The 54,156-nt window shown below is 39.5% G+C and carries 58 protein-coding genes and 2 tRNA genes; 28 read left to right on the top strand and 32 right to left on the bottom strand.

Annotated features, from left to right (window positions below; genetic code table 11):
- Window positions 1-175 precede the first annotated feature (175 nt).
- Window positions 176-248, top strand: a tRNA-Asn gene (locus EAI83_RS13005).
- 36 nt (window positions 249-284) lie between these two features.
- Window positions 285-356 (top strand) — tRNA-Cys (locus EAI83_RS13010).
- Window positions 357-701: 345 nt separating this feature from the next.
- On the opposite strand, the gene EAI83_RS13015 is transcribed toward EAI83_RS13010, so the two are convergent.
- The gene (locus tag EAI83_RS13015) at window positions 702-1,916 is read right to left on the bottom strand and encodes a site-specific integrase (RefSeq protein ID WP_059085258.1); all 1,215 of its coding nucleotides are present in this window, start codon (window positions 1,914-1,916) and stop codon (window positions 702-704) included.
- A gap of 98 nt (window positions 1,917-2,014) precedes the next feature.
- On the bottom strand, window positions 2,015-2,215 hold the full coding sequence (locus tag EAI83_RS13020; RefSeq protein ID WP_243148421.1) for a helix-turn-helix domain-containing protein: 201 nt from the start codon (window positions 2,213-2,215) through the stop codon (window positions 2,015-2,017).
- 733 nt (window positions 2,216-2,948) lie between these two features.
- On the opposite strand from EAI83_RS13020, the gene EAI83_RS13025 reads away from it, so the two are divergent.
- The 19 genes from EAI83_RS13025 to EAI83_RS13095 all read left to right on the top strand — a co-directional run bounded on the left by EAI83_RS13025 (window position 2,949) and on the right by EAI83_RS13095 (window position 15,767).
- A complete protein-coding gene (locus EAI83_RS13025) occupies window positions 2,949-4,091 on the top strand; it encodes a transposase (protein WP_129975654.1) in 1,143 nt (380 codons plus the stop codon).
- Between the two features lie 12 nt (window positions 4,092-4,103).
- Window positions 4,104-5,141, top strand: a complete 1,038-nt coding sequence (locus EAI83_RS13030; protein ID WP_129975656.1) for a YqaJ viral recombinase family nuclease — start codon at window positions 4,104-4,106, stop codon at window positions 5,139-5,141.
- On the top strand, window positions 5,141-5,542 hold the full coding sequence (locus EAI83_RS13035; protein WP_005342229.1) for a DUF7768 domain-containing protein: 402 nt from the start codon (window positions 5,141-5,143) through the stop codon (window positions 5,540-5,542). Before EAI83_RS13030 ends, EAI83_RS13035 begins: the two co-directional genes overlap by 1 nt.
- Entirely contained in the window at window positions 5,520-7,763 is a 2,244-nt protein-coding gene (recD2, locus tag EAI83_RS13040; protein ID WP_129975658.1) for an SF1B family DNA helicase RecD2, read from the top strand. Before EAI83_RS13035 ends, recD2 begins: the two co-directional genes overlap by 23 nt.
- 285 nt (window positions 7,764-8,048) lie before the next feature.
- Window positions 8,049-9,155, top strand: a complete 1,107-nt coding sequence (locus EAI83_RS13050) for a radical SAM/SPASM domain-containing protein (protein ID WP_117843956.1) — start codon at window positions 8,049-8,051, stop codon at window positions 9,153-9,155.
- Window positions 9,145-9,462 (top strand): hypothetical protein, encoded by a 318-nt coding sequence (locus EAI83_RS13055; protein ID WP_243113501.1) that lies wholly within the window; start codon window positions 9,145-9,147, stop codon window positions 9,460-9,462. The genes EAI83_RS13050 and EAI83_RS13055 overlap by 11 nt, the downstream gene beginning before the upstream one ends.
- 28 nt (window positions 9,463-9,490) lie before the next feature.
- Window positions 9,491-9,655 carry a hypothetical protein gene (locus EAI83_RS17305; RefSeq protein ID WP_161206375.1) on the top strand — a complete coding sequence of 55 codons (165 nt, stop codon included), beginning with the start codon at window positions 9,491-9,493 and terminating at the stop codon, window positions 9,653-9,655.
- Window positions 9,656-9,739: 84 nt separating this feature from the next.
- Window positions 9,740-9,883, top strand: a complete 144-nt coding sequence (locus EAI83_RS17310) for a hypothetical protein (protein ID WP_161206376.1) — start codon at window positions 9,740-9,742, stop codon at window positions 9,881-9,883.
- A 23-nt stretch (window positions 9,884-9,906) separates the two neighbouring features.
- The gene (locus EAI83_RS17315) at window positions 9,907-10,047 is read left to right on the top strand and encodes a hypothetical protein (RefSeq protein WP_165852526.1); all 141 of its coding nucleotides are present in this window, start codon (window positions 9,907-9,909) and stop codon (window positions 10,045-10,047) included.
- Between the two features lie 17 nt (window positions 10,048-10,064).
- Window positions 10,065-10,214: a hypothetical protein gene (locus EAI83_RS17320; protein WP_161206377.1), complete on the top strand. Its 150-nt coding sequence runs from the start codon at window positions 10,065-10,067 to the stop codon at window positions 10,212-10,214.
- Window positions 10,215-10,320: 106 nt separating this feature from the next.
- Window positions 10,321-11,019: an ABC transporter ATP-binding protein gene (locus EAI83_RS13060; RefSeq protein WP_118309293.1), complete on the top strand. Its 699-nt coding sequence runs from the start codon at window positions 10,321-10,323 to the stop codon at window positions 11,017-11,019.
- Entirely contained in the window at window positions 11,000-11,224 is a 225-nt protein-coding gene (locus EAI83_RS17325) for a hypothetical protein (RefSeq protein WP_192926492.1), read from the top strand. The genes EAI83_RS13060 and EAI83_RS17325 overlap by 20 nt, the downstream gene beginning before the upstream one ends.
- The gene (locus EAI83_RS13065) at window positions 11,221-11,505 is read left to right on the top strand and encodes a hypothetical protein (protein WP_243113502.1); all 285 of its coding nucleotides are present in this window, start codon (window positions 11,221-11,223) and stop codon (window positions 11,503-11,505) included. The genes EAI83_RS17325 and EAI83_RS13065 overlap by 4 nt, the downstream gene beginning before the upstream one ends.
- 48 nt (window positions 11,506-11,553) lie before the next feature.
- Window positions 11,554-11,775 (top strand): DUF5348 domain-containing protein, encoded by a 222-nt coding sequence (locus EAI83_RS13070; RefSeq protein ID WP_004842190.1) that lies wholly within the window; start codon window positions 11,554-11,556, stop codon window positions 11,773-11,775.
- Between the two features lie 92 nt (window positions 11,776-11,867).
- Window positions 11,868-12,086: a hypothetical protein gene (locus EAI83_RS13075; protein ID WP_227752271.1), complete on the top strand. Its 219-nt coding sequence runs from the start codon at window positions 11,868-11,870 to the stop codon at window positions 12,084-12,086.
- Window positions 12,076-12,771 carry a hypothetical protein gene (locus EAI83_RS13080; protein ID WP_129975660.1) on the top strand — a complete coding sequence of 232 codons (696 nt, stop codon included), beginning with the start codon at window positions 12,076-12,078 and terminating at the stop codon, window positions 12,769-12,771. Before EAI83_RS13075 ends, EAI83_RS13080 begins: the two co-directional genes overlap by 11 nt.
- 244 nt (window positions 12,772-13,015) lie before the next feature.
- Window positions 13,016-13,786, top strand: coding sequence for a DUF6577 family protein (locus tag EAI83_RS13085; protein WP_117457421.1), 771 nt, complete (start codon window positions 13,016-13,018; stop codon window positions 13,784-13,786).
- Between the two features lie 3 nt (window positions 13,787-13,789).
- Complete coding sequence (locus tag EAI83_RS13090; RefSeq protein ID WP_118338885.1) at window positions 13,790-15,010, top strand: nucleotidyl transferase AbiEii/AbiGii toxin family protein; 1,221 nt, start codon at window positions 13,790-13,792, stop codon at window positions 15,008-15,010.
- A 1-nt stretch (window position 15,011) separates the two neighbouring features.
- Window positions 15,012-15,767 (top strand): metallophosphoesterase, encoded by a 756-nt coding sequence (locus tag EAI83_RS13095; protein WP_117942297.1) that lies wholly within the window; start codon window positions 15,012-15,014, stop codon window positions 15,765-15,767.
- On the opposite strand, the gene EAI83_RS13100 is transcribed toward EAI83_RS13095, so the two are convergent.
- From EAI83_RS13100 to ligA, 9 genes are all read right to left on the bottom strand, one after another.
- Window positions 15,695-16,420, bottom strand: a complete 726-nt coding sequence (locus EAI83_RS13100) for a YkgJ family cysteine cluster protein (RefSeq protein WP_129975662.1) — start codon at window positions 16,418-16,420, stop codon at window positions 15,695-15,697. The two genes, EAI83_RS13095 and EAI83_RS13100, sit on opposite strands and share 73 nt — an antisense overlap.
- Before the next feature lie 40 nt (window positions 16,421-16,460).
- The gene (locus EAI83_RS17615; RefSeq protein ID WP_243113504.1) at window positions 16,461-17,207 is read right to left on the bottom strand and encodes an LPD11 domain-containing protein; all 747 of its coding nucleotides are present in this window, start codon (window positions 17,205-17,207) and stop codon (window positions 16,461-16,463) included.
- A 196-nt stretch (window positions 17,208-17,403) separates the two neighbouring features.
- A complete protein-coding gene (locus EAI83_RS13110) occupies window positions 17,404-18,762 on the bottom strand; it encodes an ATP-binding protein (protein WP_055151578.1) in 1,359 nt (452 codons plus the stop codon).
- Between the two features lie 87 nt (window positions 18,763-18,849).
- Window positions 18,850-19,311 carry an NADAR family protein gene (locus EAI83_RS13115; protein WP_118624269.1) on the bottom strand — a complete coding sequence of 154 codons (462 nt, stop codon included), beginning with the start codon at window positions 19,309-19,311 and terminating at the stop codon, window positions 18,850-18,852.
- Between the two features lie 58 nt (window positions 19,312-19,369).
- Window positions 19,370-19,798, bottom strand: a complete 429-nt coding sequence (locus EAI83_RS13120; RefSeq protein ID WP_118624267.1) for a hypothetical protein — start codon at window positions 19,796-19,798, stop codon at window positions 19,370-19,372.
- A 23-nt stretch (window positions 19,799-19,821) separates the two neighbouring features.
- Entirely contained in the window at window positions 19,822-20,655 is an 834-nt protein-coding gene (locus tag EAI83_RS13125) for a hypothetical protein (protein ID WP_129975664.1), read from the bottom strand.
- Window positions 20,652-20,939, bottom strand: coding sequence for a hypothetical protein (locus tag EAI83_RS13130; protein WP_117942302.1), 288 nt, complete (start codon window positions 20,937-20,939; stop codon window positions 20,652-20,654). The genes EAI83_RS13125 and EAI83_RS13130 overlap by 4 nt, the downstream gene beginning before the upstream one ends.
- Window positions 20,940-21,034: 95 nt before the next feature.
- Window positions 21,035-21,271 (bottom strand): hypothetical protein, encoded by a 237-nt coding sequence (locus tag EAI83_RS13135; protein ID WP_117942303.1) that lies wholly within the window; start codon window positions 21,269-21,271, stop codon window positions 21,035-21,037.
- Window positions 21,272-21,283: 12 nt separating this feature from the next.
- Entirely contained in the window at window positions 21,284-23,299 is a 2,016-nt protein-coding gene (gene ligA / locus EAI83_RS13140) for an NAD-dependent DNA ligase LigA (RefSeq protein WP_055151566.1), read from the bottom strand.
- A 410-nt stretch (window positions 23,300-23,709) separates the two neighbouring features.
- Here ligA and EAI83_RS13150 point away from each other — a divergent pair, with 410 nt between their 5' ends.
- The 3 genes from EAI83_RS13150 to EAI83_RS13160 are packed head-to-tail and all read left to right on the top strand — an operon-like array spanning window position 23,710 to window position 25,936.
- Window positions 23,710-24,978, top strand: coding sequence for a Y-family DNA polymerase (locus EAI83_RS13150; protein WP_054337542.1), 1,269 nt, complete (start codon window positions 23,710-23,712; stop codon window positions 24,976-24,978).
- Between the two features lie 19 nt (window positions 24,979-24,997).
- Window positions 24,998-25,306: a hypothetical protein gene (locus EAI83_RS13155; protein WP_054337543.1), complete on the top strand. Its 309-nt coding sequence runs from the start codon at window positions 24,998-25,000 to the stop codon at window positions 25,304-25,306.
- Between the two features lie 42 nt (window positions 25,307-25,348).
- On the top strand, window positions 25,349-25,936 hold the full coding sequence (locus tag EAI83_RS13160; RefSeq protein WP_129975666.1) for an SOS response-associated peptidase: 588 nt from the start codon (window positions 25,349-25,351) through the stop codon (window positions 25,934-25,936).
- Between the two features lie 50 nt (window positions 25,937-25,986).
- Here the strand turns inward: EAI83_RS13160 and EAI83_RS13165 are convergent, their stop codons facing one another.
- From EAI83_RS13165 to EAI83_RS13210, 10 genes are all read right to left on the bottom strand, one after another.
- Window positions 25,987-26,547, bottom strand: coding sequence for a hypothetical protein (locus EAI83_RS13165; protein ID WP_025580515.1), 561 nt, complete (start codon window positions 26,545-26,547; stop codon window positions 25,987-25,989).
- A complete protein-coding gene (locus EAI83_RS13170) occupies window positions 26,544-26,786 on the bottom strand; it encodes a hypothetical protein (RefSeq protein WP_015526832.1) in 243 nt (80 codons plus the stop codon). Before EAI83_RS13170 ends, EAI83_RS13165 begins: the two co-directional genes overlap by 4 nt.
- A gap of 55 nt (window positions 26,787-26,841) precedes the next feature.
- On the bottom strand, window positions 26,842-27,897 hold the full coding sequence (locus EAI83_RS13175) for an SAM-dependent methyltransferase (protein ID WP_129975668.1): 1,056 nt from the start codon (window positions 27,895-27,897) through the stop codon (window positions 26,842-26,844).
- Between the two features lies 1 nt (window position 27,898).
- Window positions 27,899-28,447, bottom strand: coding sequence for an AbrB/MazE/SpoVT family DNA-binding domain-containing protein (locus EAI83_RS13180; RefSeq protein WP_129975670.1), 549 nt, complete (start codon window positions 28,445-28,447; stop codon window positions 27,899-27,901).
- 62 nt (window positions 28,448-28,509) lie between these two features.
- Complete coding sequence (locus tag EAI83_RS13185) at window positions 28,510-29,253, bottom strand: hypothetical protein (protein ID WP_004223740.1); 744 nt, start codon at window positions 29,251-29,253, stop codon at window positions 28,510-28,512.
- A 17-nt stretch (window positions 29,254-29,270) separates the two neighbouring features.
- A complete protein-coding gene (locus tag EAI83_RS13190) occupies window positions 29,271-31,400 on the bottom strand; it encodes a vWA domain-containing protein (protein ID WP_129975672.1) in 2,130 nt (709 codons plus the stop codon).
- Complete coding sequence (locus EAI83_RS13195; RefSeq protein ID WP_227209930.1) at window positions 31,397-31,774, bottom strand: helix-turn-helix domain-containing protein; 378 nt, start codon at window positions 31,772-31,774, stop codon at window positions 31,397-31,399. Before EAI83_RS13195 ends, EAI83_RS13190 begins: the two co-directional genes overlap by 4 nt.
- Window positions 31,662-33,479 carry an AAA family ATPase gene (locus tag EAI83_RS13200; protein WP_129975674.1) on the bottom strand — a complete coding sequence of 606 codons (1,818 nt, stop codon included), beginning with the start codon at window positions 33,477-33,479 and terminating at the stop codon, window positions 31,662-31,664. Before EAI83_RS13200 ends, EAI83_RS13195 begins: the two co-directional genes overlap by 113 nt.
- A 13-nt stretch (window positions 33,480-33,492) precedes the next feature.
- Complete coding sequence (locus EAI83_RS13205) at window positions 33,493-34,278, bottom strand: hypothetical protein (RefSeq protein ID WP_055151549.1); 786 nt, start codon at window positions 34,276-34,278, stop codon at window positions 33,493-33,495.
- Window positions 34,279-34,377: 99 nt separating this feature from the next.
- Window positions 34,378-35,016 (bottom strand): single-stranded DNA-binding protein, encoded by a 639-nt coding sequence (locus EAI83_RS13210; protein WP_015526835.1) that lies wholly within the window; start codon window positions 35,014-35,016, stop codon window positions 34,378-34,380.
- A 390-nt stretch (window positions 35,017-35,406) separates the two neighbouring features.
- Between EAI83_RS13210 and EAI83_RS13220 the strand changes: the two genes are divergently transcribed.
- Together EAI83_RS13220 and EAI83_RS13225 are read left to right on the top strand one after the other, a co-directional pair.
- Entirely contained in the window at window positions 35,407-35,646 is a 240-nt protein-coding gene (locus tag EAI83_RS13220; protein WP_129975676.1) for a flagellar export protein FliJ, read from the top strand.
- An 89-nt stretch (window positions 35,647-35,735) separates the two neighbouring features.
- Window positions 35,736-36,527, top strand: coding sequence for an Rpn family recombination-promoting nuclease/putative transposase (locus EAI83_RS13225; protein ID WP_092072801.1), 792 nt, complete (start codon window positions 35,736-35,738; stop codon window positions 36,525-36,527).
- Window positions 36,528-36,606: 79 nt separating this feature from the next.
- Here EAI83_RS13225 and EAI83_RS13230 read toward each other — a convergent pair whose 3' ends face one another.
- The 11 genes from EAI83_RS13230 to EAI83_RS13290 form a co-directional block, all read right to left on the bottom strand.
- Window positions 36,607-37,050 (bottom strand): hypothetical protein, encoded by a 444-nt coding sequence (locus tag EAI83_RS13230; RefSeq protein ID WP_092072803.1) that lies wholly within the window; start codon window positions 37,048-37,050, stop codon window positions 36,607-36,609.
- Window positions 37,051-37,063: 13 nt separating this feature from the next.
- Window positions 37,064-37,750: a cell division protein gene (locus EAI83_RS13235; protein ID WP_129975678.1), complete on the bottom strand. Its 687-nt coding sequence runs from the start codon at window positions 37,748-37,750 to the stop codon at window positions 37,064-37,066.
- Window positions 37,751-37,763: 13 nt separating this feature from the next.
- Window positions 37,764-38,333 carry a sigma-70 family RNA polymerase sigma factor gene (locus EAI83_RS13240; RefSeq protein ID WP_005340349.1) on the bottom strand — a complete coding sequence of 190 codons (570 nt, stop codon included), beginning with the start codon at window positions 38,331-38,333 and terminating at the stop codon, window positions 37,764-37,766.
- A 14-nt stretch (window positions 38,334-38,347) separates the two neighbouring features.
- The gene (locus EAI83_RS13245; RefSeq protein WP_004223692.1) at window positions 38,348-38,758 is read right to left on the bottom strand and encodes a zinc-finger-containing protein; all 411 of its coding nucleotides are present in this window, start codon (window positions 38,756-38,758) and stop codon (window positions 38,348-38,350) included.
- Between the two features lie 869 nt (window positions 38,759-39,627).
- On the bottom strand, window positions 39,628-43,611 hold the full coding sequence (locus EAI83_RS13260) for a VaFE repeat-containing surface-anchored protein (protein WP_129975682.1): 3,984 nt from the start codon (window positions 43,609-43,611) through the stop codon (window positions 39,628-39,630).
- A gap of 54 nt (window positions 43,612-43,665) precedes the next feature.
- On the bottom strand, window positions 43,666-46,845 hold the full coding sequence (locus EAI83_RS13265; protein WP_055151497.1) for a TraG/VirB4 family ATPase: 3,180 nt from the start codon (window positions 46,843-46,845) through the stop codon (window positions 43,666-43,668).
- Window positions 46,842-47,465, bottom strand: coding sequence for a DUF5038 domain-containing protein (locus tag EAI83_RS13270; protein ID WP_055151494.1), 624 nt, complete (start codon window positions 47,463-47,465; stop codon window positions 46,842-46,844). Before EAI83_RS13270 ends, EAI83_RS13265 begins: the two co-directional genes overlap by 4 nt.
- Window positions 47,466-47,476: 11 nt before the next feature.
- Window positions 47,477-49,300, bottom strand: a complete 1,824-nt coding sequence (locus EAI83_RS13275; protein WP_055151491.1) for a lysozyme family protein — start codon at window positions 49,298-49,300, stop codon at window positions 47,477-47,479.
- A 2-nt stretch (window positions 49,301-49,302) separates the two neighbouring features.
- Window positions 49,303-50,226 carry a hypothetical protein gene (locus EAI83_RS13280; protein WP_015526852.1) on the bottom strand — a complete coding sequence of 308 codons (924 nt, stop codon included), beginning with the start codon at window positions 50,224-50,226 and terminating at the stop codon, window positions 49,303-49,305.
- Window positions 50,227-50,239: 13 nt separating this feature from the next.
- A complete protein-coding gene (locus EAI83_RS13285; RefSeq protein ID WP_004223652.1) occupies window positions 50,240-50,950 on the bottom strand; it encodes a conjugal transfer protein TrbL family protein in 711 nt (236 codons plus the stop codon).
- Window positions 50,951-50,974: 24 nt separating this feature from the next.
- Complete coding sequence (locus EAI83_RS13290) at window positions 50,975-51,355, bottom strand: hypothetical protein (RefSeq protein WP_005340361.1); 381 nt, start codon at window positions 51,353-51,355, stop codon at window positions 50,975-50,977.
- 422 nt (window positions 51,356-51,777) lie between these two features.
- On the opposite strand from EAI83_RS13290, the gene EAI83_RS13295 reads away from it, so the two are divergent.
- Window positions 51,778-52,926 (top strand): radical SAM/SPASM domain-containing protein, encoded by a 1,149-nt coding sequence (locus EAI83_RS13295; protein ID WP_161206378.1) that lies wholly within the window; start codon window positions 51,778-51,780, stop codon window positions 52,924-52,926.
- 28 nt (window positions 52,927-52,954) lie between these two features.
- Window positions 52,955-54,031, top strand: a complete 1,077-nt coding sequence (locus EAI83_RS13300; protein WP_118309306.1) for a radical SAM protein — start codon at window positions 52,955-52,957, stop codon at window positions 54,029-54,031.
- Window positions 54,032-54,156: the final 125 nt, after the last annotated feature.

Raw genomic sequence — 54,156 nt, forward strand, 5'->3', positions numbered from 1 at the left:
CGAGGTAGATAGGGCAGAGGTGGAAGTGTGGTAACACATGGAGCTGACTGTTACTAATCGGGTGAGGGCTTGACCAAGAAACGCAGGTTAAGAATTGATTCAAAGAGTTTGATTAACGATCAACAAGCATGTATGTAGTTTTTAAGGTACAAACCTTAATTAAATATTTAAGTAATCCTCCTTAGCTCAGTCGGTAGAGCATGCGGCTGTTAACCGCAGTGTCGTTGGTTCGAGTCCAACAGGGGGAGCTACAAACCCAATAATTGTGCAAAATAACTAAATATGGCGCAGTAGCCAAGTGGTAAGGCAATGGTCTGCAACACCAGTATTCACCGGTTCAAATCCGGTCTGCGCCTCTTAAAAAGCCCAGAAAATCAAGGTTTTCGAGGCTTTTTCTTTTTTCAAAATCCTATAATTCTGTCTAAAAAAATAAGGTGGCAAAATTATAGGAAAGAAAAAGTTCACAATTTTTTCTACAAGTCCTTTTTTCCATAATCCAATTCCCTTTTTTAAAAAATTAATTCTAAAATATAAGTTTTCATGCTTTAATATTTATAGATATGTCCGCCAAAAACCGTTAAAAACCTTATAAAATCAAGTAAAATCGTTTCGTAAGGTGGACGATAAGGTGGAAGAATTTTGCTTGTTACAGCCTGTGCCATCATACTGTAGACAACCATTACCTCTGTTAAGCGGAAGATTTATGCAATCATAGCATCAATTAAACTTACCTTACGTTCACTGTCTGTATGAACATAAGTACGCATGATCACCTCATAGTTATCGCCAATGATTTCAGCAGCTTCCTTTATTTCTCCCATATTGTGAGTCTGTCGGATCAGATTTGTTGCAAAAGTGTGCCGTAGTGCATGAAGATTATATTCTGGAATCTCAGCACGCTTACAAATTTTCTTTAGCGTATTGGCTAAATTTTGGATTGTAGGGCTGACACCATTTTGCGTAGATAATATCAAATCTGGAAAAACCCGATTTTTATCGTATAGCTCCATCATACATGATAGTGAAAATTCAGCTTCCTTGTTTAATGGAATAGTCCGTAAACTATTTGGGTATTTTGGAGGAGTCAAAATCATTTTAGTCTTTTTTTTGGAACCGGCCTCTCTGTTTTTAACCCTGCTAAGAGTATGTGTGATTTTAATGCCACGCCGTCCTAAAAAGGGCACGATAGAAGATTGACCTAATGCAAGCAATTCACCACCACGTAAACCTGTGTTTAAAAGGAATACAATGGCAGGACCATATCTATACAAATAGCGTTCATTTTTATTTGGACTGGGTTCCATTGCAATTTCTTTTATGATCTGCTCATGTTCTGGTGGGATGATTGAGATTTCCTTTGTTTCTACAGGAAGAACGGATTCTTCCGGCATTATCACCCGATTTAAAATATCAGAAAAGTTTTTTGGCAGTTCGCCGAGAGAAATTGCTGTTTTAATCATTGCAGACCAAAATAAGTAAATTTTCTTTAATGATGAATAACTCAGGATTTCCTTTTTGGCATTAATCGTTGCTGTAATATCATCAGCAGTCAGATTAGAAAATGTTTTGCTAAAAGCATCAGTATCTTTTAAATGATTTTCGTATGTTTTTTCTAATCGGTCCAGACTGGTTTGTTTGAATTTGCCAGCTTCAACCATGAGACTTTTGCGGAATAAGTATTTGTTCGCATAGTCCTGTACTTTGATGTTTGAAGTAATTGCGTCTTGTATTGCGACTTTTATCTTCCAGTCATCTAATAATGCTTTCGCTTCTCCTTTGGTAGGAGCATTAAACTCCTTGTCCGGTAGCCCTTTTTTTCTATATCGGGCAGTCCATCCTCCTCTCTTATTTGGAAATAGTGATCCATCCCCTTTGGATCTTCTTTTTTGTTGTGTACCTTTCGTTGTTCTCGCCATGAATAGTTCCCTTTCTTTAATGAGATATTCATGCCAAATCAGGTATAAGGTCTATTTTAATATAGCCAAGCCTGATTGACAATAACTTTCTAAAGGGCCTAAAAGAATATTTGCTTTCCTATGTTTTTCTTGAGAAACTCCTGAATAGAAGCTGGTGAAGTAAAATATTGCCGCCCAACTTTTGTAACTGGAAGAATTCCACTGTCAAGAAGTTCCCTGGTTTTTGTTTTTCCAATGCCGAGCATGGATGCTATCTCCTGAACGGAGTATGCTTTAAAGAGATTGTCTGTTTCACTCAATATAATCACCTCTATAAATTAGATTAATGAAAGAGTAGACATATCAGGAAACCGTTTCCTATGCCATGTTTCATGCACGTATGAGGTGTTACTATGTAATCATCAAGCTGCAGGCGTGCATTTATGCGACACTATCTGCAGCACCTATATACATTTCCTGATAAGGTATAAAATTATCAAGGTACAATAGCGTAAGACTTGGTTTTGTCTTAACAATTTCATTAAGTAATTAACTGAGATTTTTTCAGATTGAACAGATTATGTACTTTTTATTAAAAATTTTTCTATAAACTTGAAAAAGAGAGGTGGGATACGTGATATTTCAATATTTTAATTGGAGTCATATATGCAAAGCATAGTATTTAAGAACATACAATATATTGTGCATGAAGATTGACATATACTATATCATGTGCTACTATACTGCTATAGTTAATTTTATGCGTACCCATAGGGGGAGTTTTGGATTTGTATAAATCCGAAGACTCAAGGAGAGCAGTAAGGCTGCTTATTCCGCATAAGTTGTTTATGATTGTATAAAGTGTCACTATCTGTCCTTATGGGGCAATAGCGGCACTTTTGTTTTTTCGGTAATATTATCAGGGATATGAGAATGGATAGCGAAGGAATACTTCTCTTTTCATTCTTTTTTTATGCCCAAATGAAAGGCAGAATTGCCACAATCAGCTTTGGCTGTTTATGGATAAATAAATTTAAGAAAGGTGGTACACACATGAAAGAAACAAAGATTTATGCAGATGAGTTTTGCACTACATTTGCAAGCACAACGGAGATGCTGGAATTTCTGGCTGAGAGGGCAAAGCAGTCCAAGTGGATTCGAAAGCCTACCAGGATGCTAAAACTGGTTCCATTGGAAAAGGAGGCAGAAACCATTGAAGAAGCCTGTGAAAAAGAATTGGAAGGAATAGTAGAGGATACAGAAAAGAATACCCAGTTGGTATTAAAAGTGAACAAGGATTTTTATCCGGTTCGTGACTGTGCTATCCATACAATTCTGAAAAGAGCCGGCATTAATGGAACAGGATTAAAGAAACTGGAGAAAGCTACTTATGCAAAGATAGTAAACTACTGTCTTCAGGTAGCGAAAGGAGATGCCTTAATCAAGGTGGCAGATGGAAAAGTATCTGCAGTACATGGCGGTGATGATCACGATTACTGTGTACTGGATATGCAGACAATCTTCAATATGACAAGTGATTATCTGAAAGCACATTTTAAGGGAAGTACGTATCTGGAGGGATCTGGAAGTTTTGACCATTCCATCGTGTCTGCTATGTGGACTTTAGGAGGAAATCAGGAACTTTTGGATACTTATCACCAGGCTTTGGAGGATCATGGAATTGAGGATAAGAGCCTTGCTCCTGCACTGCGCCTGACTACTTCTGATGTAGCAGTAAGTGGTGTGAATCTGTATCCCATGATGCTCTCACAAACCAGTAATCGTGTCATTAGCCTGGGCAGTCCTATCAAACTGTCACATGATAGAGGGGCAACCTTACAGGATTTCCGGAATAATCTGGACAAAATATTTTCCCGTTATCAGGAAGCAGTTAAAGGAATTGTTGGTTTGATGGATATAGATATCCAAAACCCTGTAAACTGTCTGCATCTGATTATGAAGGAACTCAAAATCAATCAGAAAATCCGAAACGAAGTAGTAGAGCTTTTTGTGGGACAATATGGGGAAGAACCATGCACAGCTCATGATCTTTATTTTGCCATGCACGAAGCTGCATTCTTTGCTGCTTGTGAAGGATTTTCTGCACCACGGATTTTAAAATTGGAAGAAGATATTGCAAAAACACTGGCCTTTGACTGGAAAGGGTTTGATGTATATGGAACGATTAAATTATAAGGAGGAAATGAGATGAATACAGCATTAAATTATCAGCCGGAAGTTCTTGTAGATACAGCAGATTTGAGCCGGGAAGATTGGTTGGATTACCGGCGTCTTGGTATTGGCGGAAGCGATGCAGCGGCAATCATGGGTTTATCCCCATTTGCGACAATCAGGGATTTGTATTTCGATAAAATTGGTGTTACGCCAGTAATCGAAGAAGAGGAAGAAAACTGGGTAGCGAAAGAAGTGGGACACCGCCTGGAAGATTTGGTTGCCATGATTTTTGCCAAGAAGACTGGACTTGAAGTTTTCCCTGTACGAAAAATGTTCCGGCATCCGCTATATCCGTTTATGTTAGCGGATGTGGATTACTTTATCCGTTTTCCAGATGGCAGCATTGGGATTTTGGAATGTAAAACCTGTAATTACAATGCAAAAGACAAATGGGCAGATGATGGGATTCCTGAAAACTATGTTTTGCAGGTTCGTCATTATCTTGCAGTCATGAATATGAATAAGGCATATATTGCTTGCCTTTATGGAAACAATGAAAATGAATTTATTTATCGGTGTCTGGAACGGGATAGAATGGAGGAAGAAGAACTCATTGACCAGGAGAAATACTTCTGGGAAGAATATGTGGAGAAGAAAATAGAACCACCGTATTCCGGAAAGCCAGATCTCATTTTGGCTAGTATCCGGAAATATAATGGTTACGCAGACAAATCAATTCCTGAAATCAGCATATCTAGCTTGGAATCACGCAGTCTTGAAAAATATCTCAAATTATCTGAAGAAAAATCCCAATTGGAAAAAAGAAAAAAGGAGATTGAAGCGGAACAACGTGCATTGAGCGTACCGTTTGTCGAGCTTCTTGGACAAGGGTGTAAGGCAGTGATCGAGGATGGGAGTTTCCGTTACCAGATTACTTATAATCCTACGATACGCACCCAGATTGGAAAAGAAAATATGGAGAAACTGAAAAATCAGCATCCGGATATCTACGAAGAATACACAAGCACTACAGAAAGCAGGATTTTCCGGATTAAAAAGGAGGTTGCATAATGTTACAAGGAAAAAAGGCATATATCTGTTCTCCGCTGTCTGCCCCGAATCCAGAGGGAGTGCAGCATAATATGGAATTGGCAAAATACTATCTCATGCAAATGAAAAGGCTGTATCATTGCCGTACTTTTGCTTCACATGCTCATCTTCCGTTAATGTTGGATGACCGTATCCCAGAAGAGCGTGAGACTGCAATGCAGATTGGAGCTTTGATGCTGGATTTATGTGAAGTATTAATTATTTGTGGCTCCTGCATTAGCGAAGGAATGAGAAGAGAGATTCAGACAGCATTCGAGAAAGGAAAGGACGTTTATTGGTATGATTCCAAGATGAAACCAGGCGAATTGATGAAAGTAGAGAACTGGAGGAGTATAGACGATGAGGTGCAAATATATACGTAAGATTTTTCAAAATGAGGAAAACGGATATACGGTTGCATTATTTTCCACGCTGGATCATGAGGTTCCTCTTTCTGCCAGAGATAAATTTTGGGCAGACAAAAAAATCATTGCGTTTACTGCAAAAGGATATGACCTGCCTCTTACGGATGAAATCGAAATAGAAATGGAAGGCGAGTGGGAGACAAATTCCCATGGAACACAATACAAGGTAGAAACTTTTTTGGAAGTTGTACCTAGAACAAGGGAAGGTATCTTAGGATACCTTTCTTGTGGTTCTTTAAAAGGAATTGGTCCCAAAACGGCAGAACGGATTGTCAATCGTTTTGGTCTGGATACCTTGGAGGTAATGGAAAAGTATCCACAGGAATTATTAAAGATTCAGGGGATATCTCAGAAAAAACTGGACCGTATTGTGGATTCTTTTGGAAAAAACAAAGTATTCCGGGAATTGATGACTTTTTTATCACCGTTTCATGTTACGCCTAAAAAAGCAAATATGATTCTTCAGAAGTTTCGGGATCAATCCGTAGAAATCATTCGGAAGCAGCCTTATATACTCTGCTCAGTCAAAGGGTTTGGTTTTCTCACTGTGGATGCCATTGCAAGGCAGTGCTGTGCTGCAACAAATGATCCTATGCGTATTTCCGGATGCGTCAGCTATGTGCTGCGGGAAGCCATGAAGCAGAACGGACATTTATATCTGGAGCAGGAAATTCTGGTAAAAGATGCATTGAAGGTTCTGAATAAAGAACCGGATCTTCAGCCGGTGACGGAAACAGAGATTTTAAAAGTGTTATATCGTCTGGTCATGCAGGACAGTATCGTGGTAGAAGAGAATAGGGTTTACATTACCCAACAGCATCAGGAAGAAGAGGATACAGCCTCTATGATTGCAAGAAAATTGCATGAGCGAATTCCAGTTCTTACGATTGAAAAGGAACTGGAGGAAGCGCAGGAGGATTTAAACATAACATTATCCGAACAGCAGAAAGAAGCAGTACGTATGGTTTTTGCAAACCCGATCAGCATTATTACTGGAGGACCTGGAACCGGAAAAACAACGGTTTTGAAGATCATCTTGTATATCTATCAGAAAAAATGCGGGAATGAAGTAAAACTGATGGCACCGACTGGACGTGCCGCAAGGCGAATGGCAGAGAGTACCGGAAGTGGAGATGCAACTACGATGCACATGGCACTGGGGCTTTTTGGTGATGGTGATTATGAAGCACTTATAGATGAATTGTCCGCAGATTTTATTAATGTGGATGAGGTATCTATGGTAGATATGCACCTTGCCTATGAATTTTTTTACAAGGTAAAAGCAGGAGCCAGAGTGCTTTTGGTAGGAGATGTCCACCAGCTTCCTTCTGTAGGAGCAGGAGATGTGTTCCGGCAGCTTATCTTGTGCGGGAAAATACCGGTTACTGTTTTAAATCTGGTATATCGCCAGGGGAAGGACAGCAACATCCCCATAAATGCTCAACTTATCAATGAAGGAAAGACAAACCTGCAATGGGGGGATGATTTCCAGATGGTCGAATGTTCAGGAGCAGATGCGGCGGCACAAATTGTTAAAAATATCTATCTCAAGGAAATTCAGATGTATGGTATGGAGCAAGTACAGATACTCTCTCCATATAAAGTGAGAAGTGCAGCCGGTGTCTTGGAACTGAACCGCAGTCTGCAGGACGAGGTAAATCCCCCTGTATCCGGAAAAAGGGAGCTTCATCTTGGCGGTGAGATATTTCGGGAAGGTGACAGAATCCTTCAAAACAAGAATACAGAGTTTGCCAGTAACGGAGATTTGGGTACATTGGTACAGATTGCTGAAGATGAGGACAATAACCCTTTGGTTCAAATCGTATTTACAGATGGCCGCAGGGTGAAGTATGAGGCAGAGCAGGTGGAAATGATTGAACATGCAAACGCCATAACCATACACAAAAGCCAAGGAAGCGAGTGCCAGGTGGTCATCATTCCGTGGTTAAAAGCTTTTTATACCATGCTGAAGCGGAACATCTTTTATACGGGAATCACCAGGGCAAAACAGCGTGTTTATATTGTTGGGGAATGGAAAGCCGTTTGTCAGGCAATCCACACAGATGATACGGGAACCAGAAAGACGATGCTGGCAGTAAAAATACAACAGTATTGTGAACGGTATCAGAGACAGGAAAACAGACGGATCCCTGCAACAATTTGCAACCGGGCTGTGTAAAAAAATAGCAAAATAGTTCAATGTTGAGAATTGGCAGGTTATTACTTTATGAAGGGATGTCCTGCCGGTTCCAAAGAAAGGAGCAGGCAATCCGGTGCTATTTATTGATCACAACAATTATCAGGAAATATGTGAGTATAAAGAGAGAATCAGGGTATATGCCATGGAAAATCCGAAGACAGAAATTATTTTGCGATATCCCTTATTTAATATGGTGGAAAGATTGGATTTCCAGAAGAAAACAAATAGAAATTTGAACCAATTTACAGTTTAGGAGGCAGGAAAATGTATACATTGTCATTAGAGATCATAAATAAGTGCAATTTGAATTGTACTTACTGCTATCTGGGCGAGAAGAAAAATACATACATGAGTTTAGAAACGGCTCAAAAGGCAATCGATATTGCTGTGCATGAAGCAAATAAACAGCATGATCGGACACTTATGGTTTACTTTATTGGAGGGGAACCCCTTATGGCATTTAATCTGATGAAAGATGTGGTAGATTATGCGAAGAAAAAATGCCAGGAAACAAACTTAATATGCAAGTTCAGTACTACGATAAATGGAACGTTAGTTACAGATGAAGTAATTGATTTTTTTGTGGAAAATACATTTGAGGTGAAGGTGAGTTTAGATGGTCCTGAGTATGTTCAGAATTTGAACAGGAGAGATTATGCAGGAACCGGAAGCTTTGAAAAAATTATGAAGAACCTTCCGTTATTGAGAAAATATGAGCAGGAAACAGGAAATCAGATTTCGGTAGCCAGTGTTGTGACAAGTAATAACTATCAATATTATGCAGAAAGTTTCCAGTTTTTGCTTGATTTAGGAATTAAAAAATTAGAGTCGGGAATTGATTATTATTGCTCCTGGAGTGATGAGCAGATACAGGGATTACGAGAACAGATAGAGAAGGTATTTGGTTTATATAAAGCACATATACAAAAAAATCAAGAAGTAATCTTTTGGAATCTTTGGGAACAATATCTGAAATCTTTCCTGATTCCATGTCCATTTTACGCATGTAAGGCAGGTTTGACAACTTGCTATGTAACAACGGATGGTGGGATTTATACTTGTGCGGAACTTCCAGAATTTAAAATCGGTTCTGTAGAAGCCGGGTTGGATGTTCCGAGGATTCGAGAGATTATTTACCTAGAGGATCAAGAGGATACAATGTGTAAAAAATGTCAATACATTAGACATTGTAAAACAAGAGGCTGTCAGGTGGCAAATTATGAAATTCACCAAAATGTATATCAACCTATAAAAGTGAATTGTGAAGTGACGAAGTGGATGTACCATCTGATTCAAACAAACTTAACTGAAAAACAGCTTGAAAAGCTGAAACAAGAATATGAAAGGAGATATTTACGTCATGGAAAGTAAGATGAATGAGTTTATTAAGATAACTGAGGGAGAAAAAGTGGCTTTAATTGATCCGGTAGGAAAAGTCTGCCTGGGGGTAAGTAAAAGATTTGCAGACAATTTAGATAAACCAGAGTTTCAGGAAAAGTTATTCCCTGTATGGGAGCAGCAAACTGAATTTGTAAAAGAAATAGAGAAGAATCATGAGAAAATCAATACGGTATATTTGATGGTAACCAGGAAATGTAATATGAATTGTGATTTTTGTGCGATCAGTGCAAACGACAAGCTTCGTCCAGAAAAAGAATTTAAGCTGGAGGATATGTGATTACCGCTATATATGTGGTGGACGTTGTATGGCATCAGAAGAACCTTATGATTACCGGTGCATTTTCTTAAAAGCAGTATTAAATTATGTGCTGTTTTACTATGATGCTAAAGAAAACAGAAAGAAAAATTTAGAAATCTATATTGAGTATATGGAGAAGGTAAAGAGAAAATGGGAGGGAGAAGCCAACTAGGAAGAAAAAAGAGCAATTTAAACAAGAAATATAGATAAAAGGTGTGTGCAAGCGTATAAATATAGGCATAAGGAGGTGAGTTCTATGGAAGAATTCAATGCAGAAAGAAAATCCTCAGAACTTAGCAAAGAGGAAGTAAGTATTTATACGAATGACTGTGGTGTGACAAGGTATAATTGCGTAACAGATTGTTTTGGGGTATTAGCTTTAATTACAGAAGAGGAGTAATTTCGGAAAGGAGACAGTAGACTATGAACGAATTAAAAGAAAAAGAAGCTCAGGAATTATCAAAAGAAGAAATCAATGTTTATGCAGCAGGCTGTGGAGAAATCCAGAATCATTGTAAAAATGACTGCTTTGGTGGCGGATCTTTTCTGAATCCGGATTATTAAATAGGAGGATGGTTGTCATGGAAGAAAAGAGAATCGAAGTAACTGAAAATGAAGAGTTATTAAAAGAAGAAGTTGACATTTATGAATGGCCAGACTGCGATATCGTTCGTAAGAAATGTGAAAATGATTGTATCGGTGGCGGCGCTTTTTTAAATACAACTAAGTAATACATACAAAAATATGGAAGGCTATTCGAGAAAACAAAATCGAGTAGCCTTTCATTGATATATAGATAGATATGAATTAAAAAAAGATTTAAAAGGAGAAATAATTATGAAAGTATTGGAAGCAAGAAATATAAAAAAATATTATGGAAAGGAACCTAATATAACAAAGGCATTGGATGGAGTAGATTTTAGTGTTGAAAAGGGAGAATTTGTAGCTATTGTTGGTACATCAGGAAGTGGTAAATCTACCTTATTGAATATGTTGGGAGGATTGGATGTACCTACCTATGGGGAAATTAAAATCCAAGGAAAAAAATTGTCAGACTTAAATGATGAGCAGCTCACAATCTTTCGAAGAAGGAATATAGGCTTTATTTTTCAAAACTATAACTTACTCCCCATGTTAAATGTTTATGAGAATATAGTTTTGCCAATTGAATTAGATGGGCAGGAAGTTGATCAGATATTTTTGAACGAAATTATTAATATGCTCGGTTTAAAGGAGAAACTGAAAAGTATGCCGAATATGTTATCTGGCGGACAGCAGCAGCGTGTTGCGATTGCAAGAGCCTTGATTACGAAGCCGGCAATTATACTTGCGGATGAACCTACAGGAAATCTTGACAGCAAGACGAGTCGGGATGTACTGGAATTGATTCAAAGTACGAGTAGAAAATTTGAGCAAAGTGTTGTGATGATTACTCATAATGAGCACATTGCAGATTTAGCACAACGAATAGTGAGGATTGAAGATGGAAAATTTTTGAAAACTGGAGTTGGTGAAAATGAGAAAATCAGGGAATAAAAAAGCAATAAAAAATATTGTACAGAGAAATCTTCAGTCTGAAAAGCGAAGAAATGTTATGTTAATGATTTCTATAGCACTAGCATCATTTTTGATATGTTTTTCAGGACTTATTGCGACTTCACTGCTGGAAGTGAAGAAAAAACAGATTCAGGATACATACGAAGCAGTATATATGAATGTTTCAGAACAATCAATAATATGATGATTGAACTCTATGCATCCATGGCACAGGCAGAGATGGAGAAAAAGGAGAAGCGACAAAAGGAAGGTATGGAGGCAAAAAGGCTTCGGGGTGAATGGGATGAAGTAGGAAGACCACGGGCTATAGAACAGGAAAAGTTTAACCAGGAATTTATGAGGGTGGTACAAAAGAAGGTAACACCAACACAACTGCAGCGGGAGTTGGGGTTAACTTCTTCTACCTATTATCGGTATCGGAAAAACTTTTATGAAAATTTTCCGGAATTTCTTCAATCTGTATAGGTATGAGGTAATTACTAAGTAAAAGAAAAATTTAAGGAGGCAGATGTTATGAGTGAACACAGAGAAGGAACATTGTTTTATGATACTGAAACAGGGAGGTATGATATACGTTTTGATTTGGAATCTTTTTATGGAGGACTACATTGCGGGGAATGTTTCGATGTAAAGGTGAAAGATGTTTGGGTTCCGGTCCGAATTGAAATGGGAGATGACTGGTATCTGGTTGGACTGAACGTGTCGAGATTAGATGGACTGAGAGTACGTATGTAAATAGGAGGATAAGCCTGATGAGGGGAAGCGCAATGAGAGAAAGTGTTACGGATGTTCGCATTATACTGGAATGCTTACAGGAAGCATATCAAATGGAAGGAGATATGGTACGGTCCGGGAAAAATATTCATGCGACTATGATATATCCATTTGTCCGTATGCTGCAAGAAAAGTGTAGGGATTTAACAGAGGAACAGATACATAAGACACTTTGGAAAGAATATGAGATTTCAGGGGCAGACAGGATGTTTGTGGAGAGGGCTTCAAAGATTTTAGAGCCATACGAGGGAGAATCTGAAGATGAGAAATAGTACAATGGAATATAAAGTAAATCAAGCCTATGAAGAACTAAAGCGTTTAATGCAGTGGAATCCGAATAGTGAAGAAAAATTTTTACAGAAAATGGTATGTTTATTGTTACCTGGACAAAGAAAATGTTGGCCAGAGGCTATCCGTGATTTGAGGCAATCTTTTGAAGCTGAGCAGTGGATGATATTTGTTGAAAAATACAGAGGAAAACTGGAATGGCTGAATAGCATATCTTTGGCAGAACTACAAAGAAAGATAGGAGAAATTTTTTTTGTTGATCATTACAAGATGATAGCAGATCAATTCCTATATAAAAAGGATTTTGAAACTTCCTTATTTTTGAGAATTGCAATGGAAACAGGGATAAGAAGTGCAGATATTCCATGTATAGAATGGTCCTGTATGCATGGAAAAACTATTATTTTGGAAGAAACCAAAAGAGGAGATTTGTACAAAAAACTTAATGGAACGTTTCCTAAGATTTCAACTCAGTCGTTACGGATTATGAAGTTATTGCACAGGAAGCAAGGGAAAATATTCACAAAATCAAACGAGTACTATGTTCGCAAAATTTCTTGTGCTTGGGGAATGCCTGGGTTTCGTATCCATAGTTTTCGGGATTATAGGAGAAAGATAGAAATGGGAATTACAGCAGGAGTACAAGTTCCAAGGATCATTCCATTATAAAGAATAGGCTGGATTGGAAAACGTTATAGGATGCTATATGAGCTGCTGTTGCAGTTCTAGTGAGTTTCAATAAAAATACGCAAATATAGTATTTGCGTATTTTTTATTGAAATTACAAATATATTTGCAAATAGATTGAATTATAAATAAAAACAATAAAATAAACGCAAATATAAACTTTGCGTTTATTTTATTGTTTTTATAGGTGCTATGTGATATACTACGAAAAGAAAGTAGGTGTAGTATGAATAGCAAAACAGCATTAGAAAAAAAATACGAGATAATCAAACAAAATCTTGGGAATCAAACTACCTTTTATACAGATGAAGTAATTCCCCTTTTCCCGGAGTTAAAAAAGTCTACTTTATATTGGAATCTTTCTAAATTAGTAGAGGCGGGTTACATTAAGAGAGTGCGAAACGGTGTATTTTCCTTCAATGATTTGAAAGGCAGACAGGGAATTATTTTATGTGAAACAGCCCAAAAATTGAAAAATTACATGGATGAGCTGGGATTTTATTATTATATATCCGGTTTGGATATTTTGGCAAAATATATGTTACACATACCAGAACAATATCCTGTCATTGCATTTATTGAAAAAGCAGCAAAAGAGGAAATATATAACAATTTATTAGCAGAAGGATTTGAGGTGATAGAACCACAATACACGAAAAAAATGTATGAAGATGCTATGTTTTCAGGTAGCCATAATATGCAGGTGATTTTATACACAACGGAGGATTTTCAGTACAGTAGTGAAGGTCTGGCAAGTATAGAGAAGGCTTTTGCAGATCTTTATTTTGCAATAACGAGAAACGGATATCCACTATCATTGCAAGAATTGGTAAGAATTTATCAGAATCTCAGCAGATTGGGAAATATAGATAAAAAGAAGCTGATAACAGTAGCATCAAGAAGGAATATACAATATGATATTCGCTTTATCGTTGAAAATCGGTTTATTACAGATTCGGCAATAGAGTTTGGAAAAATACTTAGAAGGGAAGAATAAAATTTGGATTACAAAAAGTTATTTCATAAAGAGGAAGCATTTCAGAGAGAAACCTTTCAGAAGAGAATGGAAGAATTTGGGTTTAAAAATATGGCGAGAATGGAACTGTTTTTATGGGATCTTGAATTATTCTTGCATATTCAGAAAATACTAGGAGATAAAATAATATTGAAAGGTGGTGCAGCCACGCAGTTTTATCTGCCAAGGGATGCTCAAAGAACAAGTGTAGACATTGATATGTTATTTTTTGGAACAGAAGAGGAAATAAAGAAAACATTGAGGAAAATCGAAGAATATTTGGGGACAGAAGACGAATTGTTTTACTTTCATAAACATAGCCCTAAGAATCCGAAAACAAATCTTCCATTACATACATATTACACGAAAGTTCCTTCTGTACTATCCAATGCAGAACGTAATATGGAGAGAGAGAGTATTCCCTATCAGGAATTAAAAATAGAATTTATTCTCCAGCCAGAAAAATGGGAATATGAAAGAAGAACGGGAGAAAACATATTTGCGGTAAACAGTTCATGGAACTATCAGATCCTTCCATTGAATTATTTATTTGCGGATAAGCTCACCACATTAGGTTGTAATACGATTGGCGTACAAAATGAAAGGCTGGATGAACAGGTGAAGCAGTTCTATGATATTATGATGTTGTCCAGAAACTGTATATCCGAGATGCAATGCTCTGTTGTGAAAGAAAAGTATTTAAAACGGGCAGAACAAGAATGGAATACAAGGAAGATTACACTGGGGAGCACGCTGGAGGGAAGAGATTATGAACCTAAATATATCGTAGAAGATGTTGAGAAACAGCTTTTGCGTTATCAACAAGCCGATAGCGGTGAAGATGCAGAATTGAAAAAGTTTATTAATGATTTTCATTCGTTATATTTAAACAGGAAAGTGCAGTATGATCCCAAAACGGTTGCCTGCGGAGCATCACTGGTTCGCTTGATGTATGAACTGATGATTTCAGGCATGGGTTGGGATAAAGTAAAACAGGCATTAGAGATTGAAAAAAAATTAGGTATGGAGCATTTATCGGGACCAGAAAAAGGACAAAAAATTCGTGAACTCAGAAATCAGTTTATTCAGGAATTTGGTAAAGATTCGGTAATCCCGGCATCAACTTTGAAAGGGAAAGATTTAAAAAGAGTGTTCTGGGCAATTGTAAATATTGATAATTTAAACAAGATTGAGGGAATGATATAAAATGAGATATTATATTGCAGATTTACATTTCTTTCATGAAAATTTGAATACAAAAATGGATAAACGTGGATTTGCAAATGTAAATGCAATGAATGATTATATGCTGAAACAGTGGAATAGTAAAGTGCGTAATAGGGATGAAGTTGTTATCTTAGGGGATTTATCATGGGGGAAATCTGAAGAAACAAACCAGTTGCTTCAGAAATTGAACGGACGTCTATATCTGATACAGGGAAACCATGACCACTATGTCAAGGATCCAAACTTCGACAGTTCACGCTTTGAGTGGATTAAAATGTATGAGGAACTTAGCGATAATAAGAGAAAAGTGATACTTTGTCATTATCCTATTATGTGTTATAACGGACAGTATAAATTGAATGCAGAAGGAAACCCAAAAACCTATATGTTGTATGGACATGTACACGATACGCAGGATCAGAGATTGCTGGAAAGATTTCAAGGAATCACATCTGAAACAACATTTCTGAATACACAGGGGGAAACACAGCATATTCCATGTAATATGATTAACTGTTTTTGTATGTATTCAAATTATCAGCCGCTTACTTTGGATGAATGGATTGCGTGTGATAAGAACAGGAAACAAAAGAGCTGCCAGAATGTAAAGCGATATGAAAAAGAGCCGTCCAAAACTGGTCGGCTCAAAGTATTTATAGTTGTTTATGATTTCTTAGGAATGTCAACAGTTCCTAGTGTTTCAATTAAGGATAGGATTGCATCTGAATTTTGCTGAAATTGCGTTTGAAAATCTTCTGTAATATCATAGTTCAGATACAGAGTTATCAAAGTAGCATTCCATATTGAAATCATGGTCTTTTCTGATATGTGTTCTTCCAGAAATTGTAGATGTTTGCAGAGTGTTGCCTGTGTTCTTGTCCATGTAAAGAAATAGTCATCTTTTAGTGGAATGTTAAAACTACGAAACCATTCTCGGACGGTATGTGTTTCGATTTCGTCTCCGCACTCAGGATTATTAAAGATATATCCAACAGACAGTTCTTCTGGATTTTTCGGAAAACTATCATCCGCAGAAAGGGTAAGATACCGACCAATCGGAAACATGGCACAGACAGTCGGTTTTACATCATGAACCAAACATTTCTGATCCTTTAATAAAGGGCAGCGTTTGACACTTCCTTGTGGTCTCAGGCGGACTATCGGGAAACGGGAGTTACATCCAATATAAGTTTCACAATATTGTTCCAAGGCTTCCGCTGGTGTAATTTGAAATTTTTTTGCTATGTTAAACAGATCTTTCGGGGATAAGAGAATATCCTCCCGGTGGATGCAGCACTTTCCGCATTGGGTACAGTGAAATGTAAATGTATCATCGAGACCGATTTCTTCATATCCTAATTGTTCTTTTAGTTCTTTTATTGAATTCATAATCATTCTCCTTAAAAAAAATATTTTTATGGCGGTTCTATTATTTTGTGTCTGAACACATTGCTTTTTCGTATTCTAGGATTTGTTTCCATGTCAACCATTCTGGTTTCCCATCATCCGGAAATTCATTCCAGAGTTTTTTCATGGCGGCAATTTGTCTGCTTTCATTGTGATAGTACAGATGTCCAGTACAACGGTTTCCGTAATTCAAGTAATACTCACAGTCGCTTTGTAAACGACTAAGCATCATGTACTGAAATTCATAAGGATTTTTCGGTTTATCTGTTAAAATTCTAAATGGTTTCCGGATAGGCATATCCGGTTCTCCATCAAATTCATTTCCGACTGCAGAGTGCAGATGAGGAATTTCAAAGTCACCAAGTTCTACATCTTTCCACAACTTCCCATATTGATCCTGGTATACCGGGCGAGCCCATTCGTCTGTACCAATATAATGAAGAAGACGAGAGGGTTCTTCTGGAATAGAAATCAGTTCATCCGGGGACATAATCACTTCATCCAAAGCAAGCTCATCCAGTTTTTTTGGCATATTGTAAAGAGAAGAAAAGCGTTCCTCTAGTTTCCGAATGTCTGCTTCAGACTCAGGAAAATCAAAGCAACAGTGAATATCAGGAGTCAGATTGTCGGTTTCTTTATCTTCGCCGGTATGAATTTCCAAAATAACACCTTCCAATCCTGCATAATCGCTGGCATCGGTTGTCCGCACACGTTGTCCAGGTTTGAAGATGACATCTCCCCATTGTAATTCAGTTGTTGTATTGTTCATGTAATTCTTCCTTTCTTGATGGGAATTGGCATTGACAAAAGAGGGAATAGAATAAATCCATACCCCTTGTCCGTAACATCACATCTATGCCAATTCTCATAAATTCATAAATTTTCACTAATTCAGTGCTGTGTTTTTCGTGATCCTTCTAAATAAAAAGAGACCACTCGCAAGTAGTCTCTTCGTAAACATAAATTTAATTAAACTTGTATTGTTCCAATAAATAAATAGGCAGTGTTTCTGTTTTTCCGTCTATCCCTCCTTTGGTTGCCCCTTTTAAATAAAGAAGCTTATCTGCTTTTCCCTGAGCCAGAGCTTTCTGGGCAGTGGAAGCAGTCCCTTTTCCGGCTTTTACTTCTATTAAATATCGGGTGGAAGAAGATAGGCTTTGTGCCACAAAATCAATTTCTCCGCCTCGGTAAGTAGCAAAAGCTGGGGTTTCAAAGGAAATTTCCGGTGGAAAATCCTGGCGTTTCTTCAGGTTGATATAGACATAATTTTCATTTAATGTGCCTGCAAGTACACGGGAATCGGTACCGGTACGTGTCAGATAATAATTTGCCAGCCCCATATCCATGAAGTAGCAGCGGCTTGCAGACTTAAAATCCAGAATGTCCATTTCTGTTATTTTTGCACAGAATCCAATGATTCCAGAAAAGTATAACCAGCTAATGGCACGGTTGCAGGTAGCCTTTGAAATATTACTGGAGTAGTCTTTGGTTACCAGCTTTTGCAATTCTTCGCTGATACTGTCTTCTGAAAATCCTTTCTTTTCACGGTTTAAAATACGGCAGATGGAAAAGAAAATATGAGTAAACACTTTGGTATCCAAAATATCTGTAAAATAGCGAATGGACTCATTGGTAAAGGTATCAATGATTTTTACGAGTTCGCCCTGTGCCTTTACGATATTCCGGTTCTCCAGATAGTTTTCTACCACTTTGGGATAGCCACCAATTTGACAGTACAGATCATAGGTTTCCTTTAAGCGATTATAGACTTCTGCTTCAGAGGAAACAAGAGATATTTTTTTGTAATCGTCATACAGATTCTGATCATAGGCCATCAAAAACTCTTCAAAAGAAAGCGTATAGATGGTGAGTTTGGTGACATCACCGCTGGAATAGCGAAACTCCGGATCATAAATTCTTCCAAGATAACTACCTGTAACGATAAAATGGGCTTTAAACTGTCGGGTGAACTCCCGGATGCGGTTATAAATTTCCGATGATTCCTGAATTTCATCAATAATGATGACGGTATCATCGGAATCAATAAAGTCCGGCTCATATAACTGGAAGGCATCATGGAGAGGATGCTCCCGCCGTTTTGTTCCAGGTGTCCAATTGGTTGCCTGTTTATAACATTCCATAAACTGTTTACCACTTAATTCAAACAGGTTAATATAAATTTTGTGTTTGTAGTTTTCGTCAGCAAATTTCTGTATCAGGTAGGTTTTTCCAACCTGACGGGCTCCACCGACTTCCAGGGTACTATGACCTCCTTCATTTTTCCAATCCAGAAGACGGTCATAGACAAAACGCATCAGATACATAAGCACAAATCCTTTCTTTAAAATCTATCTTCCATTATAGCAAAATATTTGCAGTTCATACAGTGCAAAATTGGATAAATTATTGTTTTAACATTCAAATTGAAGCTTCGCACGTATGTCCATAAGAATTCTGCCTAAATGATTTTCACCATATCCATTTACAGTTCCCCAAAAGGTGTCACCCCATGTATTTTCCTCTACTAACCTACGGTTTCCAGTAGAAAGAAGGAGGCGACAAAGTTCAGGGTTTTGCATGAATTTACACATACAAATTTCATACATACAGCGTATTTTGATTTTATCCCAATCTGGTCGTAGCATCAGGTTGCGTCCAAGCCTCTTTGCATCAGCGGGATTATGCATACAGAATTTACAAAAACGTTGCTGTTCTTTTACAGAGTATGTCTTTTGTGCCTGAAAAGCAGCTTCGCTGTTGGCATAGAGTTGCCCCATGTATGAAATAGATGCCGGATAAAAATTACTGAGAAACGCATAGCGTCCACGAAAACCTAAAATAGCGGGATCTTTTATTGAAATATTTCTTTGCATAACAGAATGTCCTTTCTAACAGTGTGTTCATAGTATTTATCATGTTTCATTTGGAATTTTATCCCCAGAGTTCTCCAGTAATTTCTAAAAGATAATCTTCATAAGGAAAATCCGGTGGGAGCAATCCCTCTAACCGTTGTTGACATTCTTTTATGACATCTTCGAAAGACTCATAGGCTTTTTTAAAAAGAGAAGGTTTTTCTAATAAATCCATAAAATAAAAATGGTCATCAATTTGTGGTTCGATTTCTTCTCCATCACAGATGCGCCAACAACGCAAATAATCGGCAGTGCCGTTGTAGCATATAGCATAATGGTCAAGAAGATAGTCAAAAAATTCGTCATTATCAGATTTCGTAGAAAACATTTCATATAATTCGGGTTTTGTCTTTTCCCATAAGGGGAGTATATACTGTTGCATCAATGTAACGGATTCTTCGGATATAAGAAGTCCATAGCAGTGAAGTATAGAAGTAATTATGCTCATAGAGTCCTCCTGTTTGATGTAAGTTATTTTTTTAATATTCTGAGGCTTTGCTTTTCCCAGTTTATCCATAGACCTTTTTGTGACAAAACACGTTCTTGTATTTTATAATACAAAGGTATCTTTTTAGCTGAATTTGTTGTATCCCATTGATTTACAAGATTTAATAAATCTGTATCTGGGTAAGGAATACAAAAGTCATATTCATCGTATTCATCGGTTTTTTTATACTTTGTGTAAGTCATTTTCCCTATGCCATCGGCAGGAAATTTTCCAAGATACACAGCACCATACTTTTGGCAATATGCTTCGAGCAATGCTTTTCTGTAATTTTGATAAATTTTTTTATCAGGAACAGAAAAAAGTCTTTGCTGAAGGGAAAGGCTTCGCTGGAAGTTATATAAAACTGTAAGCAAAGGATCTTCCTGCAGCGAAAAACGTGGAGTTCGCAGTGGTGGTTGTGCTAGAATAGAAGATATTTTATCCTGTACTTCTTTAAATACTGCAGAATAAACAGCTTTTTGATAATGCGGCATAGCATATTCAAGTTCTTCTAAACTGCAGAATGAATCCGTAGATAAAAGGGTATTTACACCAAGTGAAAAGCAGTAATCATATTTAATTGAATCTAGTAAATATGCAGCCATTTCTTTAGGTTCATTGATGCTTTTAGATTCTAATACTTCTGAGGTGTAGGGAGTTACACAAAGAACGGTGTATCCGGCTTTAGGTGAAAACACAACGTCTGTAGAAGCAAAAATTGATAACAATGGTTCTAAAACTTCAAGAAGAGCTTCCATTTGCATATTTCTTTTTTCTATACCCGATGGTGTATGAAAATATGGGGTTACTTCATTCAAATTAAGAATCTGAAAAGTCGCAAAAAAGGTTCTTGATTTTGAGTACGCAGATAGGCGTAAAAAGAAGAAAGGGATAGTTCGATTTCACTTTCCACATCAAAATAAAACTTCTCTTGTTCTTTTGCACTTGCATAAAAATCGTCTGGTTCAGCACACCCGTGTTCTTTTAAATATTCTAAGATAGCCCGCTTCATGGCATCTTTTGCCATGTCTGCTTGCAAATAGGGAGGTCCTATGGGGGTAATAAGAGTTTTAAGGTCATCATAATATGTAAGCAAATACATAATAGCAGCTCCTTTCTAAATCCACTTATCAACAAAAGAAAATGGGAAAGCATTTTCGGCCTTCCCATTTTGTGAATCTTTGATTGATTAAAGTATTATCTCCAAACATCTCTGGTAGGGTAATAGATGACAGTAATATTCTGATAGCGTGCCATCGCATTCATTGGAATATCTGGTTCCCCATCAAAGGCATTATCGCAGGCACTGCATAAATGTGCAGGGCGGTCTGAGTAGGGTTCTACATCCTTCCATAGTTTTCCAGATTCATCCTGATATACGGGTCTGTCCCAGCTATCCCGACCTTTATATTTTAGATATATTTTATCTTTCATCGGAGTTCTCCTTTATGCAATCATCTCAAGAAACTCATCTTCAGACAATATTTTAATACCGAGAGCCTGAGCTTTTGTTAATTTACTTCCGGCTTTTTCCCCACAAATCAGATAATCTGTCTTTTTTGTGACAGAACTGCCGGCTTTTGCTCCAAGCTCAATGATCTTGGAGTTGATTTCATCCCTTGTAAAATGAGCAAGTTTTCCTGTTGCAACGATAGTACATCCTGTAAATACATTTTCTTTCATCATAGTGTTCATTTCCTTTCTTTCTTCAAATATAAGTTCTTTTTGGAGTTCGTGCCAGAGAATTAGATTGTTTTCATCAGAGAACCAGTCATGGATATTCTGATTCAGAGTATCACCAAAGTCATCTAACTGGGTGAAATCATAGTCACCAGAGGCAGCGTCAAAAAATTCCTGCAGACTGCCGTGGAATACTGTATCCAAAATCCTGCTTTTGGTTCGTCCGACCATAGGAATATCCATGGAAACCAGGAATCGGACAAAGGTAGTATTACGGCTGGAAGTAATGGAATTCCATAATCTTTCAAAGGATTTTTTACCGAAACCTTCCAACTGTAAGATTTCTTCCTGATGTTCATTTAGATGGTAAATATCCGGAAATGTCTGGAGATAACCCAAAGTCAGGAATTTTTCCAAGGTAGTTTCGGAGAGTCCCTCGATGTTCATTGCTTTTTTTCCAACGAAATGTGTAAAGCGTTTTCGGATCTGGCTATCACAGTTGGGATTGTCACAATGCACTGTTTCAATGAGACGCCCATCATTTCCTTTTCTTTGATAGATACGAGTCTGAGAACCACAGCATGGACATACTGGGGGAACTGCATCTACGTAATGACCACGTTCCAGATTTTCTTCAATATGAGGAATGATCATATTACGTTTCGATACAGAAATTCTACAACCTGGCACCAATTCTAATTCTTTGATAAAGGTCAGATTGTGAAGGGTTGCTCTGGAAACAGAGCATCCGTCAATTTCCACAGAGTCAAAAACTCCCACAGGTGCAATTTCTCCGAAACGGGTGGGTGTCCATTCTATATTGCGAAGAGTGGTTTCGTAAGTTTCGTCTTCAAACTTAAAAGCCAGTCCATCTTTATAATGATGTCCGGTACGCCCACAGCTTTTGGAATAGTCCAGACTGTCGAAAATCATTACAATTCCGTCAATAGGCAGATGTTTTTTGCCTGCCAGAACAGTCAGATTTTCAATATACTGGTTTACAAGATCCAAGGTTAAAGGCTGGGTTGCAATAATATAAGGACAAGGCTGGAAGCCATAGTCAAACAGGCTGGAAACCTTTATAGATCTGCTGTCTGGAAAGAGAAATGGAGAGTCCAGACCTTCCAGAACATTAAAAGGCATAAAGTGCAGACAGCGTCCTGCACAATTTGCCGGATCAAGACTTCGCACAGAGCCAGAAGCCAGATTTCGCCCATTTTTGTAAGGTTCTCCTTTTCCATCTCGGAGGGTTTCTTTTAAACGCTCAAAGTCATTGGTTGGGATGAAGGATTCTCCAACAATCACCAGCCGGCCTTTATATGGAATTGAGAGAGGGACATCAACGTATGCAGGGATGTTATGGGTGATAAGTTCCCCAATTTCTCCGTCGCCACGCGTGGAAGCCTCTACAAGTGTTCCATTTTCGTAGACTAATTTAGTCGTTAATCCGTCCAACTTCAGCATAAACAGAACTGGCTGCTTACCGGCAAAACTTATCAAGTCCTGTACCTGCTTTGTCTTATCTAAAGAGAGCAAAGGGACCGGATGCTTTACTTTGGGAAGTTCACTGATGGGAGTATAGCCTACGGTTTGTGTCGGTGAATTGGATAAGACAAAGCCTGTCTGCTTTTCTAATTCCACTAATTCATCGAAGATTCGGTCATATTCCGCATCACTGATATTCGGACTGTTCTCATTATAATAAGCGTTACGCTGTAAATTCAGATGGTCCACCAGTTGTTTGATTTTTTCCACGTTTGATAATTCATTAGAGTGGTTCATTTTATTCTTGTCTCCTTTTCTATGGTATAGTTGTAATTCTTATTTGTTCCGGTTTTTCTTCCTCCTTTCTTTGCGTTCAGGCATAAAAAAAGAGAATGACACGGATGTTCATTCTCTAATGCGTGCAGTTTCCTGCAAAATAAAAAAGCCAGAAGTCCCTGCTGGTAGCGTGGTATACTTCTGACACTTTTACAAACCTAAACTGCGTGCGTATATCCTTTCCGGATGACACAAATAATAATTACATAGTAAGTGTAACACTATATATAGTATGTGTCAATATAAAAGCACTATATATTGTTTATTCTGAGAAGAAAATTACTATATATAGAGGAAGCATGGATATGGAAAATATTATCTCTTGATTTCAGAACGTATGTTCTATATAATGAGATATAAAGGAGGGGAACGTGAGTTTGGAAAAAGTGATTTTTCATATAGATGTAAATTCTGCCTTTTTGTCCTGGGAAGCGGTATATCGGCTGCATCATTTGGGATGGAAAGGCGATTTAAGAGAACAGGTGTCAGCGGTAGGTGGGGATATGGCGATGCGTCATGGAATCATTTTGGCAAAATCCATTCCAGCAAAGAAATATCGGATACAGACAGGTGAATCAATCTTGGAAGCAAAACAGAAATGTCCAAATCTTATCTTAGTGCCTCCGAATTATGGATTGTATGAGAGGTGTTCCAAAGCTTTTATGGGAATTTTGCAAGAGTATTCTCCCACAGTGGAACAATACTCGATAGATGAGGCGTTTGTAGATATGACTGGAACGGAATTGCTTTGGGGGACACCAGTGGAAGCGGCGGAGAAGATGCGGAGACAGATTAAGGAACGGCTTGGATTTACAGTGAATATCGGTATTTCAGAGAATAAACTGTTAGCTAAGATGGCAAGTGATTTTCAGAAGCCCGACAGAGTGCACACACTATGGAAGTCTGAGTTACAGAAAAAGATGTGGCCATTGCCGGTAAGCGACTTGTTTTTTGTAGGACGGGCAACAACAAAGACACTTTTCAAGTTGGGAATTCGGACCATAGGAGATTTGGCAAAGAGTGATCCGAGTTACTTAAAACAACATTTGAAGAAACATGGGGAAGTTGTCTGGGGGTTTGCAAATGGGATTGATGTGTCTGTAGTCCAGTCGGCCCCGCCTGCTAATAAGGGATACGGCAATTCTACAACGATTCCTTTTGATGTGACAGATGCATCTACAGCAAAATTGGTGCTGTTGGCTTTGGCAGAGACAGTAGGAAGCAGACTTCGTGGAGCAGGAGTCAGGGCAGAAGTGATTGCAGTAGGGATCAAGAATTATGATCTCAGTTATGCCAGTCACCAGATGACGCTTCAGAATGCAACCAATATTACGATAGAGATCCATCAGTGTGCTTGCCAGTTATTTGACCAGCTCTGGGATGGGACACCCATCCGGCATCTGGGAATCCATACCAGCCGCATCAAGGATCAGGTGAATATGAGACAACTAAATCTGTTTGATACGAATGATTATGAGAAACTGGAAAAAATGGATGAAACGATAGATCAGATCAGAAAACGGTATGGGAATGATTCGGTAATACGTGCGGCTTTTTTAGGTGGGTGTATTGATCACATGAGTGGTGGCATTTCACGGGAAAAACGTTCTGTGGACTATGAGAAATTAAAGACAGAATAGCGGGAAGGGGGAAGGAAAGGTGGCATTTGGAATCGGAATAAATACAGAGCATACAGAGCAGGAGCCTTTATCCGGAACCTATCATGAGGTGGCAGTCCAGTGCTGGTTCACAGCTACCGGAAAATCTCTGCCATTGATGCTGAAGGTAAAAGGGGAGGATGAAGAGATTATTCAAATCAATCATATCCAGGTTCTGACTGTAGAAAAGCAGTGGTATGCGGGAATTTTGAACTGGAAGTATAGATGTCAGGCGGTACTTTTGGGAAAACAAATCAATTTTGTGCTTCTCTTTTGTCCGGAGGATTGTGCATGGAAACTGGTTGTATAAGATACCAGGGATGAAGTAAAATAGGAAAAAGGAGGACAGAAAATGTGCGGAAGATATTATGTGGATGATGAAACTTCACGGGAAATTGAAAAGATTGTAAGGAAACTGGACCAGCGTTTAAAGATAGAGCATGGACAGGACATCCACCCGTCTGAATCTGCAGTCATTCTTACAAAGGAGTGTAAGGAAGTGGCTGCGAGGCAGATGCAGTGGGGATTTCCGGGGTTCCAGGGAAAGGGATTGCTTATCAATGCAAGGGCAGAGGCTATACTGGACAAGAAGACCTTTCGGGACAGTGTGCTGCATCGAAGATGTGTGATTCCTGCCCATCACTTTTACGAATGGTGTAAAAACAAAGAAAAATATACTTTTCAAAGTCCAAAGCAGGATGCCACATTATTTATGGCAGGGTGTTATCAAATCTATAATGGTCAAAATCGTTTTGTAATTCTGACTACGCAGGCAAATGCTTCTGTAGCACCGGTGCATGAACGGATGCCATTGCTTTTGGAACGACAAGAACTGGAAGATTGGATTATGGAGGATGCAGCGGTAGAATTTATTCTTGCTAAGAAGCCCATACTGTTGAATCGGACAGCAGAATATGAACAACTGAAATTATTTTCATAAGAAGGGAAACCCATAAAAGTTTCCCTTCTTGACATAAAAAATTCTTGAATTTAGAATCCATTGTTTATTTGTTCTGTTGCTGCAGGCATAGGAGGACTGGATTTTACATAGATTAATAGTTTCCCATGCAGATCCAAATCCTGTTTACTCCATTGCCCATTCTCATAAACCTTTTGGGTAATTGTATTGTAGATAATTGGCGTATCCTCTATACGTTCCATATCAACTACAAGGCAATCCTGAAGGGCAATATATGGATATAGAGCATCCTCAATATATGTCCTTAATTTTAATGCCTGCCTGTGCAGTAGTTCCACATCATACAGTTTTGATAAGGTATAGCCCATTTCTTTGAGTATCCCGGATGTTGTAATGGTTTGTTGGATAACAGAAATCTGCTCTTCCAGAGACACATCTGGATTTATCATAAGCTTTGATAATGTAATTTCTTTTACAAAAGCTGTCGCTGTATCACCAATTTGCTTTTTTAGGGTTTCATAAGGAACCCGATACTGTGTCTGTAAAATTTCAAGTGGAACGTATTCCCGGTTTTTCTTTAAAGTTGAAAGTAATTCACAAAGCTTGCTTCCCAATTCATATATGTTATTCAAGCACACATCACTTCCGATACGGTCTCTGGTGTATGAACCAAATGGTAAATGGTATTTTCTGTTTCGAAAACGATACTGTCATTTGATACTTCCAAAATCGTTAGGATAGGAGATGTCAGAATAGAGAAACCATTGACCCCAGAAATAATAGCACGTTCCCCAACCCGTAGCGGAGAATGAAACCATCCTGAGAGTGTCGTTATTTGTTTATCTTTCACATGGTGCTTTCGATTTGTCATAGTGTTCACACTCCTTTTGTAGCGTCATAGAAAATCTGTTTTTCATGGCTCGTTTTTATGTAACCGAGTAACTCAAACGAAAATATCCTTTCGATACAGGTATATATTCGTCTGGGTGTTCATATAAGGTGGCACGGATACGTTCCTGATAATGCGGATTCTTTTTCGCTTTTGGGTGTTCTTTTAATAAAGCGTACAGGTCTTTTAAAGCCCCTCTTCCTCCAATACTCTCCATTGTCATCCGGATTAGATGATGCCAAGTCAGTGCAAGAATATCTGTATTTTGTACAGAAAACACACCTTCTTGCCGGATGCTGAAGGGGATAATGAAAGAATCCGTTTTTTTCAGCAACAGAGCATATTCTGTCACAATGGGAATGAAAGGCTTTTTGTACGTCCGATTGTCGGAAACACAATTAAACTGGCCCTTTACCAGAAAAGATTCAAAATCACCCATCCGCATTAAATCATGCTGCATACTATAGAACTTACCATGGAGCCGCATGTCGCCTACCAGTATGGCAAGCCTGCCACCTTTCCGAAGTGCCAGGAAAAATTTCCGGATACAGTGATTTAGTTTTTCTAAAAAATCCGAATAGTTTTCACAGCGGGATAGGTCGTCCGGGTGAGGGTTTCCCCAGATATTTCCGGAATACTGGATCATATTATGGTAAGGTGGATGGAAAAAGATGAGATCAGCGGAATCCTCCACTTCATCTTTTAGGGCATTCCAGTTACCTTTTCCATAAGCAGGTGCCGGATTTAGATCATAGAGCAGGGAACGTACCTGATAACGGTCAGCAGCCGCCTTTGAAGTTCCGGAGCCACTCATAGGATCTAAGAGGGTAAAGGTGCTGGTATCTTTTCCGTAATATCGCTTATCGTCCAGGCAATAGCGTAGAAGCGCTGCAACCACTTCGGGGGAGCAGTTACCACGCCACTGGCTGTTACCGCCTTCTCCCCGTTCTGGGTATGCCATGAAAGAAGTCAGTTCCTTTCCTACACGTTTTCGCAATCCTTCCGTTCCAAGCATGTCAGCGACAGCACGCCATTGGGGACCAAATTCAGCTTCTAATAATTGTGCTGCCCGATGCAGCATTAAGTCATTCATTTTATATCACCGTCCTTTCATAATTTTGTTGGATGTAGCGGGAAATCGCCGCCGCAGTCATTTTGGCACAGCCTAAATCCATTTCGCTGAAAGATTGTTGATTTTTTGTACACAGTAAAAGTCCCAACGTTTCGCCAAATTCGTCTTTTTTAGAAATAGGGAAAAAGGCTGATATGGGATATTTTCCTGTCATAGTAGGGTATATGCGTTCCTTATCAGAGAATAATTTCATCTTTCCCTGTTGCAGAAGCCTTTGAATACTTTCTGTTACAGGCATATTAAGTGCTGTATGATAATTCTTGGAAGCAATGATTTTGGAATGATTACATAACAGGATCCGGCAAGGGACACTACTATGTAAAATATCCAGAAAACTGTCTAACCGGATATCCATAGGGATATGGGAGTCGCATTTACGAAGACAGATGTTGCGTGTGTCAGCTTCCAGCATCAATACATCGCCTGTATGAAGCTGTAGGGCTTTTCTTACTTTGGCAGGAATAATGATCCGCCCTTGTTGGTCAATATTTAGTGTTGTAGCATAATCCATAGAGATCCCCTTTCCTTTATAAAAAGAAGCAGTCTTTTCGGCTGCTTCTTTGTTGAAATTCTTTAAGCGACATACATACCATTCAGATATTGCTCTTGTGGCTGTCCCTGCATATAGGAAGTCATTTCATCTGGCTGTGGCTGTATATTTTGTGCCATTCTTGCTTCCTGTTGCTTTTTAAGCTGTTGTTTGCCGTTTTGAATCAGGAAGGATGCAACATAGGCTTCCCAATTTACGATATAGGAATCAGCACGTTTTAACAGCATATAAAAATCCATATCTGTCAATTGTATAAAAGCACTTTTTTCAGAGATAAAACTTTGAGCCTGCATATAAGTGCCGCCGTTATGATTCTTTTTCTTGATACCTTTTCCGTTATTAATTTGAATTCTCCATGGACTGGTCAGTATTTCCTGCTGGTTGTTATATACGTGGCGGGAAATAAAAAACTGTTGTGCAGTAGAATAGCCATTGCCATCCGGCACACCAAATATTTTACTTTGTGACCATTCAAATTCAGGAAAGCCAGCGGTAACTCTGGACAGCAGAAATTGAATTTGTTCGGGTGCCAGATGAAAACGGGTGATAATATTTTTATCACCGGTACCACTAGAGTAATCCTGTATGGAGATTCCAATAAGGGAGTGAACTTTATGACCATTTTCTTCAAATTCTCCTTTTGCATGAAGCTGTGCATAGCTGTTATAACTTGTGTAGCGGAGGCGGTCATACAGTGCAATTAATTTTTTACTGGTCTGTACTTTGCATATCTGATCTGTAATTGAGTTTTGATAATTTTCACTCATGTATGTTTTCCTTCTTTCTATTTCAAATATTGTTTTACAAGCTGTGTCATATTTTTGGGTAAATCTTCTAATTTGGTAATATCTAAAAAACCATCCTGATAAATTCTGCGGATGTTTTCTTTGTCATCACCAATTGCTGCAGCAAAGATCACAATGCCACGTTTACGATATTCATTCTTGATACCACGAAGATCTGCTTCTGCTTCCGTACCACTGTACCCACAATCTGCGGGCTGTCCGTCAGAGATTATGATGAGGAGTTTTTGTGATTCCGGACGCTTTGCCAGGTGTTCCGCAACATAACGAAGTGCAGCTCCATCCCGGTTGCCATTACGGGCAGACATATCCATCAGCCGGTAACGGTCAGAGGCATCCAGAGAATCAAATTCAGCATAGGAATACAAAGCAACACCCTTGGAATCTGTAGAATGCCCATAAATGGTAATAGGAATTCCCAGGCTCGTACAGAAATCATACAGCACGATTGCAGTTTTCCGGGCATGGGTAATACGATCTCCCCAGCCCATAGAACCACTTTCATCAACCAAAAGTCCCACGGAAAGTTTTTGTTCTTCATCCGGTAGCCTGGTTCTGGTAAAGATACCGCCGTCCTTTCGGTGTAAAGCCCGCATATCCAGCCTTTTACCAAATAACAGGTTTTTTTGTTTTCCGCCTTCGGCCTCTTCTTTTAATAAAGGAAGAATGGAACTTTGCAGCCTTTTGGAGGTCCGCAAAAGAGGGGAAGCAACTGTTTGATAAGATTTGATAAAAAAGTCGGAAACTGGATTGATGCGGTGGATTGTTACATGGATGCCTGCATGGGCATTTCCGTAATGTATTTCACCCGCCGATTTCTGCAAGTCTTCTGTTAATTCCTGTTCATAATTATTTTGGGCTTTTTCCGTAGCAACATCATTTAGGATGCGTGCAAGATCATTCGCTGCATTTTCATAACCGGAACCGGCATACTGTGATGCGTATGTGATTCCTGGATTATTTCCATCTAATATTGCTGTAGTCTTAGCAAGTTCAATTCTGCCTCCTTCTTCCTGCAGTACTTTTTCTGCCTGATTAATCGCATCTTGCCTGTAATTTGGATCAAGGCCAGATAAGTCACAGGTTATAGGAGTTTTTGATTTTTCTGTAGGACCTGGAATGTTTTTGGGGATTCCTCCGTTTTTACCAGTTGGAAGAGGAGATCCGGTACCTGATTCTTTCCGCAGCAGATCCTCCAGAGCATCGCCAACTTGGGTACTATCCTGCTTTTTTAAAGATTCTCTGGTTTGCTCTACCATAGGCTGAATGTAGTTCCAGCAAAGCACCAAAAGATAGTTGGAAGCAAGGAAGCGTTCTTTCCCCTGTGTGGCAATTAAGGCATCGTCAATATAATCCATGCAGTCTGAGAGTGTGTCCGTGTATTCTCCGGAATAGTTCGTGCGGTTATTTATATTACCAGTCCTACAATAAGACAAAATTAAATTGCTCATGATGGAAAACGGCTGATAGCCACAGTCAATTTGTTCCTGTATAGAAGGAATCAATTCAGACATCCGAAGATTATTGATCTGTATTCCCTGCTTAAAAGTTCCGGGATATTCTTCACACATCCGGGCTTCAATGTAGATGTCCTCCAGTATATTATTAAACTGTGCAGCACAGCGGGATAGCGTCAGACACGTTGCGTTATCTTTTTCTTCCATGGCATCTAAGATGTCCTGCAGATTTGCCTTGTATCCAGAAGGCAGATTGTCTGGTGCTTCTGGATAGAAGGAACCATTTTCCATATTGGTCAGATAAAGCTGTAGTGATGCAAAATCAGAGTAACGCAGATGTCCGATTTCATGTCCAGTTAGACCAGTCAGGCTTTGTGACCGTAGAAATCGGGAAGGAAAGCTTTGAGTTATCGAGTTTGCGGCGTTACAATGAATTCTATAATTATCTGTATAAGCGATGTCTGCATTTTCAGAACTGTCCCATTCCATAAGCACCTGAAGTCCATAGCGAGAACGGCCAGTAGCCGCTTTCGCCAGAGATGTTTGGTATTTTTGGAAAGCCGATGAAAGAAAGAGTTCTTCATCAGTGATTTTTGACTCCGTATCCCGGATCATTCTTTTTAAAGCTTTTTGAGTGTTATTCAATTTCTTCACCTTTCTTTCTTTTTCATATTTTGGGTTAGGAGATCTTCCATTGTACAGCCGTAATACTGGGCTAACCGAAAGACGGCGTAAGCAGATGGAAGCGTATGCCCATTTTCATAGTTCATAATTGTTTTTTCGGGTAGATGCAGAAGTCTTGCTACGGCTTTCTGAGAGAGTTTCGTCTGCTTGGATTTTCTTAAATAAACGAGATTTTCTGCCAGAGTTTTGCGTAGTTCGGCTTCGGTATAAAAGGTGTTCTTCAATAGTGTGTTATGATGCAAGAACTGTATCCAAGCAAGAACCTTCAATTTCGATACGGCTTTCAGAATCGGCAGTGACGGAAGATAAAATGGTATAATGAGCAGCTTCCTGTATATCGCCACATACCATAAAAGACTGAACCCAGGCAATTAATTCCCGGACTCCACAGCAGCCATCTGTTATCAGGTTATCCTGACAATACTGTGCGATGGAACGTACAATCTGTGTCATGGTACGTACTGATTTTTTATCGGAACATCCGGTAATAGCAAGAACACGCTCTACCATGGTCTCTTCATCCGGTTCATCCATATCTATGACCATATTCATCCTTGAAATGACAGACTGGTTCATGGGACGACAGCCGGCATAGTCATGATTAGTTGTGACTACAATGGTAGTATCCGGATGCCGATGGATGACTTCCCCGTTTGGCAGAAATACACTGTTACAACGGTCCAACAGGGAATTAAGCCCTACCAGTACACCAGGATTGGCAATCACCGTAGGCTCCTGTATTTCTACCAGATAGCCGTTTCGGATGGCTTCAACCAGTGGTGTATCCACATAGCGGAACTGTTGGCTGCTGGAGGTAGCAGTTTGTTTCTGCTTCATTGCCTCAGATATATGATGGATCAATTCTTCATAAACTGTATTTTCTGATACCTTTTCATCATAAGTACCCGTTAATTTTTCATAGGCAGTAGCCGGATCGAGGGTAATGTCTTGAAAAGAGGGCAGTTCCCCTACCAAAGAAAGCTGTTTTTCATCTACATCAGGTAAAATCTGTCCAAGAAGGTCAAAAATTTCTGTATTTGCCGAGCAGGTGATGCATCGGTAAGGCAGGTGAAGTCCTGCAGCGATGGCTTTGGCACCTTCGGTCTTTCCCGTTCCAGCAGGCCCACGGAGCATAAAATTCCGCATAGGCTGCTTGCTGTCAGTTGTTAATTTGGCATGTTCGCATATTCTTTGGATTTCTTTTGGGATTACATACCAATCTTCGAGAATAGGAACGGTTGATTCTTCTTGGGGAGTTAATGTCCGAGAATTGGACAGGATGTATTTATCGACAAAATCTTCTTTGGGAATTGAAACGGTGGAAGCAGTATAGTGATGTCCACCTTTTAATACCTGAAAGGAACCCTGGATAATCTCCGTTGGTGCATAAACACCTTTTTGGATATTCAGTGGTGTAAGTCTTTGGAGCACGCCATTTGCAGGAGTGTCAACTTTGATATTCCCGATAGGAAGGGAATCACCATAACGGATCCTGCGGTACACGTTATCACAAAGAACCGCAGCCGTTTCTGCAGCTTTGGGCAGGTCAGGAAAACCGTCATCACGGTGTTGCTTTAATTCCTGATATTTTTCATTGAATTCGTCATCAGAAAGAAACGTAGGCATTAAAGCAAAATAAAGAGCACTTCCGGAATCTTCATCTTTTTTAAACTGATATGGCTCTGGTTTACTGTCCAGATCCAAAGGTTTTTCATACTTTCCGGCTATAAATTTCCCAGTCATACGGTTGTAGACCACTACATGCAGCAACCCGGTACGGCTTGGATATTCTGCGATTGTAAAATTGTTTGCCTGGCTTCCAATGGCTCCGAGTTCTTCCTCTGCTTTTCCAGCAGGTGGATTTTCCAAATTCATATAAGAAAAAACTGCCTGCAAAGTAGCAGAATGGAGAGTAGCCCGTTTTTTAGGCTGATTACAGTATTTGGAAGCGATGTCTTTCATCACTGCACTTTTCCCGGAATAGCTGTCAAATGGAGATGGTAGCGTTCTTTCAAAAGTCCAGTTAGGGACAAAGTTTGTATTTGGCATAGTATTTCCTCCTTTATTCTTTTATCCAGGATAATTCTAGTGCCTGGTCCTTTTCTTTTGCGGTCAATTCATCTTTTTGGAAGATGGAAATGAGAATATCCCAATAGTTTCGTGGCGGGAAATAATCAAAACAATCCTTGATTTCCGCTGTATCACCATTTTGGATGTAAATTTGCCCGTTTTCATTAATATAGAGTTTATGGTGTCCTTTCGCATGGAGCTGTCCGATAAGGTTCTCCAGTTTTTTCTTGCCAATTAAGGAATACCAGGATTCCGGATCAGCAAAAGGAACATCGTCCTCATCGGTAACTGTGACAGTCTTTTTGAGGCTGGCAATGGTCAGCATTTGAAGTTCCAGATATCCGTATTGGTTCATACGTGCTTCCGCAAAGTTGTAGTCCTCCGTATGAAAGGTTCTCAGACGTATGGGATTTCCGCAAAGAAGCTGCTTCATGGATGGCGGCTTCTGGAATTCCCATGTTGCATTTGGAAATGCAGCCTGTAGTTTGTCGGTAATCTGATAGCTAATTTGTCTCCAAAGCAATTCTTCTGTTTCGGAAACTGGCTCAGATGATTTCAAAGAAGACCAAGGGCTTGTTTTGCCCTGGTTCTTGAGTAGGTTTAGAGTCAGTTTATAGATTTTAGGAAGAAGTGTGGAAAGAAATAGCAGCAGGATGCCAAGGATTCCGATACTTGCGACTGCATTACGATTTCCATTTCCTGGTATGAATATAGTTGCAATTAACAAAATTATTGTGAGCATACTTAGAACTTTAAGAAATTTCTTTTGTGTATTCACTTCATTTCCTCCATGTTTGTTTCAATAGAAAAAGGAATTGCAGCAGACCAGTAGATACTGGAAAGTCGCAATTCCTTCATTTTAGGGATCTTTGATAATTTACGGGAATGGAAGCTGCTGTGGTGGTGTATTTTCCGGAATATTGGTAAATCCATCACCAGATACATTGCCAGCCGTAAATCCCTGTGGTGCATAAGCCGATCCCCCTGCCGGAGCATAAGACATCTGTTGTGCGGCCTGTGGCATCATATTGTTATTGACTGGCATTGCGCCAGTAGGCACGGTACCGGAAGGATTCATTCCCGGGTTTCCATTATAAGTAGCACCGTTTGCTGGTACTGGTGGAACATTTGGATTTCCGACCATTGGATTCCCCGGTACAGGTGTTGCTGCATTGGTATCATTACGATTCGCAGGTAAGAACTGCCAGTCCTTTACCATAATTTGCGGCGTGATAGCTGCTTGACCTGCATTATTGCCTTTCTGGTGAATATACGGATGGAGTTCTAAATCTCCGTAGACCATGAGACACGTTGATTTTTTGACACCGGCTTTTATCAGTCGATCTGCAAGAAACTTGTTGCAGTAACACTGATAGAAGATGGGTTCTTCCTTTCCGCTTTGACCTCTCTGGTTGGTAGCAAGCCCCAGACTGATGTATTCAGTTCCGGAATTCTTTGCTTGTTGCATAACCGGATCGGCAGTTACCCTTCCTGTTACAATGATAATAGATGACATAAAAATTCTCCTTTCTGCCCTTTGGGCGATAAAATAGTGATAAATAAAAAAAGTGCCATTATAGCACCGTATAAAACGGCATTATAATGACACGATTTTCCAACTTAAACTGCATGTGTACTGGAGATAGTATCCAGACACCCTATAAAGGGATAACACAAAACTTAAATACAATATCATAGTAACACAAGATATAGCGAAGGTCAATGATAAAATACCATATATAGTATTTTGCGATTCGAAATAATAATTTTTGTGTCAAAATGCTTGGAAGTGTAGTATTTTATGAGGATAATCCCAAATAGATATAAAATTTTCATAAAACACTACTACCTTTTCAGAGTAGATAAAATGTGGTAGAATGAGGAAAAATTATTAGGAGGATGCATTATGGCAAGACGAAAAAAACTGGAAAACACATCTTTGGAAGAGCAACTGGAGTATGTGGAACAGGAGATTCGTACAAAAGAGTCCGATTTAAAGGAACTGCGTCATAAAGCAAAAGAGATTCAAAAAGAGATAGAAGAGAAGCAGAAAGATGAGCTGTTTAAGGCTTTGGTAGCATCTGGGAAAACCATTGATGAAGTTATGAGATATTTGAAAACAGATAAAGAGATAATTAAGGTATAAATTTTTATCCATGACTCACCAACTTGAAAAGAAGGAACACTTATGGTAGTATGAACATATAAAGATAGTGAAGAAAGCAGGTGATAGGTTTGACTGTAACGGAAGAGATAGATCGAAAACACCAAGAAGATTTGCAGCGACTTAGAGGTTTTCGCTTGCTGGATGATGACTTTTTTACAAAATGTTTTGAGGGCGATACAGAATGTATTGAATTGATATTGCAGATTGTATTGGATAAGCAAGATCTAAAGGTTGTAGATGTCCGTACACAGGTATTTGTGGAGAATTTATTGAACCGTTCTGTAAGGTTGGATGTATTAGCAACGAATAGTGTTGGACATAAATTTAATATAGAAATTCAACGTGCTGACAAAGGGGCAGGAAGAAAAAGGGCACGTTACAACAGTAGTATGATGGATGCAAATCTCCTTGAAAAGGGTGAGAATTTTGAGGTTCTTCCTGAGACATTTGTGGTTTTTATTACAGAGAATGATGTTATAGGGAAAGGCCAACCGTTATATCGTATTGAGCGTTGTTTTTTAGAAACGGGAGAAAGCTTTGATGATGGTTCGCATATTTTATATGTAAATGGTGCATATCGTGATGAATCACCTATCGGAAGATTAATGCATGATTTTTCTTGTACAAATCCATCAGATATGTATTATGGTGTTTTGGCAGATCGAGTAAGGTTTTTCAAAGAAAGTAAGGAGGGAATTGCAGTTATGTGTAAAGTAATGGAAGATATGAGAAAAGATTCTTTAAAAGAAGTAGCACTTCGTATGCTGGCAGCTGGGAAATATGCTTTAGAAGAAATTGCAAACATTTCCGGCCTTTCTCTTGAAGAAGTAAAAAAACTAAAAGAAAAACGAACAGTGTAAAAGTGTGAGTAGATAAAAAGTATAATAGAAGCGGATATGTGAAAATAGCATATCCGCTTCTGATATATTTAGAAAAAACTTAAGGGTTCTTCGAGGAAATATTTTTGTTTAGGGAGGATAATTCCTCATACGCAAGTAAATCCGGAGTAACCTTTTCTTCACCCGAAAGGTTTGCTACGTTCCGGAAATATAGGCGATAATAATGTCCAGATAAAAGGCGGATATTTTTATCGAATGTAAAGTGATATTCTTTCTGGTCAGTGGACCGGAAAATAATTTTCTGTTTCTTGGTAAGTGGGCTGACTTCACGTTTTGTACAGGTTCCAGTTAATTCGGTATAGTCATGCATCTTGATGGTATGTAGCAGACTCACAATTCGTATGGCAGTTCCAACACCGATGCAAAGACTCATGAGGAGAAATATCTGGTCGTGCGTTACAAATCCGTAAATACATCCAAATAGGACACAGAAAAAGCCGATTGCCCCATGGACAATCAGCTTATTAAGAAATGGTTTTGGCATAATTTGCTCCTTTCTATAGTTTTTCAAATGCAATCTGTTTATTGAGGTACAAATTACTGATGGCTTCCAGTACAGGATAACCGGCATGGGTGAATTGGATATCCTGTGCCAGGGTACGGAATGTTGCATCCGAGGTTTCATAGAGCTGCGTCAAAAGTTGCTCTGTATTTTGTGGATGGATGCCCTGTTCTACACAGGTTACAAGCTCTGCCGTAGAAATCTGTACTTTTTTTGCTATTTGGAGTACCGTGTCCTCTATAGCAGTCCGTGTCGGCTTTTTTAGATAATGGATTAGTTCTTTCGTGTGCAGTTTTTTCTTCATGCAGAGATAGATACAGGTAAAAAGCCGCACCGAAAAACTGTCCTGCAATGGGCTGATATAAAGTTCTCCTAAGAGGCGGTACAGGGCATCCACACCAGTTAAACCATCCCCTTTTACAATTAGTCCCCGGAGCTGCAGGCGATTCAGGTAAGGTTCAATGGGGATATTTTCTGAACGGTGATGTTTTTTCAAGCGTTCAGAAAAAGCAGACTGCAATTCATGGATCTGTCGGATTTGAAATGCAAGGCTACTCCACAGAAAGAATTCTTCTTCTGTCAGTCCGTATTCCTGCCGGTTATTGATAACAGTCGGTGTTTTATGTTCCTTTATGGAATCCTGGAATCGTAGGATTCCGACTGCAGTATAAAGTGTCAGCATAATCGTTCTCCCTTCAAGATAAAAGAGTATATAATTTGGTATCCTGCTGTAAGTATTTCCGGGCTTTGCTTTGCCATGCCCGGACATGATTCATTGGGACACCATAATGTTTGGAAATTTCTTGGTTGGTATATCCTTTTTGCTGCAGGAGCAGGGCATGTATTCCTTTTCTTAGTGTATTGCAGCTTCCCGCTTCTAAGGACTGCAGGTGCTTATAAATGGGTTCCTGGTTCATACATTGTTCCTGCCATAGTTCGGTTTTTTGGTCTACAAGCAGGGGTTCCATGTCAAATTCGGAAGATGCATACATGGAACAGGTGTATTTTCGTTCTTTTTGCAGTTTTCTCCAATAACTGTAAATGGCATTTCGTATGGCAACTCTGGCGTAAACTGCAAAGGGACGGGTGTTGTCATAGTTCATGGCGGCTTTGCATAAAGCTAAGTTTCCGGCTTGCAGAAGGTCTTGCTGCTCATCGTATGAGACATAAGCACAACGGGAAGTCAATTTTTTTACCATTTCAGGTACCAAATATAAGTACTCCTCTGTCAATCGGCGTTCATCATCTGTCATCGGGATGATCATACATATCCCCCCTTTCAACCAATGGCCCTGAGAGGGATATGGTTATTCTCCAGAATCTTCATGGATTCCAGAATTAGTTGATCACACATATAAGTGCTAAATTCTCCGATGTGTGCTTCCTTGGCAGTCAGACAGAATTTATCAGCAATCCAGCGGTAAGCCTCCGATTTCGTAAAGATGTGGTTTAGCCATATCTGGTCAAATACCCGGTGTGCTTGGATCCTTTTTTGCCGAAGCTCTTTGTTTGCCAGTTTTCCTTTGGCATTGGTAGTGCCAGGATGAACTCCTACATAAGAATTACACTGTGGGAAGTGACTGCACACATAGAGTTTTCCATCTTTCGCTTTATTTCCATATACATAGGACGCATCCCTTAAAATTGCGATGCTGCCACAGTATGGGCAGCGGATTTGTTTCTGTTTCATAAAGATTCACCTCGCTTACGTGTTTTATACGTATATTGTAAGAAAGCAGGTGATGAATTCCCATAGGATGGGCATAGAAACTACTCCCAGATTCGGACGAAATGGCACAAAATGGCAGAAAATCTAAGAATAGAACAGTGCCTTGATAAGCGGAAAGAAACCGCTGTCTGCAAAACGTGAGTAATTTACTGGTGTAAAGATGAACCCTGCACAGAAAATCCGGATGACATAAACAGAAATCAGAGCTATACATAGCCGATACAGATTTCTGGTGCGTTTGTTCCAGGGCTTTCTCGGACGAAACTTCAGGTACAGGATTAAAAGTGCAGGAATAAAAATAAAGTTCGTAAATATTGTATCGATTCCTTGAATCATAGCAGTGAAATTCAACATAAAATCGCCTCCTTTCTTATCCTGTACGCAGAAAGTGCCAAAAGTGCAACCTTTTACCAGTGATAATGGGATGCTTCCTGATGCCGCAGTAAAGCAAAACAAGGACATGGCTTATCGTTCAATGCTTCTTTGGTAAAGTAGAGTCCATATAAGGACTGAAACTGTTCCAGTGTTATGGCGGACAGACATTCCGTTGGTTCCGGTATGCGGGAGAAGAGCATACGGGCATCTGCCATGGGCAGGACACAAGGACTGCCGTTTTCATCTGGATGATATAAGAAGTGTGGGCCATTACAATAACCTGGGGTTTTACAGGAAACACAGCGAACATAAATACAGGAATGCCAATTTCCATCACAAATATCTAAAAAATGCCGGATGTGCTTGGCATCGGCATTACAACGAGATTGTTCCATATTCATCACCTTTATAGCAGGCAGCCGTAAGAAGCTGCCTGTGAGCATATTTATTGATAGTTACTTATCTTTTTTTCGCTTACGGATATATAAAATACCAAATCCGGCAGCAAAGAGGAGTGCGGCACCTGCCAGTAAAAGATAAGGAAGAATGGTTGTTTCATCTCCAGTCTTGACTGGTTTGGAAGGTTCCGGTGTGTCTTTTGGAACTTCCGTAAGTTTTATCGTCTGTCCTTTATCGTCCAGATCCTCATGGGAAGCAATTTCAAGTGCTGTTTCTCCTTCAAGGGAAAAAAGTTTTTCAAAAACGACTACATCATGACCAGCCAATGTGCTTCCATCAAAAGTGAAGATGACTTCGACAGAACCATTGGAATCCTTTGGTGTAAATTCTGTTTCTGACGTGACAGGTTTTCCATCAATCAGAACTTCCTTTTGGGTTGTTTTGTCCATCAGTGTGCCGACCAGTTTGTATGGAGTATCCGGAATCAGATTTTGGTAGGATACGGTGTCAATGATGGTTACTTCTTTCGTAGCAACGGCTTCCTGATCCCCATCCGCTTTGTCCTTCGCAGTAGTTCCAATTCCCGGGAAGTAGATAGACTGTTCATGGTCTTCTATATCGGCGTGAACAGCAATCTCTTTTTCCTGATACGTTAAAGACTCAAAGACAACAATTGTTTTGCCGGACAGGATGCTGCCATCAAATGTAAAGGTAAGTTCAATACTGCCAGAGGCATCTTCAGGAGTAAAGGTCGTAGTGGCAGTAATCGGTTTACCATCTGCCTGAAGAGGCTCTTTTGTCTCTTTGTCCATCAAGGTACCGGTAAGTGCATACTCTTTTCCTGGAATTAGGTTACTATATTTAACCGTGTCAACGATGGTAATCTCTTTATCGGTTTTGGTAAAATGATCTCCGTCTGCTTTATCTTTTGCAGTAGTAGCGATTTCTGGGAAGTAGATGGTCTGCCCATTATCTTCAAGATCTGCGTGTGTTGCAAATTCTTTGCCGTCATAAGTAGCAGATTCAAAAACAACTACGGTTTTTCCGGCAAGGGAGGTCCCATCAAAAGAAAAAATCACATCTACCGTTCCAGAGGATTCTTTAGGAGTAAATGTGGTTTCGGCAGTAACCTCTTTCTTATCTATTTCGACAGGTTTTCCGGTTTCTTTATCCATAAGGGTTCCAGTCATAACATATTCTTCGCCGGGCAGAAGATTTTTGTAAGCTACCGTATCTACAAGGGTAACTTCTTTATCTGCCTGGGAAAGATTCATATCTGTTTCCTTATCTTTTGCAGTGGTCCCGATTTCTGGGAAATAGATAGTCTGATCCTGATCTGTAATGTCCGCATGAACAGCCAGTTTTAAATCCTCCTGGTACAGTTCTTCAAATACTACGATTGTTTTGCCCTTCAGAGAAGAGGCATTGAACGTAAAGGTCACTTTTGCAGAACCAGAAGATTTTTTTGGTTTGAAGGTGGTTTCTGCTGTGACAGGTTTTCCATCTATTTCAATTGGCTTTCCGGATTCCTGATCCATCAGTGTGCCGATGAGCTTATAAGACTGTCCCTTCTTTAAGCCTTCGTATTCTACGGTATCAACCAGAGTGATTTTTTCTTCTGGTTTGGCAAAGTGGGAGTTGCTGTCTTTGTCAAGGGCAGTAGTTCCAATGGTAATCTGATCATCCGTTAAAGTTCCCATATCCACGACTACGTGATTTTTATATACAGAGACCTCAATTTTTAAGAGGTTCATACCTTCATTGGAATCGCAGCGTTGTTCTTCCAAAATATAGGTATCATAAATCAGGGCTCCTTTGGTATCATCAGGTTTAGAAGAGCCAAACCAGATTCCGTCTTCAGAAGTTTCCCCACGATTGGTATTTGTAGTGTGCTTATTCCATTCTGAGGAGGTACTGGCATAGCCATTTTTGTCTGTTACAATGGTATGACTTTCTCCTGTAGTTTTGGAGGTAATGGAAAATGGGACATTTGCCAGCCGGTTTAAATCTCCGTCAGATACCTTTACGAATTCTAAATCGCCACGGATTACCTGATTGGAAATCGCTGTTTCTTTTGCAGTTAAATCCAAAATTTTCCCATTTTCTGTGATATGAAACTCCTGAGAGAGTTTTCCCTCGTTCAAATAACCTTCCGGTGCTTTTGTCTCATCACCCCGGTAATGTCCATAAGGGAGAGTATCTTTTTTTGTGGAAGCAAGCCCTTTTTCATCTGTCTTCAAAGTGAGAACTACTTGATCTTTTTCGTAAAGGGTTCCATCCACAAGAACAGGATTTGGACCAAGATTGGTGATTGTAAATTCTGCATCCTTTAAAGAAGCATTTCCCTGTGGTTTGGCTTCTCCCGTTTCCAGATCCCGTTTTTGGATTTTGACACCGCCACGGATAATCTGGTTAGAAACAGAAGTCTCTTCTGTTGTTAAATCTACGATTTCTCCATTTTGGGTGATGTCAAATTCAAGAGCCTTTGCACCATCGGTTAGGTATCCGGAAGGCGCTTTGGTTTCTTCAATCCGGTAATGTCCAAGGGGCAGGGCATCAGCGGCACTTGCAGCAATACCATGTGCATCCGATTTAATTGTAAGTACTGCCTGACCATTTTCATAGAGCTTTCCACCTACCCATACCGGCTGTTTGTTCAAAGTGGTAATGGTAAATTCGGCATCTGCAAGCGATGCGGTTCCTTGTGCTTGTGTTCCCTGAGTTTCCAGATCCCGCTTCTGAATTTTGACGCCGCCTCGGAAGACCTGTTCTTCGACAGAAGAAGCGTTATAAATAGAGATAGTTTCTTCCGTACCGGTACTGGTGATTTGCTGCACGAAAACAGATTCGTTTGGAAGATAGCCGGCAGGTGCTTTGGTTTCCTGTACGGTTACTGTACCCAGTGGGAAGCAGACGGTCTTTCCATCACTGGCATAGAAAAATTCATCCCCGGATACCAAATAATCTTTTGTAAAATGGATTTCTCCAGAGGCATCTGTTTTCAATATCCAGGTGCGAACCGGTTTCTTACCATTTGCTCCGGGATCGGTAGCTGACTGCTCTGTATAGAATTTTATTGTAAATTCGGCATTGGCGAGAGAGCCGGTTCCCTGTGCAGAATTTTGCTGTGTGTCAGCATCCAGCTTTTTAAGGAGCAGTTTTACGGGATTATTTTGAGGAATATCCTTTACTTTTACGGTAGATGTTCCTTCTGCTTTTACCGTAACATTATGGGCGGAAGGATCTATAGCAAATCCTTCTGGGGCACTGATTTCTTTAACGGTGTAACTTCCTTCTGCCAGTTCTTTGGATTTTGCATATCCTTTTTTATCGGTAACAAGAGTTTCTACCAGTTCTTCCCCTTTGTAGATTCCGTATTTGGCTCCTTCTAAAGAGTAATTGCCATTTTTATCGGAAATATCGGTATTGGCAGAGGATTTCTGCAGTTCGATAAAGCCGTTTGGAACCTGATACCAGCTTCCTGCAAAAGTTTGGGAAGCATTGCCAGGAACGATAAAAGCACGGAAGGATTCTGGTGGGGCAGGAAGCCCTTCAATGGCGTTGGCAACTTCCAATGCTTTGTCAATATAATTTTGAGGTGCACCATGAAAAGCACCGGTGTCCCCATTATTTCCTGCATGGATATAGGAAACGACCAGATGACCAATGACATAAGAATTGTCATCGGACCATCCTTGGAAATATTGATCTTTTATTACCTTTTCATAACCATATCCACCGTTTAAGTAGTAAAGAGCTTTTCTGAGTGGGGAATTTTTTCCCAAAAGGTTATAAGGATACTTTCCGGAAGCCGGTGTTTTCTTTAATGGTTCAACGCAATAAGCCGTGTTATTGCCATCAAAGCTCATGCGGGAAGTATAATAGTCCCCGTATGGAATTTTGGCTCCTGCCTTATAATCAATGGTTCCATCTGCAGCATAAGCGGTATGGGCATTGAAAAAGAGTGTGCTAAGAAACATCGTGACACAAAGAAAAAGGGCGGTTAGCCGGATATGAGGTTGTTTTGCTGGTTTTAACATAAATCTCCTCCTTTGTTAAAAAGAAAAGCAGCCACATTCGGGCTGCAGGTAACATTAACCGACTTTTTTATCCTGGCGTTTCAAGATTTCCAGGAGTTCCTGTCGGTCTGTGGTAATTAATTCTTTTTCCAGGTTGGAAGCTTTAAATTCCACAGTGATATTATTGTTGTTTGTTGAAATCAGTCCGTTTCCACGTTGGAAATGGGTGATATTCATAACTTCGGTTTCGGAAAGACGAAGAATGGTTTTTACACGTTGTGCCTCTTCATCTTCCATGTTAAGAATAATTTTGGTTTTACAGTTATTGATAATGCCTTTTCCATATTTTCCGTCATCCAGAGCAAAAAAGTCATTAAGATCCTGGGTTGCAAAAATACCGGCACCAGAGTATGCCCGGATAATCTTGGCAATCTCCAAAACAAATTCAGCGGCCAGGCGGTTACTGGAAGCACCGATGAGCTGCCATACTTCATCTACGAAAATAGCTTTTTCTTCGGTACGGTTTTCTTTGGCTTTATCCCATACATAGTCCAGAGCAACAAACATCCCCACCGTTAAGAGATCGCTGGAGCCGGTCAGCTCTGAGATGTCCAAAACAGTATATTTATTGGTCAGGTCTACATTGGTCTGCTGGTTAAAAGAGGAAGCAGAGCCATGGACAAGACGGTTCAGGATGTGAGCCAGCCGTTTGGTATCTTCGGTTTCCATCAAAACATCATATACATCTCCAAGAATTGGCATCGCTTTATAATGCTCCGGGTGTTTGGGATCAATGAGGGATTCATTCTTATGGGTGATTCCCTTTCTTGCATAGGTTTTAATCAGTGCTTCGTCCAAAAGCTGTTTTTCCTCATGGCTCATATCTGGAATGAGCAGAGAAAAGAAAACGTGCAGACGCTGAATCTTACTGGCTAAGGCAGATGCGTCTAAAGTTGGACCGTCCAGCAGCTCATTGACAGAGTTATCTACTTTTCGGATCTCCATGACATTGATGCAGTTTTGGCTGGCAGGAGAAATCTGGATAAAGGTTCCTCCTACATTTCTGGCAGCCCGATAAAACTCATGACCTTTTAACGGTGCGATGATAAATACCTGGATTCCTTTACGCCGCATACGAAGTGCCATAGTCTGCATGGTAAAGGTTTTTCCGGATCCAGAAGTGCCAAGAATCGCAATATTGGAGTTTTTATATTGTTTGGAGTCAAAAATATCAGCAATCACTAAAGAGTTGTTATGCTTATTTACTCCAAATAGGATGCCGTTGTCATCGCAAATGCTGTAGCTGACGAAAGGATAGCAACTGGCAGCTCCGGTGGTTAAGACATTTCGTTTTGAGAGTTCATAGAGCTTCTTATCCAGGTTTACAAGAGGAAGGGAAGATAAAAATCCCTGTTCTTGCAGGAAGTAACAAGACCGCAGATCCATATCCTGTGAGATGAGAAGTTTTTTCATCTCCTGAATCCGCCATTGCAGTTCTTCCAGATCACCTGCCGTAATTGTAATCAAAAGATTCATGTAATAGAAATCTTCATTATTAGCAAGTCCCTGTTTGAGGAAATAGCCGGAACGGATGGCAGAATCCAGATCATCAAAATCCGCATTGGTATCAGAGGCATCTTTGATCTTTGAACGGTTGATCCGGATTTGCTGTCCAAGACGTTGCTGGATCTTATCTTTGGGCTGTTTATGCAGAAAAAAGTCAATGTCAATTCCTTCGCCAGCATTGATAAGCAGGGACAGCCAACCTGGCATTACTTTTGCTTTGTAACCATCGCACGGCACCAGCAGGTAAGAATGGTAGATGCCATTTACCAGCACATAGTTGCTGTGCTTAAAGTCCAAAGACTCTGGTGCAATGAATTCATTGATATGGATGTTATCCACTTCCTGCTCACGGCCAGATTCCATATAGCGGGTAAGTACCTGGTTAATCCGTTTTGGCAAAGGTGTTTCGGTACATTTGGTACGGTTCAGTAAAGTGTAGAGTACATCGGTTGTAAACTCATCTTCATTGTCATGAACCAGCACATCGTTGCCGCATTGATATAGAAAGGTTTTTGCGGTCTGTGCAGCAGTTTCCAAAGCTGCCAGGATTTCCTTTTCCTCCACCTTCCGATTCACATTGAAAGGTTCGTATTCAAAGATTAGGAAAAAACGTCTGGAAACCGCTTCTCTGGAACTTAACTGCCGGACAAATTGGATATAGTCTTTTTGTAACTGCCGGCAGTTAGGATCTGATTCCCGTTCCATTTCCAAACGGGACTGTTCCAGATGTTTGTTGATATCCGCTTTTTTGGAGATCATCTTAATCTGCAGTTTCACAGGACTGATTTTTAGGTAGGAGATGAAACTGAAGATGATCCCCTGTTGTTCCCTGGCACTGCGTAAGAGGAAATTGATCGGTTCAATCTCCAGGATTTTTACATAACGATGGTCTGTCGTGTAGATAACACCATTGGCAATCTTATCAATAGGAAGATAATCTTCCAAGGTGATTTCTTTTCGCTTTTTCTTTTTGCTTTTCCCGGAAGCAGGAGGCTGGTTGGAAGCTTTATTCGCAGTTCTTTCTTTTTTTCGTTCCTCCGAAAGTTGCTGCTTTATCTGTTGTTTTTCAAGTTTTGCCTGCCTTTTCGCACTTTTACGTGCAGCGGTTTGTTCTTTTTTTAATTGTCGGGACTCATATTTAAGAATCCGGATGTCTTCACGAGCCTGTTTGCGTATTCCACGTTTTGTAGAAGTGTCAAACTGCCGGCGTTCTTTTTTTTTAATAGCAGAGGTTTCTTTTGTTTCCTCTTCGGAAGACATCTGTGAGCAGTTCTCTTCAGAAGAAGATTCTGCAGGTTGCTTTGGATGACGTTTTCGTTTTCTGGTTTTTGGTTCTTTGTTGCGGGGCTTTTTTATCCGGTACTTTTTTTTCGGCTCCGGATGTACATCCATACGGTAAATAACCCGGCGGTTTTTCAGAAAACGCAGAGCGTTCATTAAAAACGCAGTAATGCTTTCCCCACCGATTCCAATTAGAGAAATCATAGCTGCAGGCAGAGCAGTCATACAGAGAATAATAATCCTGACAGTGAGTGTCAGAGGCAGATTGACAACAGGAATGGTGATCAGGATTGCCAGGATACCGCCTTCGATGGCATTACGGATTTTAAACATTCCGCCCATAAAGGTCCCTTTTTCTATAAAATTGCGAGGGATGAAGACAGGATGTTGTTCTTCAGTATTGTTCATGGCTGCACCTCCTTTGGTTCTTCCATGGAAGGAGTTTCCGGAACTTCTGTGACAGGGGCAGCTTTTTCCAAATTCACTGAGGTATCGTCATACCCACCTTCTTGCAACTGTTCCACTTCCTCTGTTGTGATGGAAGGAAGTTTGTCATCTGTCGGACGTTCATAGATGATTTCTTTTCCAGAATCAGGGGTACGTTCCTCACCGAAAAAGAATCTTCCAGTAGAGGAAGTGTAGTACACAGGAAGAACGGACTTATCCGGAAGCTGGAATAAAAAATTAATATCAGAAGCATTGGGATAGGTAGTATCATCAGCAAGGAAACGGATGGAAGTTAGAGACATCTGTTTTACGTTTTTAAGATAGGAGGTCAGTTCTTCCTGAAAAAGTTTCACCTGTTCCTTGGAGAAAAAGTCTTCCAAAGCTTCAAAATCCTGAAAGCTTATGGATTCGTTATTTTCTGCTTGTTCTGTCTCGGTATTTTCATTATTATCGTGTTGAGTATTTTCTGTCTCGGATTTTTTGCTTCCTTTTTGGGATTTCCAGATGGAGGGAAAGACAAATCCGATGATAATTAAAAAGGCCATCATAAAGATAGCCAGAATTGCTTTTTTTCTGTTCATAAGTGTCTCCTTTATTTTTTAGCGAAGATCCAATAGGCATTTGCGGTTGCATGCACTTCCGTCATCATATCGAATTCACGGTTGATGTAGTTTTTGGAGGAACTGTCATTGGGATCATTGACTAATACTTTACCTCCAGCCGTTACACCACGAAGGACAATAAAATGTCCGCCACTGGTAAAAAGCCCAGCTCTTTGGGAACTGATGACCGGATGACCTTCAGATAAAGCCTGAAGTACCTGGTTGGGATCACTGGTCTGTGTGACAGCCCCACACCCAAAATGATCGGACGCTGCCTGGAAATAAGACCAGTAAGTGCCGACTCCTGGTTTGTAATAGGAATTTCCGCACCAGGATATTGCATCAATAGGTGTAATGGTAGTGCCTGTAAGATAACTGGCGATCATGGCAAAACTGGTAGGTCCACAACCGCTGGATGCAATCGAACCACCGCCATAGGGGATATTTCCATAGTCTGTCTGGAGATAGTGTGGAATCTGCATGCCGTTTGCGGGATAGCTGCCGCCACTGGCAGTAATTTGGTAATACCGAAGGACATGATCCACATATTCTTTATCACCATACCGGTCATAAGGCCAGCTTGGTCTTGCACACATCATATCAGAGTAGGCAATCGCATTTTCTTTGGTATAACCACCGTCACGCTCCATTGCCCAGTCAATGTATGCAGAACCGTAGTTGTAACCCTGAAGAGCCAGTTTAATCCGGTCTAAGTCCGTAGGTCCGGTACAGCCGGCTTTGTCGAGGGCATATTTTAATTCCTGTACTCCGCATTCAATGGAGTATTCTGGATCTGTAATCCCATTTGGCACATGGGGATAGCGGGTATTAAATCCACCTTCCGCTGCTTGCATAACATCCAGCCCTCGTCCGCCAGATTCCTGCATCATGACTGCCAGAATTAAATCTACATAATCACTCATACCATATTTCGCAGCGGCTCTTTCTACAGCAGGGCGGTAGGACAATACCTCATCGCTAAGATTGATAGCAGCTACTATGCCGGAAGAAGCAGTACCAAAGAAAGCAGTCAGGTTTTCGGCATAGTTTTTGGCAAGTTCTTTCTGCTTGTCTGTAAGATGGAATACATGGTCTGCAAAATAGGAATCCCCAGCATAAACAACGGTATAGGTGTGTTTGGTAAAAGTAACCGTCTGTGTTTGTGCCTGTCCCTGTTCTGTGCCGGCTTCTCCTTCTGCACCGCCATCAACGGTAACTTCCATGGTAACTGTTTCGGTTGCTACATCATAAGAAAAAAGTCCTTCTTTGTTTTCACGGATGAGTTTCTTTAATTGGTTTAGGTTGATGTTTTTATAGTCATCCTGGCTGGCACAAAATTGTGAAATCAGCAGATTGGCATTGACGGCGATGCTGTATGTATAGGGATCATTGATGGATGCAGTATCACCTTGTGGAAGACGGGAAATTGCTGCATGGATTTCTGCCAGAATGTCTTCATGGCTTTCTTCTAACACTTCAACGATGGCATCACGGGAAGCACGGATGTTTTCACTGATCATAGAGTTGCTGTTTAGCACATCGCTTTGTTCGGTCAGACTTCCAAAGATCAGACCAGGGAGCATCACAATAAATAAAACCGGAAGCAGCAGTATGGCGAGAATAACAAGGAGAATTTTAGCGAACTGATTCCGGTTGGCGATGACTGCTCCAATCGCTGCTGAAAAAGGCCCGCCAAGGGCTGCACCATATCCTGCTTTGGAGAAAGTGGCTGCTGTTTTTAAGGACTTTAGGTGAGAAATGGTACTGGAGCCTACATCCATTGCTTCGTCAAGTCCAGAGCGTTCTGTATCCATCACTAAATCCGATCCTTTCTTGGAGGAGTAGGAGGAAGCTTTTGGACAATGGATTCGTTGTAGGCTATCTTTCCATCGCCAGCATCATAAGGAATTTTGGATACCGTATTTTCAGCATACTGTTTGTACCAGGTAGCTCCGTCTACAGATTGAACAGTTTCATAGGTTCCCTGGGTAGGAGCCGTATATTGATCGGCATGGTACATAGCAAATTCCCGGCTGTCTCCATTGGAACCGGACTCAACTCCTGTTATCCTGCCGCCGCCGATTTCAACATTGGTATAGGAATGATCTGTTTTATCTTCATTTTGAATTCCCATGTAAGATTGAAATGCAGAAACAGCTCCATCACCTTTGATCGAGCCAACTTGACCATAGTTTCCTTGAGCAATATTGCTGATAACGTTATTGGCAAAATCTCCGCCCTTTTCAAGGGAAGACTGATAGAGTGCATTTCCGATACTTGGTCCTTCGGTATATCCGGTGGCTGCATTTACCGCAGAACGCTCTGTCTGCCTTCCAACGGCTCCGGCTAATCCTCCGGAAAGGAAAGAACTTTGTACTGCAGCGCTTCCGGGAGAGGAAGAATGGGAACTACTATGGCTTCCACCTCCATGCCCTCGAAAGGAACTTGCAAGACCTCTTCCGGCGATTAAAAGTTCAGCCATCATATTTCCACCAGTATTTCCAACATTGACTCCCAGACTTGCCATAAAGCTGTCAATCTTTTGAGAAACCTTCAAAAAAGCAATGGCACACAGAAACCAGATAAAGACATTACCGGTGACCGTTTCTTTTCCCTGTGCATCTACAGCTTGCTGTACCTCTGCTTCTGTAAGTTCAGCGGCAAAGACCGGCATGGAAGTTACAAGAATCAGACAAGAAATCAATAGCAGGCTGCAGAGCAGTGTTTTCTTATGTTTCATAATCTCCTCCTTCCTAGAGTGATAAAGGGTTTGCAAGGAATGTTCCGACCATGGAAGTAAACAGTCGCAAACACCAGGCGTTCATTAAAAGCAAAAAGAACTGTCCGCCGAGCATACGGCACCAGCTCTTAAAAACATTTCCGGTAGCCTGGGAAGCACCCGTGGAAAACGCAACAGGTGCGGTGTAGACCAGAACTCCAAGCAGTATGTAACGTTCCGCAGCTTCAAAAAGCAGCTTGATGTAATTCCAGGCAAGGATCAGTACCAGTATGAGGGCAACAATGGCAACAGCACCGTTGGCACATACCCCCAGGATTACTGTGATCACAGAGTTGAATTTGGCAAATTCCAGTGGTGGAAGATCTTCAGTCAGAATCCAGCTATACGGGGTTCCTGCAATATTCAATAGAAGATCCACAATGTCTTTGGCATAGAATGTCAGGAAAAGGAACATAAATGTCCGCAGTGATAATTTGATTGGATCTTCAGCGTCAATCCCTGTCCCCATAAAATAATTCTTAAAAAGCTGCCAAACCCAGTTTAAAAGGATGAGTCCGATAGCCAGTGCCAGAAAAATCTGGTACATTGTTTCCGCTGCTGGAAAATACCGGAGAAAAGTATCCATGGAACATCCCAGTGCACCCAGAACAGAAGTAGTAATCAAATCCAGAATGTTCATGACCTGTTCGGCAATCCATTCTACAATTCCGTCAAGTATTCCCATGACAGAGCCACCTCCTTATCTGCATTATCCATTCCACTGCCCGCCGGCAAAGAACGGAGTGATGTAAGCCATGATAAATCCCAGACCATTGAGAATAGCCCATGTAATGATGATTCGTTTGAGCCATGCCCTGGATTCATCCACGGTTTTTCCGGATTTGGAAAAATTCATCAAAAGCAAAGCAACCGATGCAGTTACAACAGCCGCAATGGTGGAAATCAGGATAATCTGGTTATATACGTCTTTCATGATTTCTGAAGCTTTGTCCCAGATGGTAGCAGCCATAACGGGTTGTACATTACAGGCAATCAGAGTAAAGACAAGGAAGGCAGTATAGAGATATTTTCCATAGTTCCGATGATGTTTCATGCCCGGTGGGGCTTCTTTGTGTACATGGTTTTTCAAGTAAATGAACCTCCTTCATAAAAAGAGGGCAAAGTGAGATCTTTCACTTTGCCCTGGCTTATAGTTTTCCTGCCTCATAAAAGCTTCAGTCCGGTCAATACGGAGGAACGCTTATTCCATATTTAGTTGTGATACTCCTTTCCATGCACTAAAAAACGCAGCTTGCACCAGAGAAGAGGCATTCCCTGGAAAGCTGCGTTTCGCTACATATAATTTTGACAGTATCATTTTAACATGGGTAGATTTTCCTGTAAATCGCAGAAGTGTGCCAAGTTGGGACATCTGTATGAAAGAGTTAAGACAGTGAAATTCCAATTAGACGAAAAAAAGTGCAATTGAAACAATATATATGGAAAGTTATAGGAAAATGTGAAATTATAAAATTAAAAGAAGGCAATGCTAGTTAGGGGTGAGTGGGAAAGGTGTATACTATTTATTTAACAACAGAATGTAATTTTCAATGTACCTATTGTTATGAAGAATATACAAAATGTCTTATTCTTGATAAAGAAATGTTAAAAGATATTCTTGATTTTATTATTGATCTTGAATCAAATAAAGATAGTGATGCTTTTGCAGTGAATTTTATGGGAGGAGAACCTTTATTAAAGAAGGAATTGATTTACCAAGCAGTAAATTATATCAAAGAAAAGTGTAAAAAGAAGGTCCTATATTATATAACCACTAATGGATCATTACTTAACGAAGAAATGATTTCTTGGATGAAAGAAAATGACTTTTTTGTGCGGATAAGTATTGATGGAAATAAGGAAACACATAAAAAAAATAGATTACAAAAAGACGGTAATAGTGCTTATGCTACTATTATGCAAAACTTAAAATTTATAAAAAAAAGTGGTTTGAAGTATACAATACGAATGACTGTGGCAAACAATACATTAGATCAAATATACGATAATGTGATATATTTTCAGACACTTGGATTTGACAAGTTGAGTATAGTTTTAGATATTAATATGCAATTCGGAAAAACTGAAGAGGATATATTTAGAAAACAAATGAAAAAGATTGCGAGTTATTATTTGAATACGGTTGATGATAATCCTAATCTTTCAATTGATTTGATTAATGGGAAGATGTTTGGCCTATTAACAGAATCAGATAAGGGGTTTACTATGTGTGGAGCTGGTTTGACATCATTTTGTATAATGCCGGATGGAAATATATATCCATGTGCTTATGTGACCAACGATGAAGCATTTAAAATTGGAAATATCAAAAACGGGATTGATATAGAATTGGCACAAAATCTTCCTAGAGAATTATTTCGGAAAGAATTTAGAGATTGCTTGGAATGTACGGTAAAAAATATGTGTCATTCGATGAAATGTGGATATATGAATTATATAAAAAGTGGATTTATTAATGTCCCAGCAGAAATAATTTGTAGACAAGAGAAGCTGATATATCCTATTTTGAAAGATGTATTATATGAGCTAGGTAAAAAGAATATACTTATTAGACAAAAGATTTTAGGAAAACAAGTAGAACTTATTGAAAGGGATGAGAAACTTGGTGAACTAGGTTTAAAAATAAAGAATTTATTATAGGTATGGAGAATACTAGGAGTAATGTGAAATGTATACATTAACGTTAGAGATTACAAAAAGATGCAATTTGAAGTGTAGATATTGTTATGTGCAAAAAAATGAAGATATGATGCAATTGGATGTAGGATACAAGTCTATAGATATATCACTAAGGCAAGCTAAAAAAACCAATGATAAAACATTATTGATATATTTTATTGGAGGTGAACCATTGCTAAAATATGACAGTATAAAAAAATATTGTGAATATGCAAAAGAGAAGGCTGAAAAGTGTGGAGTTAAAGTTAAATTTAGCATTACAAGCAATGGTATATTATTTAATGAAGATATATTGGATTATTTTATCGCAAATAAATTCGCATTAAAAATAAGCTTGGATGGGATGGAAGAAGTACATAATCGAAATAGGTGTTATGAAAATGGTAAAGGGAGCTATGAAGCAGTTTATAAAAATATAAATAAGTTGAAAAAGTATGAATACGAAACTGGTGTATCTGTCAGTATAGCACAAGTAGTATGTCCAAACACATGTAACCAATTATTCGATTCAGTAAGATTTATTAAAAATATGGGATTCAGTGTACTTGAAACTTCAATAAATGTATATGAAGATTGGAGTGAAAAGTCGATTGAACAATTAAAGAATCAAATAAAAGAAGCATTTTATTGGTATAAGGATATTAAAGGTAGTGGAAGTAAATTTTACTGGAATTTTATAGAAGCTCGTATTAGAGCTTATGCAAATAGTAGTTGTTTTTACCGTTGTAGAGCAGGTATAAATTCTCTTTTTGTAAATGAATATGGGGAATTTTTTCCTTGTACAGAAGTAGATGAAAATGTAAAGATAGGGGATTTTCAACAAGGAATCGATATCAAAAAAGCCAGGAAACTATTAGAAATAAAAGATAGTGAAAATCAAGATTGCTTAGAATGCAGGGAATATAAGCAGTGTACGGCCTGTAAATGTATTATGGTAAATTATGATTTGCATAGAGATTTTTATAAAGTTCCGTTAATTGAGTGTGAAATAACAAAAATGTTATATGAAATATTGCGAAAGAATTTTTCTGAAAAACAATTTGATATTTTAAGGATATCTTCTTAAAAATAGGTTAATAGGCTAAATAAAAGGCTTATTACATAGAGTAAATTAAGCCTGCAAATAAAAAGTCAAGGCTAAATTGAAAGAACATTGAAAATTTTATACAGGTTGAAAATTGGGTATCAAAA

The organism is Blautia sp. aa_0143 (genome assembly GCF_004167315.1).
GTDB classification, from domain to species: Bacteria; Bacillota; Clostridia; order Lachnospirales; family Lachnospiraceae; genus Blautia_A; species Blautia_A fusiformis.

Coding starts and splice junctions, on each gene's coding strand:
- EAI83_RS13015 (WP_059085258.1), bottom strand. CDS start 1,916: ATGGCGAGAACAACGAAAGGTACACAACAAAAAAGAAGATCCAAAGGG.
- EAI83_RS13025 (WP_129975654.1), top strand. CDS start 2,949: ATGAAAGAAACAAAGATTTATGCAGATGAGTTTTGCACTACATTTGCA.
- EAI83_RS13030 (WP_129975656.1), top strand. CDS start 4,104: ATGAATACAGCATTAAATTATCAGCCGGAAGTTCTTGTAGATACAGCA.
- EAI83_RS13035 (WP_005342229.1), top strand. CDS start 5,141: ATGTTACAAGGAAAAAAGGCATATATCTGTTCTCCGCTGTCTGCCCCG.
- recD2 (WP_129975658.1), top strand. CDS start 5,520: ATGAGGTGCAAATATATACGTAAGATTTTTCAAAATGAGGAAAACGGA.
- EAI83_RS13050 (WP_117843956.1), top strand. CDS start 8,049: ATGTATACATTGTCATTAGAGATCATAAATAAGTGCAATTTGAATTGT.
- EAI83_RS13055 (WP_243113501.1), top strand. CDS start 9,145: ATGGAAAGTAAGATGAATGAGTTTATTAAGATAACTGAGGGAGAAAAA.
- EAI83_RS17305 (WP_161206375.1), top strand. CDS start 9,491: ATGGCATCAGAAGAACCTTATGATTACCGGTGCATTTTCTTAAAAGCA.
- EAI83_RS17310 (WP_161206376.1), top strand. CDS start 9,740: ATGGAAGAATTCAATGCAGAAAGAAAATCCTCAGAACTTAGCAAAGAG.
- EAI83_RS17315 (WP_165852526.1), top strand. CDS start 9,907: ATGAACGAATTAAAAGAAAAAGAAGCTCAGGAATTATCAAAAGAAGAA.
- EAI83_RS17320 (WP_161206377.1), top strand. CDS start 10,065: ATGGAAGAAAAGAGAATCGAAGTAACTGAAAATGAAGAGTTATTAAAA.
- EAI83_RS13060 (WP_118309293.1), top strand. CDS start 10,321: ATGAAAGTATTGGAAGCAAGAAATATAAAAAAATATTATGGAAAGGAA.
- EAI83_RS17325 (WP_192926492.1), top strand. CDS start 11,000: ATGAGAAAATCAGGGAATAAAAAAGCAATAAAAAATATTGTACAGAGA.
- EAI83_RS13065 (WP_243113502.1), top strand. CDS start 11,221: ATGATGATTGAACTCTATGCATCCATGGCACAGGCAGAGATGGAGAAA.
- EAI83_RS13070 (WP_004842190.1), top strand. CDS start 11,554: ATGAGTGAACACAGAGAAGGAACATTGTTTTATGATACTGAAACAGGG.
- EAI83_RS13075 (WP_227752271.1), top strand. CDS start 11,868: ATGGAAGGAGATATGGTACGGTCCGGGAAAAATATTCATGCGACTATG.
- EAI83_RS13080 (WP_129975660.1), top strand. CDS start 12,076: ATGAGAAATAGTACAATGGAATATAAAGTAAATCAAGCCTATGAAGAA.
- EAI83_RS13085 (WP_117457421.1), top strand. CDS start 13,016: ATGAATAGCAAAACAGCATTAGAAAAAAAATACGAGATAATCAAACAA.
- EAI83_RS13095 (WP_117942297.1), top strand. CDS start 15,012: ATGAGATATTATATTGCAGATTTACATTTCTTTCATGAAAATTTGAAT.
- EAI83_RS13100 (WP_129975662.1), bottom strand. CDS start 16,420: ATGAATTCAATAAAAGAACTAAAAGAACAATTAGGATATGAAGAAATC.
- EAI83_RS17615 (WP_243113504.1), bottom strand. CDS start 17,207: ATGAACAATACAACAACTGAATTACAATGGGGAGATGTCATCTTCAAA.
- EAI83_RS13110 (WP_055151578.1), bottom strand. CDS start 18,762: ATGTATCTGATGCGTTTTGTCTATGACCGTCTTCTGGATTGGAAAAAT.
- EAI83_RS13115 (WP_118624269.1), bottom strand. CDS start 19,311: ATGCAAAGAAATATTTCAATAAAAGATCCCGCTATTTTAGGTTTTCGT.
- EAI83_RS13120 (WP_118624267.1), bottom strand. CDS start 19,798: ATGAGCATAATTACTTCTATACTTCACTGCTATGGACTTCTTATATCC.
- EAI83_RS13130 (WP_117942302.1), bottom strand. CDS start 20,939: ATGTATTTGCTTACATATTATGATGACCTTAAAACTCTTATTACCCCC.
- EAI83_RS13135 (WP_117942303.1), bottom strand. CDS start 21,271: ATGAAAGATAAAATATATCTAAAATATAAAGGTCGGGATAGCTGGGAC.
- ligA (WP_055151566.1), bottom strand. CDS start 23,299: ATGAACCACTCTAATGAATTATCAAACGTGGAAAAAATCAAACAACTG.
- EAI83_RS13160 (WP_129975666.1), top strand. CDS start 25,349: ATGTGCGGAAGATATTATGTGGATGATGAAACTTCACGGGAAATTGAA.
- EAI83_RS13170 (WP_015526832.1), bottom strand. CDS start 26,786: ATGACAAATCGAAAGCACCATGTGAAAGATAAACAAATAACGACACTC.
- EAI83_RS13175 (WP_129975668.1), bottom strand. CDS start 27,897: ATGAATGACTTAATGCTGCATCGGGCAGCACAATTATTAGAAGCTGAA.
- EAI83_RS13180 (WP_129975670.1), bottom strand. CDS start 28,447: ATGGATTATGCTACAACACTAAATATTGACCAACAAGGGCGGATCATT.
- EAI83_RS13185 (WP_004223740.1), bottom strand. CDS start 29,253: ATGAGTGAAAATTATCAAAACTCAATTACAGATCAGATATGCAAAGTA.
- EAI83_RS13200 (WP_129975674.1), bottom strand. CDS start 33,479: ATGCCAAATACAAACTTTGTCCCTAACTGGACTTTTGAAAGAACGCTA.
- EAI83_RS13210 (WP_015526835.1), bottom strand. CDS start 35,016: ATGTCATCTATTATCATTGTAACAGGAAGGGTAACTGCCGATCCGGTT.
- EAI83_RS13220 (WP_129975676.1), top strand. CDS start 35,407: ATGGCAAGACGAAAAAAACTGGAAAACACATCTTTGGAAGAGCAACTG.
- EAI83_RS13230 (WP_092072803.1), bottom strand. CDS start 37,050: ATGCCAAAACCATTTCTTAATAAGCTGATTGTCCATGGGGCAATCGGC.
- EAI83_RS13235 (WP_129975678.1), bottom strand. CDS start 37,750: ATGCTGACACTTTATACTGCAGTCGGAATCCTACGATTCCAGGATTCC.
- EAI83_RS13240 (WP_005340349.1), bottom strand. CDS start 38,333: ATGATCATCCCGATGACAGATGATGAACGCCGATTGACAGAGGAGTAC.
- EAI83_RS13245 (WP_004223692.1), bottom strand. CDS start 38,758: ATGAAACAGAAACAAATCCGCTGCCCATACTGTGGCAGCATCGCAATT.
- EAI83_RS13260 (WP_129975682.1), bottom strand. CDS start 43,611: ATGTTAAAACCAGCAAAACAACCTCATATCCGGCTAACCGCCCTTTTT.
- EAI83_RS13265 (WP_055151497.1), bottom strand. CDS start 46,845: ATGAACAATACTGAAGAACAACATCCTGTCTTCATCCCTCGCAATTTT.
- EAI83_RS13270 (WP_055151494.1), bottom strand. CDS start 47,465: ATGAACAGAAAAAAAGCAATTCTGGCTATCTTTATGATGGCCTTTTTA.
- EAI83_RS13275 (WP_055151491.1), bottom strand. CDS start 49,300: ATGGATACAGAACGCTCTGGACTTGACGAAGCAATGGATGTAGGCTCC.
- EAI83_RS13280 (WP_015526852.1), bottom strand. CDS start 50,226: ATGAAACATAAGAAAACACTGCTCTGCAGCCTGCTATTGATTTCTTGT.
- EAI83_RS13285 (WP_004223652.1), bottom strand. CDS start 50,950: ATGGGAATACTTGACGGAATTGTAGAATGGATTGCCGAACAGGTCATG.
- EAI83_RS13300 (WP_118309306.1), top strand. CDS start 52,955: ATGTATACATTAACGTTAGAGATTACAAAAAGATGCAATTTGAAGTGT.